This window comes from Staphylococcus sp. MB377, assembly GCF_001922505.1.
GTDB classification, from domain to species: domain Bacteria; phylum Bacillota; class Bacilli; order Staphylococcales; family Staphylococcaceae; genus Staphylococcus; species Staphylococcus haemolyticus.
The window spans coordinates 1-57,671 of the sequence record NZ_MAON01000063.1 but is presented as its reverse complement, the minus strand read 5'-3'; the positions used below and the strand labels follow the sequence as shown (position 1 = coordinate 57,671).

General features: G+C 32.6%; 64 protein-coding genes, 2 tRNA genes, 1 rRNA gene and 1 riboswitch (1 of these 68 running past the window's edge). Of the genes, 61 read left to right on the top strand and 6 right to left on the bottom strand.

Going from position 1 to position 57,671, the window contains the following annotated elements; genetic code table 11:
* Together ldmS and BB045_RS11625 are read left to right on the top strand one after the other, a co-directional pair.
* On the top strand, window positions 1-1,005 hold the 3' portion of the coding sequence (gene ldmS / locus BB045_RS11630; protein ID WP_075140791.1) for an L-aspartate--L-methionine ligase LdmS. Its footprint begins 189 nt before the window's first position; the window shows 1,005 of its 1,194 coding nt (coding positions 190-1,194); the start codon falls outside the window, past its left edge; the stop codon is at window positions 1,003-1,005.
* Window positions 1,006-1,257: 252 nt separating this feature from the next.
* Window positions 1,258-1,923: a DUF2750 domain-containing protein gene (locus BB045_RS11625; RefSeq protein ID WP_070861586.1), complete on the top strand. Its 666-nt coding sequence runs from the start codon at window positions 1,258-1,260 to the stop codon at window positions 1,921-1,923.
* A gap of 335 nt (window positions 1,924-2,258) precedes the next feature.
* Here the strand turns inward: BB045_RS11625 and coaW are convergent, their stop codons facing one another.
* A complete protein-coding gene (gene coaW, locus BB045_RS11620) occupies window positions 2,259-3,059 on the bottom strand; it encodes a type II pantothenate kinase (protein ID WP_075140790.1) in 801 nt (266 codons plus the stop codon).
* Between the two features lie 190 nt (window positions 3,060-3,249).
* On the opposite strand from coaW, the gene BB045_RS11615 reads away from it, so the two are divergent.
* From BB045_RS11615 to BB045_RS11605, 3 genes are all read left to right on the top strand, one after another.
* Complete coding sequence (locus tag BB045_RS11615; protein WP_070861592.1) at window positions 3,250-4,110, top strand: GNAT family N-acetyltransferase; 861 nt, start codon at window positions 3,250-3,252, stop codon at window positions 4,108-4,110.
* A gap of 114 nt (window positions 4,111-4,224) precedes the next feature.
* Window positions 4,225-4,743: a DNA-directed RNA polymerase subunit delta gene (gene rpoE, locus BB045_RS11610; RefSeq protein WP_053025303.1), complete on the top strand. Its 519-nt coding sequence runs from the start codon at window positions 4,225-4,227 to the stop codon at window positions 4,741-4,743.
* A 215-nt stretch (window positions 4,744-4,958) separates the two neighbouring features.
* The gene (locus BB045_RS11605) at window positions 4,959-6,566 is read left to right on the top strand and encodes a CTP synthase (protein WP_075140789.1); all 1,608 of its coding nucleotides are present in this window, start codon (window positions 4,959-4,961) and stop codon (window positions 6,564-6,566) included.
* Window positions 6,567-6,630: 64 nt separating this feature from the next.
* Here BB045_RS11605 and BB045_RS11600 read toward each other — a convergent pair whose 3' ends face one another.
* Window positions 6,631-7,152 (bottom strand): DUF2529 family protein, encoded by a 522-nt coding sequence (locus BB045_RS11600; protein ID WP_070861594.1) that lies wholly within the window; start codon window positions 7,150-7,152, stop codon window positions 6,631-6,633.
* A gap of 200 nt (window positions 7,153-7,352) precedes the next feature.
* On the opposite strand from BB045_RS11600, the gene fdaB reads away from it, so the two are divergent.
* The 27 genes from fdaB (at window position 7,353) to fabZ (ending at window position 30,885) form a co-directional block, all read left to right on the top strand.
* The gene (gene fdaB, locus BB045_RS11595) at window positions 7,353-8,210 is read left to right on the top strand and encodes a class IIb fructose-bisphosphate aldolase FdaB (protein WP_011275221.1); all 858 of its coding nucleotides are present in this window, start codon (window positions 7,353-7,355) and stop codon (window positions 8,208-8,210) included.
* Window positions 8,211-8,492: 282 nt separating this feature from the next.
* Window positions 8,493-9,764 carry a UDP-N-acetylglucosamine 1-carboxyvinyltransferase gene (locus BB045_RS11590; protein ID WP_070861599.1) on the top strand — a complete coding sequence of 424 codons (1,272 nt, stop codon included), beginning with the start codon at window positions 8,493-8,495 and terminating at the stop codon, window positions 9,762-9,764.
* Between the two features lie 186 nt (window positions 9,765-9,950).
* Window positions 9,951-10,286: a winged helix-turn-helix transcriptional regulator gene (locus BB045_RS11585; RefSeq protein ID WP_011275223.1), complete on the top strand. Its 336-nt coding sequence runs from the start codon at window positions 9,951-9,953 to the stop codon at window positions 10,284-10,286.
* A gap of 169 nt (window positions 10,287-10,455) precedes the next feature.
* Window positions 10,456-11,883, top strand: coding sequence for an aldehyde dehydrogenase family protein (locus BB045_RS11580; RefSeq protein ID WP_075140788.1), 1,428 nt, complete (start codon window positions 10,456-10,458; stop codon window positions 11,881-11,883).
* A 266-nt stretch (window positions 11,884-12,149) separates the two neighbouring features.
* Window positions 12,150-13,466 carry a transcription termination factor Rho gene (gene rho / locus BB045_RS11575; RefSeq protein ID WP_011275225.1) on the top strand — a complete coding sequence of 439 codons (1,317 nt, stop codon included), beginning with the start codon at window positions 12,150-12,152 and terminating at the stop codon, window positions 13,464-13,466.
* 119 nt (window positions 13,467-13,585) lie between these two features.
* On the top strand, window positions 13,586-13,843 hold the full coding sequence (locus tag BB045_RS11570) for a type B 50S ribosomal protein L31 (protein ID WP_011275226.1): 258 nt from the start codon (window positions 13,586-13,588) through the stop codon (window positions 13,841-13,843).
* 150 nt (window positions 13,844-13,993) lie between these two features.
* Window positions 13,994-14,593, top strand: coding sequence for a thymidine kinase (locus tag BB045_RS11565; protein WP_053025299.1), 600 nt, complete (start codon window positions 13,994-13,996; stop codon window positions 14,591-14,593).
* Entirely contained in the window at window positions 14,593-15,669 is a 1,077-nt protein-coding gene (prfA, locus tag BB045_RS11560; protein WP_053025298.1) for a peptide chain release factor 1, read from the top strand. The genes BB045_RS11565 and prfA overlap by 1 nt, the downstream gene beginning before the upstream one ends.
* Entirely contained in the window at window positions 15,656-16,492 is an 837-nt protein-coding gene (prmC, locus tag BB045_RS11555) for a peptide chain release factor N(5)-glutamine methyltransferase (protein WP_053025297.1), read from the top strand. The genes prfA and prmC overlap by 14 nt, the downstream gene beginning before the upstream one ends.
* Window positions 16,493-16,575: 83 nt before the next feature.
* Window positions 16,576-17,619 carry an L-threonylcarbamoyladenylate synthase gene (locus BB045_RS11550; RefSeq protein WP_053025296.1) on the top strand — a complete coding sequence of 348 codons (1,044 nt, stop codon included), beginning with the start codon at window positions 16,576-16,578 and terminating at the stop codon, window positions 17,617-17,619.
* Window positions 17,616-18,032, top strand: coding sequence for a low molecular weight protein arginine phosphatase (locus BB045_RS11545; RefSeq protein WP_053025295.1), 417 nt, complete (start codon window positions 17,616-17,618; stop codon window positions 18,030-18,032). Before BB045_RS11550 ends, BB045_RS11545 begins: the two co-directional genes overlap by 4 nt.
* 110 nt (window positions 18,033-18,142) lie before the next feature.
* Window positions 18,143-18,667 (top strand): TIGR01440 family protein, encoded by a 525-nt coding sequence (locus tag BB045_RS11540; RefSeq protein ID WP_070861608.1) that lies wholly within the window; start codon window positions 18,143-18,145, stop codon window positions 18,665-18,667.
* Window positions 18,668-18,693: 26 nt separating this feature from the next.
* Window positions 18,694-19,932, top strand: a complete 1,239-nt coding sequence (gene glyA, locus BB045_RS11535) for a serine hydroxymethyltransferase (RefSeq protein ID WP_049426599.1) — start codon at window positions 18,694-18,696, stop codon at window positions 19,930-19,932.
* A 26-nt stretch (window positions 19,933-19,958) separates the two neighbouring features.
* Window positions 19,959-20,588 carry a uracil phosphoribosyltransferase gene (gene upp, locus BB045_RS11530; protein WP_037551932.1) on the top strand — a complete coding sequence of 210 codons (630 nt, stop codon included), beginning with the start codon at window positions 19,959-19,961 and terminating at the stop codon, window positions 20,586-20,588.
* Window positions 20,589-20,606: 18 nt separating this feature from the next.
* A complete protein-coding gene (gene wecB, locus BB045_RS11525; protein WP_049426600.1) occupies window positions 20,607-21,740 on the top strand; it encodes a non-hydrolyzing UDP-N-acetylglucosamine 2-epimerase in 1,134 nt (377 codons plus the stop codon).
* Window positions 21,741-21,894: 154 nt separating this feature from the next.
* Entirely contained in the window at window positions 21,895-22,245 is a 351-nt protein-coding gene (locus tag BB045_RS11520; RefSeq protein ID WP_037551936.1) for an ATP synthase subunit I, read from the top strand.
* 27 nt (window positions 22,246-22,272) lie between these two features.
* A complete protein-coding gene (gene atpB / locus BB045_RS11515; protein WP_070861611.1) occupies window positions 22,273-22,998 on the top strand; it encodes a F0F1 ATP synthase subunit A in 726 nt (241 codons plus the stop codon).
* Between the two features lie 32 nt (window positions 22,999-23,030).
* Window positions 23,031-23,243, top strand: coding sequence for a F0F1 ATP synthase subunit C (gene atpE, locus BB045_RS11510; RefSeq protein WP_011275238.1), 213 nt, complete (start codon window positions 23,031-23,033; stop codon window positions 23,241-23,243).
* A gap of 85 nt (window positions 23,244-23,328) precedes the next feature.
* Window positions 23,329-23,859, top strand: coding sequence for a F0F1 ATP synthase subunit B (locus tag BB045_RS11505; RefSeq protein ID WP_053025292.1), 531 nt, complete (start codon window positions 23,329-23,331; stop codon window positions 23,857-23,859).
* A complete protein-coding gene (locus BB045_RS11500; protein ID WP_070580756.1) occupies window positions 23,859-24,398 on the top strand; it encodes a F0F1 ATP synthase subunit delta in 540 nt (179 codons plus the stop codon). The genes BB045_RS11505 and BB045_RS11500 overlap by 1 nt, the downstream gene beginning before the upstream one ends.
* A gap of 20 nt (window positions 24,399-24,418) precedes the next feature.
* Window positions 24,419-25,927, top strand: coding sequence for a F0F1 ATP synthase subunit alpha (gene atpA / locus BB045_RS11495; protein ID WP_070861615.1), 1,509 nt, complete (start codon window positions 24,419-24,421; stop codon window positions 25,925-25,927).
* 31 nt (window positions 25,928-25,958) lie between these two features.
* The gene (gene atpG / locus BB045_RS11490; protein ID WP_070440358.1) at window positions 25,959-26,825 is read left to right on the top strand and encodes an ATP synthase F1 subunit gamma; all 867 of its coding nucleotides are present in this window, start codon (window positions 25,959-25,961) and stop codon (window positions 26,823-26,825) included.
* A 21-nt stretch (window positions 26,826-26,846) separates the two neighbouring features.
* Window positions 26,847-28,259, top strand: coding sequence for a F0F1 ATP synthase subunit beta (atpD, locus tag BB045_RS11485; protein ID WP_037551943.1), 1,413 nt, complete (start codon window positions 26,847-26,849; stop codon window positions 28,257-28,259).
* A gap of 20 nt (window positions 28,260-28,279) precedes the next feature.
* On the top strand, window positions 28,280-28,681 hold the full coding sequence (locus BB045_RS11480; RefSeq protein ID WP_053025287.1) for a F0F1 ATP synthase subunit epsilon: 402 nt from the start codon (window positions 28,280-28,282) through the stop codon (window positions 28,679-28,681).
* Between the two features lie 127 nt (window positions 28,682-28,808).
* A complete protein-coding gene (locus BB045_RS11475) occupies window positions 28,809-29,042 on the top strand; it encodes a DUF1146 family protein (RefSeq protein ID WP_011275245.1) in 234 nt (77 codons plus the stop codon).
* A 100-nt stretch (window positions 29,043-29,142) separates the two neighbouring features.
* Window positions 29,143-30,408: a UDP-N-acetylglucosamine 1-carboxyvinyltransferase gene (murA, locus tag BB045_RS11470; RefSeq protein WP_016931214.1), complete on the top strand. Its 1,266-nt coding sequence runs from the start codon at window positions 29,143-29,145 to the stop codon at window positions 30,406-30,408.
* A 39-nt stretch (window positions 30,409-30,447) separates the two neighbouring features.
* Window positions 30,448-30,885 carry a 3-hydroxyacyl-ACP dehydratase FabZ gene (fabZ, locus tag BB045_RS11465; protein WP_016931213.1) on the top strand — a complete coding sequence of 146 codons (438 nt, stop codon included), beginning with the start codon at window positions 30,448-30,450 and terminating at the stop codon, window positions 30,883-30,885.
* 49 nt (window positions 30,886-30,934) lie between these two features.
* Here fabZ and BB045_RS11460 read toward each other — a convergent pair whose 3' ends face one another.
* Window positions 30,935-31,378, bottom strand: a complete 444-nt coding sequence (locus BB045_RS11460) for a YwpF-like family protein (RefSeq protein WP_011275248.1) — start codon at window positions 31,376-31,378, stop codon at window positions 30,935-30,937.
* Window positions 31,379-31,566: 188 nt separating this feature from the next.
* Here BB045_RS11460 and BB045_RS11455 point away from each other — a divergent pair, with 188 nt between their 5' ends.
* The 7 genes from BB045_RS11455 to yidC all read left to right on the top strand — a co-directional run bounded on the left by BB045_RS11455 (window position 31,567) and on the right by yidC (window position 37,187).
* Window positions 31,567-31,965, top strand: a complete 399-nt coding sequence (locus tag BB045_RS11455; protein WP_075140787.1) for a single-stranded DNA-binding protein — start codon at window positions 31,567-31,569, stop codon at window positions 31,963-31,965.
* A gap of 335 nt (window positions 31,966-32,300) precedes the next feature.
* The gene (locus BB045_RS11450) at window positions 32,301-33,008 is read left to right on the top strand and encodes a transglycosylase family protein (protein ID WP_075140786.1); all 708 of its coding nucleotides are present in this window, start codon (window positions 32,301-32,303) and stop codon (window positions 33,006-33,008) included.
* A 109-nt stretch (window positions 33,009-33,117) separates the two neighbouring features.
* A riboswitch (TPP riboswitch) is annotated at window positions 33,118-33,220 on the top strand.
* Between the two features lie 75 nt (window positions 33,221-33,295).
* On the top strand, window positions 33,296-33,985 hold the full coding sequence (gene tenA / locus BB045_RS11445; protein WP_070440369.1) for a thiaminase II: 690 nt from the start codon (window positions 33,296-33,298) through the stop codon (window positions 33,983-33,985).
* Window positions 33,978-34,799 (top strand): bifunctional hydroxymethylpyrimidine kinase/phosphomethylpyrimidine kinase, encoded by an 822-nt coding sequence (gene thiD, locus BB045_RS11440; protein ID WP_070440371.1) that lies wholly within the window; start codon window positions 33,978-33,980, stop codon window positions 34,797-34,799. Before tenA ends, thiD begins: the two co-directional genes overlap by 8 nt.
* Window positions 34,792-35,583 (top strand): hydroxyethylthiazole kinase, encoded by a 792-nt coding sequence (gene thiM, locus BB045_RS11435; RefSeq protein WP_070440373.1) that lies wholly within the window; start codon window positions 34,792-34,794, stop codon window positions 35,581-35,583. Before thiD ends, thiM begins: the two co-directional genes overlap by 8 nt.
* Window position 35,584: 1 nt before the next feature.
* Window positions 35,585-36,223 (top strand): thiamine phosphate synthase, encoded by a 639-nt coding sequence (gene thiE / locus BB045_RS11430; protein WP_075140785.1) that lies wholly within the window; start codon window positions 35,585-35,587, stop codon window positions 36,221-36,223.
* Between the two features lie 88 nt (window positions 36,224-36,311).
* Entirely contained in the window at window positions 36,312-37,187 is an 876-nt protein-coding gene (yidC, locus tag BB045_RS11425) for a membrane protein insertase YidC (RefSeq protein ID WP_037551964.1), read from the top strand.
* A gap of 64 nt (window positions 37,188-37,251) precedes the next feature.
* Here yidC and BB045_RS11420 read toward each other — a convergent pair whose 3' ends face one another.
* The gene (locus tag BB045_RS11420) at window positions 37,252-37,893 is read right to left on the bottom strand and encodes an HD domain-containing protein (protein WP_070440772.1); all 642 of its coding nucleotides are present in this window, start codon (window positions 37,891-37,893) and stop codon (window positions 37,252-37,254) included.
* A 99-nt stretch (window positions 37,894-37,992) separates the two neighbouring features.
* The gene (gene cls, locus BB045_RS11415) at window positions 37,993-39,477 is read right to left on the bottom strand and encodes a cardiolipin synthase (protein ID WP_075140784.1); all 1,485 of its coding nucleotides are present in this window, start codon (window positions 39,475-39,477) and stop codon (window positions 37,993-37,995) included.
* Window positions 39,478-39,633: 156 nt separating this feature from the next.
* Here cls and csoR point away from each other — a divergent pair, with 156 nt between their 5' ends.
* From csoR to BB045_RS12070, 3 genes are all read left to right on the top strand, one after another.
* Window positions 39,634-39,957 (top strand): copper-sensing transcriptional repressor CsoR, encoded by a 324-nt coding sequence (gene csoR, locus BB045_RS11410; RefSeq protein ID WP_053020047.1) that lies wholly within the window; start codon window positions 39,634-39,636, stop codon window positions 39,955-39,957.
* An 11-nt stretch (window positions 39,958-39,968) separates the two neighbouring features.
* Window positions 39,969-40,175, top strand: coding sequence for a putative copper chaperone CsoZ (gene csoZ / locus BB045_RS11405; RefSeq protein ID WP_070861619.1), 207 nt, complete (start codon window positions 39,969-39,971; stop codon window positions 40,173-40,175).
* A 107-nt stretch (window positions 40,176-40,282) separates the two neighbouring features.
* Window positions 40,283-40,420, top strand: coding sequence for an Lmo0850 family protein (locus tag BB045_RS12070; RefSeq protein WP_141738622.1), 138 nt, complete (start codon window positions 40,283-40,285; stop codon window positions 40,418-40,420).
* A gap of 48 nt (window positions 40,421-40,468) precedes the next feature.
* Here the strand turns inward: BB045_RS12070 and BB045_RS11400 are convergent, their stop codons facing one another.
* Window positions 40,469-41,659 carry an FtsW/RodA/SpoVE family cell cycle protein gene (locus BB045_RS11400; RefSeq protein ID WP_070861621.1) on the bottom strand — a complete coding sequence of 397 codons (1,191 nt, stop codon included), beginning with the start codon at window positions 41,657-41,659 and terminating at the stop codon, window positions 40,469-40,471.
* Between the two features lie 417 nt (window positions 41,660-42,076).
* On the opposite strand from BB045_RS11400, the gene BB045_RS11395 reads away from it, so the two are divergent.
* From BB045_RS11395 to BB045_RS11305, 19 genes are all read left to right on the top strand, one after another.
* Complete coding sequence (locus BB045_RS11395) at window positions 42,077-43,147, top strand: D-alanine--D-alanine ligase (protein WP_053020221.1); 1,071 nt, start codon at window positions 42,077-42,079, stop codon at window positions 43,145-43,147.
* A gap of 15 nt (window positions 43,148-43,162) precedes the next feature.
* Window positions 43,163-44,518: a UDP-N-acetylmuramoyl-tripeptide--D-alanyl-D-alanine ligase gene (locus BB045_RS11390; RefSeq protein ID WP_075140783.1), complete on the top strand. Its 1,356-nt coding sequence runs from the start codon at window positions 43,163-43,165 to the stop codon at window positions 44,516-44,518.
* 270 nt (window positions 44,519-44,788) lie between these two features.
* Complete coding sequence (gene cshA / locus BB045_RS11385) at window positions 44,789-46,300, top strand: degradosome RNA helicase CshA (RefSeq protein ID WP_070861623.1); 1,512 nt, start codon at window positions 44,789-44,791, stop codon at window positions 46,298-46,300.
* A 165-nt stretch (window positions 46,301-46,465) separates the two neighbouring features.
* Complete coding sequence (locus BB045_RS11380) at window positions 46,466-46,945, top strand: PH domain-containing protein (protein ID WP_053020220.1); 480 nt, start codon at window positions 46,466-46,468, stop codon at window positions 46,943-46,945.
* Window positions 46,938-48,461, top strand: coding sequence for a PH domain-containing protein (locus tag BB045_RS11375; protein ID WP_075140782.1), 1,524 nt, complete (start codon window positions 46,938-46,940; stop codon window positions 48,459-48,461). Before BB045_RS11380 ends, BB045_RS11375 begins: the two co-directional genes overlap by 8 nt.
* Window positions 48,454-48,981, top strand: coding sequence for a PH domain-containing protein (locus tag BB045_RS11370; protein ID WP_049426545.1), 528 nt, complete (start codon window positions 48,454-48,456; stop codon window positions 48,979-48,981). The genes BB045_RS11375 and BB045_RS11370 overlap by 8 nt, the downstream gene beginning before the upstream one ends.
* A 9-nt stretch (window positions 48,982-48,990) precedes the next feature.
* Window positions 48,991-49,350, top strand: a complete 360-nt coding sequence (gene acpS, locus BB045_RS11365; protein ID WP_049426544.1) for a holo-ACP synthase — start codon at window positions 48,991-48,993, stop codon at window positions 49,348-49,350.
* Window positions 49,351-49,444: 94 nt separating this feature from the next.
* Window positions 49,445-50,593 carry an alanine racemase gene (gene alr / locus BB045_RS11360; protein WP_075140781.1) on the top strand — a complete coding sequence of 383 codons (1,149 nt, stop codon included), beginning with the start codon at window positions 49,445-49,447 and terminating at the stop codon, window positions 50,591-50,593.
* Between the two features lie 85 nt (window positions 50,594-50,678).
* The gene (gene mazE / locus BB045_RS11355) at window positions 50,679-50,849 is read left to right on the top strand and encodes a type II toxin-antitoxin system antitoxin MazE (RefSeq protein ID WP_049426542.1); all 171 of its coding nucleotides are present in this window, start codon (window positions 50,679-50,681) and stop codon (window positions 50,847-50,849) included.
* Window positions 50,846-51,211: a type II toxin-antitoxin system PemK/MazF family toxin gene (locus BB045_RS11350; protein ID WP_011275272.1), complete on the top strand. Its 366-nt coding sequence runs from the start codon at window positions 50,846-50,848 to the stop codon at window positions 51,209-51,211. The genes mazE and BB045_RS11350 overlap by 4 nt, the downstream gene beginning before the upstream one ends.
* 307 nt (window positions 51,212-51,518) lie before the next feature.
* A complete protein-coding gene (locus BB045_RS11345) occupies window positions 51,519-52,520 on the top strand; it encodes a SpoIIE family protein phosphatase (protein ID WP_053020219.1) in 1,002 nt (333 codons plus the stop codon).
* Window positions 52,521-52,618: 98 nt separating this feature from the next.
* A complete protein-coding gene (locus BB045_RS11340) occupies window positions 52,619-52,945 on the top strand; it encodes an anti-sigma factor antagonist (protein ID WP_049426540.1) in 327 nt (108 codons plus the stop codon).
* Between the two features lie 28 nt (window positions 52,946-52,973).
* On the top strand, window positions 52,974-53,426 hold the full coding sequence (rsbW, locus tag BB045_RS11335; protein ID WP_049426550.1) for an anti-sigma B factor RsbW: 453 nt from the start codon (window positions 52,974-52,976) through the stop codon (window positions 53,424-53,426).
* A complete protein-coding gene (gene sigB / locus BB045_RS11330) occupies window positions 53,401-54,171 on the top strand; it encodes an RNA polymerase sigma factor SigB (protein WP_011275276.1) in 771 nt (256 codons plus the stop codon). Before rsbW ends, sigB begins: the two co-directional genes overlap by 26 nt.
* A gap of 249 nt (window positions 54,172-54,420) precedes the next feature.
* The gene (locus BB045_RS11325; protein WP_075140779.1) at window positions 54,421-56,568 is read left to right on the top strand and encodes a Tex family protein; all 2,148 of its coding nucleotides are present in this window, start codon (window positions 54,421-54,423) and stop codon (window positions 56,566-56,568) included.
* Window positions 56,561-57,016, top strand: a complete 456-nt coding sequence (locus BB045_RS11320; RefSeq protein ID WP_070440793.1) for a SprT family protein — start codon at window positions 56,561-56,563, stop codon at window positions 57,014-57,016. The genes BB045_RS11325 and BB045_RS11320 overlap by 8 nt, the downstream gene beginning before the upstream one ends.
* Window positions 57,017-57,270: 254 nt before the next feature.
* Window positions 57,271-57,356: transfer RNA gene (locus tag BB045_RS11315), tRNA-Leu, on the top strand.
* A gap of 21 nt (window positions 57,357-57,377) precedes the next feature.
* Window positions 57,378-57,451: transfer RNA gene (locus tag BB045_RS11310), tRNA-Gly, on the top strand.
* A 114-nt stretch (window positions 57,452-57,565) separates the two neighbouring features.
* A 16S ribosomal RNA gene (locus BB045_RS11305) occupies window positions 57,566-57,671 on the top strand; the annotation flags it as partial.

Here is a 57,671-nt window from a genome sequence, read left to right as displayed (position 1 = left end):
ATTACTGAAAAATTAGACCAACTATTTAATCTTGTTGGAAAAAAAGTTCCCACAAATACGTATCAATTTAAAAACCGTGAAACATATGAAGCACTCTTAAATCGAATTGTTAAAGAAGAAGGTAAAGATATATATTTTCAATATATTCATAGTGAAGATGTTGTTTCAGATAAATGCTACGCTGTAGATAAAGAGACATTTGTAGCTTTGAACAATAAAGCGCGAATACCAGAATGGACGAATCATAAATATTTACCAGAGCGAGAAATTGTATCGATAAATGATTTTAAAGCGCGCATAAAAGAATGGGATTTCCCTTTTGTAATTAAACCAGGTGATGACTTACCAACAGCTGGTGGATATGGTGTAATGATTTGCTATGATGAAGAAGACTTAGCTAAAGCAACACAACGTATTTTAGAAGCAAGTGATGCTACGGATAATTTAATTATTGAACAAAAAATTGAAGCGGTAAAGAATTATTGTGTTCAGTATGCTTATTCTGAAGAAATAGGTGTGACTTATTTAGGGACTGCACATCAAATCACTGATAAATATGGATTTTATGCTGGAAATGAAAATGTTCATGATGTTCCTCAACAAGTTATTGATGCAGGAAGAGAAATTATGGAAAATGGTGTAAAGTTGGGTTTCTTCGGTGTAGCTGGATTTGATTTACTATTAGATAAAAACGGTGATGTTTTTGCCATCGATTTAAACTTTAGACAAAATGGCTCAACAAGCATGTTATTATTACAAGAAGAATTAAATTCATCATATCAGAAATTCTATAGTTACTTCTCTAATGGTGATAATGAACATTTCTTTAATACAATTTTAAAATATGTCAAAAAGGGCGTATTATATCCATTATCTTATTATGATGGTGATTGGTTTGGAAAGAATGCAGTTAATTCTCGTTTTGGTTGTATATGGACTGGAGATTCAAAAGAAGCCATAGAGAAAATTGAAAAATCCTTTTTAGTTGAATTAGATAAAAATTAAATTACCCTAATCAATATCCATTGATAGGAATATAGCAATAATTTTAAAAAGCATAATTTCAATTCTTAGCATTTAAATGAATCAAAAGATAATAATTCAATATAGTTATAGCTCTATGCGTCAATTTGGGAGCAAGACATGGCATTCATCAAGAATACAGTCTTGGTCCTTTTTTTAGAATAGAAATTTGACGACATAAGTATTGTCATTTAGTATTTTAATAGTTGCAAATTAGAAATGGAGGGTTATGCATTGTCTTATAAGAATGAGGCGTACTTTAAAGATGTACTGATTAATGAAGTATTTTATGTTGCTAACAAAAATAAAAAACTGGTCAGACTAAATAGTAATAACCAAGATTATGTTGGCGTTTGGACTCAAGAAGGACAAGCGGAAGACTATTTAAAACATGCGTCAATCGATTATGACCGTGTGCTAAAAATTGATATTGATACATTCGTTACATATGAATTGGATGACTTATTTGATGAGGATGATCAAGTTATCATTAATCAAACATCACAAGAAACTGGTCAAATTGTAAAAGTCGTTAAAATGACTGATGAATTAATGTCAGAGTTGGATAAAATTCGTATTAAAGAATTTGTAAAGGATGTTGCCAAAGAAGACCAAGTATTTGGTTTATCAAAACATGGCGAAAATCACTTTATATTGATTAGTGATGATAGTGAAGACAAACCTCAAATCATGCCGGTTTGGAGCTTGAAAAATAGAGCACTCAAAGTTCGTGATGAAGATTTTGAGGAATGTGAATTAATTAAAATTGAAGGTAGTGTATTTAGTGATTGGTTAGATAAGTTGCGTGATAATGACCAAGCTGTCGCAATTGATTTGAAACCTGGTGTGGTAGGAACAGTCATTTCTGCACAAAAATTATCAAATGAATTAACTTTTTAATTTGAAGCACGTAACATTTAGTGAAATCTTGTCTTTATATATACATTAATAAATAGTCGATGTTAAATATGTCGATGCATTTAAGAATTAGATAAATTGTAGAGGGAGCAGACAGAATTAATATTTTTCAAAATTTATTTGTTGTATCCCTAGCTAGCTTAGCTTGTAGAATTTCTTAAAGAAATTCTCTTTGCTGGGGCCCGTCTGCCATGCAAGGTTACTAGAATTAAAAAGCTTGTTACAAGTACGCTTTTTAATTCAGTCAACTACTGCCAATATATATTTGTAGCCTGAGGCATTGAATTATGTCCCAGGCTCTTTTCAATAATAAGTATTTAATTTAAATAAATTGCGCCAAGTGCTCCTGAAAAAGCACCATTCTCAATGTAATATGGTTTGAAACCACGTAATACCGTATAATCTTCAATTACTTCACGTAAAAGTGGATTATTGTTAAAAGAAGACCCGATATATACAACATTCTCAGTTTTATTTTCACGAGCAACGGTTATGGCCATAGTAGTTATTACTTCACCAACAACACCAACCACTGATGCTAATTTATTAGCAGGTGAAAAATCTACGTCTAAATTATGTAAGACGTTTCCAAAGTTAGCAGCTGTTAATTCACCTGGAATAGGTGGTTCGGTATCTTTGTAAATATGCTTAACTTTAAGATCAATTGTATCTCTATCTCCAGACTGAGCTAGATTTGTAAGTGCTTCATAATCTGTAATTTGTGATAATAAGTATCCCAGTCCTTGAATCATACCTCCACCAGTACCTACACCGCCTACACGACGTTGTTGTTTGCCATCGAAATAATGTAACGAAGTGCCTGTACCGACATTAGCGAATATATATTCGTCAATATGATGACCTTGCTCTTTAAGAAGCATACCCAAACCTTTGGATGATGCATCGAATTCAACAAATATAGTTGCATCCACATTTAAACTTTCAGCAATAACGCCTGCATTTCCGCCAGTAAGACTGATTGATTCAAAAGTGTTTGCGTTTAACCATGCAATTACTTCTGAAATGTTTGTAGTAAGTTTTGTTTCATACGAACGTCCTTGTTGAGATTCTTGGACGATTTTTATTAGCGTACCACCGGCATCTATACCGACTTTCATTCTAGTTCACCTCGTGATTTTATATGTCATATTTATAGTAAAGCAAATTAGCTAAATTTCAATAGATTATTTTTAAATTGTAAAAATTTAAAACAATTGTACCTAATTAAAGTGGATTTTATTTTGATAAGTGTAAAAAAACAATTATAATAAAATTGATTAATTAAAAGAGGCATAGGGGTTAGTGGTTATGACTATAAAAAAGCAGTTTGAAAATATAACGATTCAAGAATTTGAAGAAAAGTATAGGCAGGATGTAGTTAACTTTGAATTAAGTGAGAGACAACAAATATACTCATCCTTACCGAAATCAGTTCTAGATGATGCTCTTTCAGATTCAAATAGAGTGGCTAATATAGCTATTAATGAGTATGGTGATGTTGTTGGTTTCTTTGTATTACATCAATATTATCAACATGAAGGGTATGATACACCTGAGAATGTTGTATATGTAAGATCATTATCAATTAATGAGAAGTTTCAAGGAAATGGCTATGGAACTACGATGATGATGTATTTACCTCAATATGTACAAGATTTATTCCCTGATTTCAATCACTTGTATCTGGTTGTCGATGCTGAAAATAAAGGGGCTTGGAATGTGTATGAACGTGCTGGTTTTATGCACACTGCTACTAAAGAAGAAGGTCCTATTGGTAAAGAACGCTTATATTATTTGGACTTAGATTCAAAACATGTGTCTTCACTACGATTAACTGAAAATGAAGCATCAAGCATTTCATCTTATAGTATTGTTGATTTACTAAAAGATAACCAAAAGGTAGGTTTTATAGCACTTGAACAAACGGATAATCGAATTGATATTGTGGCTATTGAAGTGTATAAAGAACAACGAAAAGAAGGTATCGCTGAAAGTGCATTAAGACAAATTCCTACATATGTACGAAAGCATTTCAAACAAGCTAAAACGATTATGATTACGTTATTTGGTGAAAACAATGAATTAAAATCATTATGTGTAAATAGTGGTTTCGTAGAAATTGATCAGTCAGATGATTTAGTTATTTTCGAGAAATATGTAAATTACTGAGATAATCGTAATTGCGAAATCGTGTATTGTCATTTATAATTTATTTTTGTTACTATTAATTAATGAAATCTAACGACATAATTAAAAAATTCTTCGAAAGGAAGATTAGCTATAATGAAAATCCAAGATTATACTAAAGAAATGGTTGATGAAAAGTCATTTATAGATATGGCTTATACGTTATTAAATGATAAAGGTGCAACGATGAATTTATACGATATCATCGATGAATTCAAAGATTTAGGTGGTTATGAATTTGAAGAGATTGAAAATCGTGTAGTTCAGTTCTATACAGACTTAAATACAGATGGACGTTTCTTAAACATTGGTGAAAATCAATGGGGATTACGTGATTGGTATTCTGTAGACGATATTGAAGAAAAAATCGCACCTACAATTCAAAAATTCGATATTCTTGATGATGAAGATGAAGAAGATAAAAATCTTAAATTATTGGGTGATGACGAAATGGATGACGACGATGACATTCCTGCCCAAACGGATGATCAAGAAACTTTAGACGACCCTGAAGATGAACAAGTAGAAGACGAGATTAGTGAATCAGATTTAGTAATTGAAGATGACGAAGATGATGAACTCGACGAAGAAGACGAGGACGAATTCGAAGACTAAGAAGATTTTAAAACTAAATTTTAGTTTTAATTGACTTTTACTAAAAAAATGATAGAATTTTATTCGGGCTCCTTTAAATAGGACACGTGTATAAATCATATACGCTCCCCTTACAGATATGTGAGAGGGAGCGATTTTTTTATTTTTCAAAATTGATTATTTAAAAAGAATAAATAGGTAAGGAAGCATCCCTTTATAAATTAGGAGGTCAGGAAATGACAAAATTTATTTTTGTAACGGGCGGAGTAGTATCATCATTAGGAAAAGGTATCACAGCCGCTTCTCTAGGTAGATTGTTAAAAGATAGAGGCTTAAAAGTAACAATTCAAAAATTTGATCCATATTTAAATGTTGACCCAGGAACTATGAGTCCGTATCAACATGGAGAAGTATTTGTTACAGATGATGGTGCTGAAACTGACTTAGATTTAGGACACTATGAGCGTTTTATTGATATTAATTTAAATAAATATTCAAATGTTACAGCTGGGAAAGTTTATTCACATGTACTCAAGAAAGAACGTCGTGGTGATTACTTAGGTGGAACAGTTCAAGTTATTCCACATATTACTAATGAAATTAAAGAACGTTTACTACTTGCTGGTGAGAGTACAAACGCAGATGTAGTTATTACTGAAATCGGTGGTACAACTGGTGACATTGAATCACTTCCATTTATCGAAGCAATTAGACAGATTAGAAGTGATTTAGGTCGTGAAAACGTAATGTATGTACATTGTACATTGCTTCCATACATTAAAGCTGCTGGTGAAATGAAAACAAAACCAACACAACACAGTGTTAAGGAACTACGTGGTTTAGGTATTCAACCGGATTTAATTGTAGTGCGTACAGAATATGAAATGACACAAGATTTAAAAGATAAAATTGCTTTATTCTGTGATATTAATAAAGAGAGCGTTATAGAATGTAGAGACGCATCATCTTTATATGAAATTCCATTACAATTAAGTGCACAGGATATGGATGACATTGTCATCAAGCGATTAGATTTAGATGCTAAATATGAAACGCAATTAGATGAATGGCAATATTTACTAGATACCGTTAATTCACTTGATGGTACAATCACGATTGGATTAGTAGGTAAATATGTTAGCTTACAAGATGCATACTTATCTGTTGTAGAGTCATTGAAACATGCTGGCTACCCATTGAAGAAAGACGTTGTAGTTAAGTGGATTGATTCTGGCGAAGTTAATGATAATAATGTTGAAGACTATTTAAAAGATGTAGATGGCATTCTTGTACCAGGTGGATTTGGATTTAGAGCAAGCGAAGGTAAAATTGCTGCAATTAAATACGCTCGTGAAAATAATATTCCATACTTTGGTATTTGCTTAGGTATGCAATTAGCGACTGTTGAGTTTGCACGTAATGTACTAGGTTTAGAGGGAGCACACTCAGCAGAACTTGATCCTAGCACACCTTATCCAATTATTGATTTATTACCTGAGCAAAAGGATATTGAAGATTTAGGTGGCACGTTACGTTTAGGATTATATCCATGTAAAATTAAAGAAAACACATTGGCACATCAAATTTATGACGTAATAAATATTGAAGAAAGACACCGCCATAGATATGAATTTAATAATGAATTTAGAGAACAATTAGAAGCTAATGGTATGGTGTTCTCTGGTACTAGTCCAGATGGTCGATTAGTAGAAATGGTAGAAATTCCAGAGAATGACTTCTATATCGCATGTCAATTCCATCCTGAATTCTTATCAAGACCTAACAGACCTCAACCTATTTTCAAATCGTTTGTAGAAGCGGCTTATAAACATCAAAATAAATAATATAATAAATCAACCCTTACGTACTGAAATGGTGACGTAAGGGTTGATTTTATAATGAATGACATCACAACTCTAAATCTCGTGTCATTTCAATCATTTGAGTGTAAATTTCATAATATATGTAATTAAAAGATATCGTATGAGGTTGAACAACTTTATCATAATCTTCAGTATAAACAATTGGTCTAGGGGTAGCTAGATTGATGAAATGTATAAAGTGTTCTGGTATTTTTGAATCTTTGGGTCGATTACAAATTAAGACAACATCTATATCGTTATCTACTAATGTTTGTAAATCTTTAGCTACTTCTTCAGTGTAAAATGGTGAAAAGAGTAACACGCGATCTGTTGAATCTATATCATCAAATGTTGTGAGCGTGGATAATAATTTACTAGATTTAAGGTGCTCTTCACTTTCTATAACGAAAGGCTCGAAAAATTTCAAATCGCCATAACCTTTAATGTATACATAACCTTCGCCACCGATTGCTTGTATTAGACATTGAGCAGCCATTTGAATATCTAAAGCTTGATCTTCTAACCGATTAAATATACCCGTTAATTGAGTTTGTAATATTTTAGACATGTTGTTCCTCCGTTTCATATGTATTGTAAATAAACTCAAACTTATGTGCAATAAAACCGTTCATATATTGAATTATTAATAATTTAGTATTTAATAGTAAAAGTTTATTTTAAATCAAGCATGCATTCACATGCAATTCAAAAAAATATCTGATATAATGATTTTAAAAATTGTGCAGTTGCACACAAGGAGGAACTTTCATGCCATTAGTTTCAATGAAAGAAATGTTAATCGATGCGAAAGAAAATGGTTATGCGGTTGGTCAATACAACTTAAATAACTTAGAATTTACACAAGCTATTTTAGAAGCTTCACAAGAAGAGAATGCGCCAGTTATCTTAGGTGTTTCAGAAGGTGCTGCACGTTATATGAGTGGTTTCTATACAGTAGTTAAAATGGTTGAAGGTTTAATTCATGACTTAAATATTACTGTACCTGTAGCTATTCACTTGGACCATGGTTCAAGCTTTGAAAAATGTAAAGAAGCTATTGATGCTGGATTCACTTCAGTAATGATCGATGCTTCTCATAGTCCTTTTGAAGAAAATATCGAAATTACTTCAAAAGTTGTAGAGTATGCTCATCAACATGGTGTATCAGTAGAAGCTGAATTAGGAACAGTTGGTGGACAAGAAGATGATGTTGTAGGTGGCATTATTTATGCTGATCCTAAAGAATGCCAAGAATTAGTTGAAAGAACTGGCATTGATACTTTAGCTCCAGCATTAGGTTCAGTTCACGGGCCATATAAAGGTGAACCTAAATTAGGATTCAAAGAAATGGAAGAAATTGGTGCATCAACTGGTTTACCATTAGTTTTACATGGTGGTACTGGTATCCCAACTAAAGACATTCAAAAAGCAATCCCTTATGGTACTGCTAAAATTAATGTTAATACTGAAAACCAAATTGCTTCAGCTAAAGCAGTAAGAGAAGTTTTAAATAATGATCAAGATGTATATGATCCACGTAAATATTTAGGACCTGCTCGTGAAGCGATTAAAGAAACAGTTAAAGGTAAAATTAGAGAATTTGGTACATCTAATCGTGCTAAATAAATAATTTAATTGAAGATGTTTTGAAATAGGAGTGAAACGTTAAGTCGTTTCACTCTTTTTCTTTATAATTTGAGTATTCATATTTAAATGTTTTTCAAAAATGATTTATAATATTTGTATATATAATTCTCGAATTAGTTCTATAAATTTTGAATCGATAATTTTAAAAATTGCAATTATCAATAATTCGTAATAATTTATGTTTTACAAATAAAGAATATGTATTTTATAATGTTACTAATGTATTATTTTAAATAAATGAGAAACAAAGGAGATAAACTTATGACTCAAGAGGTAATAAAAATTCGCGGTGGTCAAACACTAAAGGGAGACGTTACGATAAGTGGTGCCAAAAATAGTGCGGTAGCAATTATCCCAGCAACATTATTAGCTCAAGGCCAAGTTAAATTAGATGGCTTACCACAAATTTCCGATGTAGAGACGCTAGTTAGTTTATTGGAAGATTTAAATATTAAAGCCCATTTAAATGGAAAAACTTTAGAAGTAGATACTTCAGAAATTGAAAATGCACCACTGCCTAACAATAAAGTTGAATCTCTTAGAGCATCTTATTACATGATGGGAGCAATGTTAGGGCGTTTTAAAAAATGTGTAATAGGTTTACCTGGTGGTTGTCCATTAGGACCACGTCCAATTGATCAACATATTAAAGGTTTTAAAGCATTAGGAGCAGAAATAGATGAATCAAATGATACATCTATTAAAATAGAAGCTAAAGAACTACATGGTGCTAATATCTTCTTAGATATGGTTAGTGTAGGCGCAACAATCAACATTATGTTGGCAGCTGTTCATGCAACTGGTCAAACAGTCATTGAAAATGCAGCTAAAGAACCTGAAGTTGTAGATGTTGCTAATTTCTTGAATAGTCTTGGCGCAGATATTAAAGGGGCAGGGACAAGTACGTTAAAAATTAATGGTGTTGATAGCTTACATGGTTCTGAATACCAAATTATCCCTGATCGTATTGAAGCAGGGACGTACATGTGTATAGCGGCAGCAGTTGGAGAAGAAATTACTATTAATAATATTGTTCCAAAACATGTTGAAGCACTTACTGTTAAATTAAAAGAACTTGGTGTAGACATCCAAGTAGATGATGATGCTGAAAAAGCAATCATAAAGCGCAAATCATCTTATAAAAATGTAGATATTAAAACTTTAGTATACCCTGGGTTTGCAACAGATTTACAACAACCAATCACGCCTTTATTATTTATGGCAGATGGCCCTTCATTTGTAACAGAAACAATATATCCTGCACGTTTTAAACATGTCGATGAGTTAAAAAACATGGGTGCTAATATTGAAGTCGATATGGAAACTGGAACTGCTACAATTAAACCATCATCACTTAATGGTGCTAAAGTATATGCAAGTGATTTGCGTGCAGGTGCATGTTTAATTATTGCAGGTCTTTTAGCTGAAGGCGTTACTACAATTTATAACGTTAGACATATTTATAGAGGCTATACTGACATTGTTAAGCATTTGAAAGAATTAGGTGCAAATATTTGGACTGAAGAAGTCTAAAGGTATTGATAAGTTAATATTGACAGTTTCAACTCTCGACATATTAGCTTTTTCTGGTATAATAATTATATTAGATACTAATAAGATTTTGGTTTATAGATATCATTAAAGCCTATACAATGTTTATATTTATAAGCGATTTTTAGTACTTACAATCTAAAGAAGTTTTGAATAGAGGTGAAGACAATGGAAATCTGTCCATATCTTGAAGAAACCTTTAAAATTGTTGGTAGAAGTTGGAACGGTTTAATCATTAATTATCTATCACGATGCACTGATTATACTGCGCACTTTTCCGATATGAAAAGGGATTTAAAGACCATTACACCACGTGCATTAAGTATTAAATTAACTGATTTAGGTGAATGGGGATTAGTTGAAAAGAAAGTAGTCTCAACTAGTCCAGTTTCAATCATTTATGAATTGACTGATAAAGGTAAAGCTTTAGCAGAAGCTTTAAAACCCATTGAAAAATGGGCTCAAGAACATGTAACACTTGAAGAAGAAGTTAAATCTAAATAATGTAATAAAGAGTTTTGTGCTTTATATTGAATGAATAATCACTTTTTATAATTGTTCATCATTGCTAGGTGCAAAACTCTTTTGTTATTTCATACTAAGATGATATGTTTAATTTTCAATGAAAAAAGGTATACAAATGACATAATGATTCTTAAGGAGTGAAGAATTTATGAGAAATTATACTCAACAATATATAAATGGCGAATGGATTGATAGCGATAGTAATGAAACGATTGAAGTAATCAATCCAGCAACTGAAGAAGTTATTGGTAAAGTAGCTAAAGGTAATGCTAATGATGTGGAAAAAGCAGTAGAAGCTGCAAATAACGTTTATTTAGAATTTCGTCATAGCTCAGTGAAAGTAAGAAAAGAACTATTAGATAAAATTGTAGAAGAATATAAAAATAGAAAACAAGATATTGTAGAAGCCATAACGGATGAATTAGGTGCACCTTTAACAGTATCTGAGAATGTCCACTACCAAATGGGACTAAATCATTTTGAAGAGGCAAGTAGAGCACTAGATTCATTCGAATTTGAAGAAAGACGTGGAGATGCATTAGTTATTAAAGAGGCAATTGGTGTTTCAGGCCTAGTAACACCTTGGAATTTCCCAACTAATCAAACTTCATTGAAATTAGCAGCCGCTTTTGCAGCAGGTAGTCCTGTTGTTCTAAAACCTTCAGAAGAAACACCATTTGCTGCAGTCATTTTAGCTGAAATATTTGATAAAGTAGGCGTACCAAAAGGTGTATTTAATCTTGTTAATGGTGACGGTGAAGGTGTAGGTAATCCACTAAGTGAACATCCAAAAGTTAGAATGATGTCATTTACTGGTTCAGGACGCACAGGTTCAAAAATAATGGAAAAAGCTTCTAAGGATTTCAAAAAAGTATCACTTGAATTAGGCGGTAAATCGCCTTATATCGTATTAGATGATGTTGATGTTAAAGAAGCAGCGAAAGCAACTACTGGCAAAGTAGTTAATAACACAGGTCAAGTATGTACTGCAGGTACTCGTATTTTAATTCCTGAAAGCAAAAAAGAAGACTTATTAACTGCACTTAAAGAAGAATTTAGTAAAGTTAAAGTTGGAGATCCACGAGAAGAAGGTACTCAAGTTGGACCGATTATTAGTAAGAAACAATTTGATACAGTCCAATCATATATTGATAAAGGTATTGAAGAAGGTGCAGAGTTATTCTACGGTGGTCCTGGTAAACCTGAAGGATTAAATACTGGTTATTTCGCGAGACCAACTATTTTTATCAATGTAGACAATGACATGACAATTGCTCAAGAAGAAATCTTTGGACCAGTTGCTTCTGTAATCACATATAATGATTTAGATGAAGCAATCAAAATTGCTAATGATACTAAATATGGATTAGCAGGATATGTAATAGGTAAAGATAAAGAAACACTTCAAAAAGTAGCTCGTTCAATTGAAGCAGGTAGAATTGAAATCAATGAAGCTGGAAACCAACCAGATTTACCATTTGGTGGATATAAACAATCTGGAATTGGTCGTGAGTGGGGCGATTATGGTATAGAAGAGTTCTTAGAAGTGAAATCAATTGCTGGTTATTTCAGTTAATTTAAAAAATTAATTTATATATTATTTGTATCAGTTCATGGAATATTTTTAGTTCCATGAGCTGTTTTATTTTTGGAAATTTAATAAAATCGTTTTGTATTTAAATTGAAAATTTGCTATATTAATTCTAGTATTCAAGACTTTAAATATTATTTTATGAGATATCCTAAATAGACTTAGTGAGTTCTTGAAATGAAACTATTTAAAATATCTCTTTTCTAATCAAATTGAAGTCTTTATAAATATATAAGAAATGGGTGCAATTTATGCCTGAAAAAGTACGTACATCTCCACAGTATGAGTCGTTTCATGAATTGTATAAAAATTACACAACGAAAGAATTAACACAAAAAGCAAAAACATTAAAACTTACTAATTATAGTAAATTGAATAAGAGTGAATTAGTTTTAGCTATCATGGAAGCCCAAATGGAAAAAGATGGTAACTATTACATGGAGGGTGTTTTAGATGATATCCAGCCTGATGGTTATGGGTTCCTAAGAACAGTCAACTATTCAAAAGGTGAAAAAGATATTTATATATCTGCAAGTCAAATACGACGTTTCGAAATTAAACGTGGTGATAAAGTAACCGGAAAAGTTCGTAAACCTAAAGATAATGAAAAATATTATGGTTTATTGCAAGTTGACTTTGTTAATGATGAGAATGCTGAAGTTGTAAAAAAACGCCCTCACTTTCAAGCTTTAACGCCTCTCTATCCTGAGGAAAGAATCGTTTTAGAAACAGATCCCCAAAATTATTCAACACGTATAATGGATTTAGTTACGCCTATTGGTCTAGGTCAACGTGGACTTATTGTTGCACCTCCTAAAGCGGGTAAAACGTCTTTATTAAAAGAAATTGCAAATGCGATTAGTAAAAATAAACCTGATGCAAAATTATTTATTTTATTAGTTGGGGAACGTCCAGAAGAAGTAACTGATATTGAAAGATCCGTTGAATCTGCTGAAGTAGTGCACTCGACTTTTGATGAGCCACCAGAACACCATGTTAAAGTAGCTGAATTATTACTAGAACGTGCTAAACGATTAGTTGAGATTGGTCAAGATGTTATTATTCTGATGGACTCAATTACTCGATTGGCAAGAGCGTATAACTTAGTTATACCACCAAGTGGAAGAACATTATCAGGTGGTCTTGATCCTGCTTCATTACACAAACCTAAAGCATTCTTTGGTGCTGCGCGTAACATTGAAGCAGGAGGAAGTTTAACGATATTAGCCACTGCATTAGTTGAAACTGGATCACGCATGGATGATATGATTTATGAAGAATTCAAAGGAACAGGAAATATGGAACTTCATCTTGATCGTAAATTATCTGAACGTCGAATTTTCCCTGCGATTGATATTGGAAGAAGTTCTACGCGTAAAGAAGAATTACTAATTAGTAAATCTGAACTTGATTCACTATGGCAGTTAAGAAACATGTTTACAGACTCTACAGATTTCACAGAAAGATTTATTAGAAAATTAAAACGCTCTAAAAGTAATAAAGAATTTTTCCAACAGTTGCAAAAGGCTGCTGAAGAAAGTACAAAAACAGGAAAACCGATTATTTAACGAATGTCTGTTTGAGGGTTGCGTTTTAATCTAATAACTATTATAATTACCAAGTATTGGGTAAAAAACTCACAAATAACTCTGTTCCAGATGGTTCAGGGCAAAGGAGCTGAAAATTAATGAGACAAGGAATCCATCCTGATTATCACAAAGTTATCTTTTTAGATACAACTACTAACTTTAAATTTTTAAGTGGTTCAACTAAAACATCTTCAGAAACAATGGAATGGGAAGATGGTAATGAATACCCAGTTATTCGTTTAGATGTATCTTCTGATTCACACCCATTCTACACAGGACGTCAAAAATTCGCTGCTGCGGATGGTCGTGTGGAACGTTTCAATAAAAAGTTTGGTCTCAAATCAAACAACAACTAATTATAAGTTTAAACTGTCTGCCTAATCTATTTTATATAGAAATGCGTAGACAGTTTTTTTAAATTTAAGTAGTATTTAAAGTGATATTTATAATACATAGAAATATGATATAATTAAGCGATTATGTTTTTGTAAAAGGTGGAACTTATAATGTATGAAACTTACCATTCCGGTTGGATTGAATGCATTACTGGAAGTATGTTTAGCGGTAAGTCAGAAGAACTAATTCGTAGACTAAGACGAGGGATATACGCTAAACAAAAAGTAGTAGTGTTTAAACCAGCGATTGATGATCGTTATCATAAAGAAAAAGTTGTTTCTCATGACGGTAATGAATTAGAAGCAATTAATATTTCTAGTTCAAGAGATATATTATTACAGGATTTGTCTCATGTTGATGTCATTGGTATTGATGAGATTCAATTTTTCGATAAAGAAATTGTAAATATAGTGGAGAAGCTTGCTGAAAATGGCCATCGAGTAGTGGTTGCAGGCTTAGATATGGATTTCAGAGGGGAACCATTCGAACCCATGCCACAAATCATGGCGGTAAGTGAACAAGTTACTAAATTACAGGCTGTATGTGCAGTATGTGGTTCATCATCAAGTAGAACACAACGCTTAATCGATGGACAGCCAGCTAAAGTAGATGATCCTATCATTTTAGTTGGGGCAAATGAAAGTTATGAACCGAGATGTCGTGCACATCATATCGTAGCACCAAGTACAAGTGACGAGGAGGAAATGTAGTGTTTGACCAATTAGATATCGTTGAAGAAAGATATGAACAACTCAATGAAATGTTAAGTGACCCTGAGATTGTTAATGATTCAGATAAGTTACGTAAATATTCAAAAGAACAAGCTGATTTACAAAAAACAGTTGATGTATATAGAGATTATAAAAGTAAAAAAGAAGAAATTGCTGAAATTGATGAAATGTTAAATGAAACAGAAGATAAAGAAGAAATTGAAATGTTGAAAGAGGAAAGTGCTAGTTTGAAAAGTGTGATTCCTGAGTTGGAAGAACAACTTAAATTTTTATTAATTCCAAAAGATCCTAATGATGAGAAAGACGTTATCGTTGAAATCAGAGCAGCAGCAGGTGGGGATGAAGCGGCAATCTTCGCTGGCGATTTACTAAGAATGTATAGTAAGTATGCAGAATCTCAAAACTTTAAAACTGAAATTGTTGAAGCGGCTGAAAGTGACCATGGTGGTTATAAAGAAATTAGTTTCTCAGTTTCAGGTAGCGGTGCTTATAGTAAATTAAAATTTGAAAATGGTGCACACCGAGTTCAACGTGTACCTGAAACAGAATCAGGTGGACGAATTCATACTTCAACAGCGACAGTTGCTGTTCTTCCTGAAGTTGAAGATGTTGAGATTGAAATCCGAAATGAAGATTTGAAAATAGACACCTATCGCTCAAGTGGTGCTGGTGGTCAGCACGTTAATACAACTGACTCAGCTGTTCGTATCACTCACTTACCTACTGGTGTTATTGCAACTTCTTCTGAAAAATCTCAAATTCAAAACCGTGAAAAAGCGTTGAAAGTTTTAAAAGCACGTTTATATGATATGAAATTACAGGAAGAACAACAAAAATATGCAGCACAACGTAAATCAGCAGTGGGTACAGGAGATAGGTCTGAAAGAGTTAGAACATATAATTATCCACAAAGCCGTGTAACTGACCATAGAATAGGATTAACTTTACAAAAGTTAGATCAAATTATGGAAGGTAAATTAGATGAAATTATTGATGCATTAACTTTATCTGAACAAACTGAGAAATTGAAAGAACTAAACAATGGTGAACTTTAAAGAACAATTAGATTATGCGATTAAACAAGCTGTAGATAAGGGTTATGAACAATCGAGAGCAGAATGGTTGATGCTTGATTTGTTTGGGTGGTCAAGAACTGATTATTTAATTCACATGTATGATGACATGTCAAAAGCAGAAGAAATCAAGTTTTCACTTGCTACTGAACGGATGCTTTTAGGTGAACCTATACAATATATTGTTGGTTTTCAATCTTTCTATGGCTATCAATTTCAAGTTAATGAACATTGTTTAATTCCACGTCCTGAAACGGAGGAAGTGATGTTGCATTTTCTTGAAAATTGTAAATCAAGTGCTACAATTGCTGATATTGGAACTGGTAGTGGTGTTTTAGCTGTTACTTTAAAAAAGTTAAATAAAGATTTTACTGTTTATGCAACAGACATTCTCCAAGAGACCTTAGAAGTTGCATCAGATAATGCGCATTATCATGAGGCAGCTGTAACTTTTTTTAAAGGCAATGCATTGAAACCTTTCATACAAAAGAATATAAAATTGGATGGTATTGTTTCTAATCCACCATATATTGATGTAGATGAGATAGAAATGATGGAGAACACAGTTGTTAAGTATGAACCTCATATAGCATTGTTTGCAGAGAATAAGGGTTTCGCTATTTATGAATTAATCCTTAATGATTTGCCTAAAGTTTTAAATAAAGATGCTTTTGTCACCTTTGAAATTGGTTATAACCAGGGTGAAAGGTTAAAAAATATTATTTTAGAAAAGTATCCAAAACTTGATGTTAAAGTTGTTAAAGATATAAATGGTAATGAAAGAATAGTGTCATTTAAATGGTAAAACTCAAAGTTACTTATCTGATAAAATTTAGATGAGTAACTTTTCATATATATGAATAAAACAATAATGAAGGAGTGAGCTTGATGAAAACTGAGATATGGGATATGCGTAATTATCAAGAATCGCCATTGGATTATCCAGAATTGGAAAATATAAAACAGGTATATAATGATGGTGGTTTAATTGCAATTCCAACAGAGACTGTTTACGGATTGGGTGCAGATGCTCGAAACCAACATGCAGTTTCAAACATATATCAAGCCAAAGGACGTCCTTCTGACAATCCATTAATTGTCCATATACATGATAAATCTCAGCTTGATCAAATTATTTCTCATTTGCCTGAAGAAGCCAAATGTTTGATGGATGAATTTTGGCCTGGACCTATTTCATTTATTTTACCTTTAAGACAGGGTTATCTTTGTGAGAAAGTAACAGGTGGCTTACAATCAATTGCGGTAAGAATGCCAAGTCATCCAATAGGAAGAGCTATACTTCAATACATTGATATGCCTATCGCTGCCCCTAGTGCTAATGTAAGTGGGCGACCTTCTCCTACAACCTTTCAACACGTTTTTAATGATTTGAATGGCAAAATTGACGGTATAGTCAATGGTGATCAAAGTGAAGAAGGATTAGAAAGCACCGTGCTAGATTGTACACAGTTTCCTTTCAGAATAGCAAGACCAGGATCAATAACACAAGCAATGCTCAATGATGTTTTACCAGGAAGTGTTGAGGATTATCATTATGACGTCAGTAGCCAACCAATAGCACCTGGAATGAAGTATAAACACTATGCCCCTGATATACCAGTAACGATGCTAACGCATCTTAGTGAACCTATTAAAACAATTAAAGAATGGAGTAATACAGCTTTTATTTTACCGGAAACTTTGAAGCAGTATGCTCCAAGTGATGCACTATTCATTAAACTTTGTAAAGATGAAAAAGATATAAGACAAGCTAATCATAATTTGTATCAAATACTTCATAGTATTGATGAAAATCCATCAATAGATCAAGCATATATTTATGCTTTTGATAAAACAGATGAATCTGAAGCAATTATGAATCGGATTATTAAAGCTACAGGTAATCACATTGTTAGAGGTGAGAACTTATGAGAATAACATTTGTATGTACTGGAAACACTTGCCGAAGTCCAATAGCCGAAAGTATCGCGAAGAAAATGCTTGTAGATGACACAATTAATTCTAGAGGACTGTTCGCGATTGATGGTCAATCCGTATCACCAGAGTCATTAGAAGTCATTATGGAGCATAATTTTCCTGAACCGACTGTAGCTAAGCAATTTAGTGAGAATGATTTGAATAGTGACTTAATTTTAACGATGACAGATATGCATAAACAACAACTGGTTTCTCATTATGGTGACAATGGTCGCATTTATCAACTCAGTGAATATGTTGGAGAAATAGGTGACATTGTTGATCCTTTTGGTGGTAGCATAGATACTTACCGTCAAACGTTTGAACAACTTCTGTATTTGATAGGTAAGTTACGTACAAATTCATAAGCCAAATATTATACAATTAGTATATGTTAAGCTTTAAATAAGTTATAATGAAGAAGTATAGCTAGTTTGCTATGCTTCTTTTTAATTATGTATTTAAGGTGGAGATTTCAATGCAAAAACTTAAAACTTTGCTTGATGAACTTAAATCGCAATCATTTTTCAATGAAAATGAAATTTGTGTGATAGGATGTTCGACTTCTGAAGTTATAGGACAGAAGATTGGTTCTGTAGGGTCAATGGAAGTTGCTGAAACAATCTTTAATGCATTAGAAGAAGTGAAACAAGATACTGGTGTTTCTTTTGCATTCCAAGGTTGTGAACACATTAATAGAGCAGTCACAATTGAACGTGAAGATTTCAACCCTCTAACTATGGAAGAAGTCACTGTTGTTCCCGATGTTCACGCAGGAGGTAGTCTTGCTACATATGCTTATAAGCATATGAATGACCCAATCGTAGTTGAACATATTTCAGTACTTAAAGGTATTGATATAGGTCAAACATTAATTGGAATGCATATTAAACACGTTTGTGTACCGGTTAGGACAAGTGTCAAACAGGTTGGTGAAGCAATTGTAACGATTGCAACCTCAAGACCTAAGAAAATCGGTGGTGAACGAGCTAAATACGAATAAGCTTGAAAGCGTAGGAGGGGATTTTTATGTCTTATATCCAAAATCAAGATAAAGCTGTCTATGAAGCGATTCAAAATGAATACAATAGACAAAATAACAACATTGAATTAATAGCATCTGAAAATTTTGTATCTGAAGCGGTAATGGAAGCACAGGGTTCTGTAATGACTAATAAATATGCTGAAGGCTATCCTGGTCGTCGCTATTATGGTGGTTGTGATTATGTAGACGTTACAGAAACAATTGCTATCGAACGAGCTAAAGCATTATTTGGTGCTGAACATGTAAATGTGCAACCACATTCAGGTTCTCAAGCAAACATGGCAGTTTATCTTGTCGCTCTAGAGATGGGTGATACTGTTTTAGGAATGAATTTAAGTCATGGTGGTCACTTAACACACGGGTCACCAGTTAATTTTAGTGGTAAATTCTATAATTTTGTTGACTATGGTGTAGATAAGGAAACTGAAAAAATTGACTATGAAGTGGTGCGTCAATTAGCGCATGAACATAAACCTAAATTGATAGTTGCAGGTACATCAGCATATTCAAGACAACTGGATTTTAAAAAGTTTAAAGAAATCGCTGATGAAGTTGGTGCTAAATTAATGGTTGATATGGCCCATATCGCTGGTTTAGTAGCAACAGGTTTACATCCAAATCCTGTTGAACATGCAGACTTTGTAACTACAACTACTCATAAAACTTTACGTGGCCCACGTGGAGGCTTAATTCTTTGTAAAGAAGAGTATAAGAAAGATATTGATAAAACAATATTCCCTGGAATTCAAGGTGGCCCTTTAGAGCATGTCATTGCAGCTAAAGCTGTTGCGTTTGGTGAAGCGCTTGAGCAAGATTTTAAAGTTTATCAAGAACAAGTAATTAAAAACGCTAAAGTACTTTCACAAACATTGCAAGAAGAAGGCTTTAGAATTGTTTCAGGAGGAACTGATAATCATTTACTTTCTGTAGATGTTAAAAATTCAGTTAATGTTACTGGTAAAGAAGCTGAAGCGACTTTAGATTCTATTGGAATAACATGTAATAAAAATACAATCCCATTTGATCAAGAAAAAGCATTCGTAACAAGTGGTATACGTTTAGGTACACCTGCAGCGACTACGAGAGGCTTTGATGAGGAAGCGTTTAAAGAAGTAGGTCGTATTATTAGCTTAGCACTAAAAAATCCTAATAATGATACTAAATTAAAAGAAGCAAGAGAAAGAGTAAGTCGTTTAACTGCTAAATATCCGCTATATGAATAATTTATAAAATTTTGGAGGAAATATAAATGAGTAAAGTACATGTATTTGATCACCCACTAATTCAACACAAATTAAGTTACATCCGTGATATGAATACGGGAACTAAAGAATTTAGAGAACTTGTTGATGAAGTAGGCATGTTAATGGCGTATGAAGTTACTAGAGATTTAGAACTGCAAGATGTAGAAATTAAAACGCCAGTAACAACAATGACTGCAAAAAGATTAGCTGGTAAAAAATTAGCGATCGTTCCAATACTTAGAGCTGGTTTAGGTATGACAGATGGTGTGTTAAATCTAGTGCCAGCGGCTAGAGTAGGTCATATTGGTCTATATCGTGATCCTAACACATTAAAAGCAGTAGAATACTTTGCTAAACTTCCACAAGATATTGATGAGAGACAAATCATTGTTGTAGATCCAATGCTAGCAACTGGAGCATCAGCAATTGAAGCCATCAATTCATTAAAGAAACGCGGTGCAAAAAATATTAGATTCATGTGTTTAATTGCAGCACCAGAAGGTGTAGAAAAGATGCAAGAGGCGCATGATGATGTAGATATTTATATTGCAGCATTAGATGAAAAATTAAATGACAAAGCATACATTACGCCTGGTTTAGGTGATGCTGGGGACAGATTATTTGGTACAAAATAGTATTTAGGAGCTTAAAGTATGAAAAAAATTATGACAGTCTTTGGTACTAGACCAGAAGCGATTAAGATGGCACCTTTAGTAAAGGCACTCGAATATGATGCTGAGTTAGAACCAATGATTGTTGTAACTGCTCAGCATCGTGAGATGTTAGATTCAGTATTACATACTTTTAACATTAAGCCACATTATGATTTAAATATTATGAAGGAAGGTCAAACACTTTCCGACATTACCTCAAGAGCTATGACGAAACTTGAAGATGTTATAAAAAAAGAGAAACCAGATATGGTATTAGTTCATGGCGACACAACTACAACATTTTCTGGTGCTCTTGCTGCTTTTTATAATAAAGTTGCTATTGGTCATGTTGAAGCAGGTTTAAGAACGCGACATAAATATACGCCATTTCCAGAAGAAGTGAATAGGCAAATGGTAAGTAATTTAGCCGATATACATTTTGCACCTACTAAAGGGGCGGCTAATAATCTACTTCAAGAAAACAAGAGTCCTGATTCAATTATTATTACTGGAAATACTGCTATCGACACACTCGAACTAACAATTCAAAAAGAATATAATTCAGATATTATAAGAAAACATCAAGGTAAACGTATTATATTATTAACTGTCCATAGACGAGAAAATGTCGGACAGCCAATGATTGATATTTACAAAGCGATGCGCAAAATTGTGGATGAATATGAAGATATCGTTATTGTGTCTCCTTTACATTTAAATCCTAAAGTAAGAGAACTAGCTTACGAGTATTTAGGAGAACATGAACGTATAGAATTAATTGAACCACTCGATGTTGTAGATTTTCATAATTTTGCAAATAAAGCATATTTAATTTTGACTGATTCAGGGGGGATTCAAGAAGAAGCCCCTTCATTAAATAAACCTGTTCTTGTTCTAAGAGATGTAACTGAAAGACCAGAAGGTGTAACAGCAGGTACTTTAAAGGTTGTAGGCACTGATTTTGATAATGTTTTTAAATCAACAACAGAAATCTTAGAAAATCAAATGATTTATGATCAAATGGCGCTAACTCAAAATCCTTATGGTGATGGCAATGCATCTTTGAGAATATGTGAGAGTATAAAATATTATTTCGGCTTAACTTCAAAAATGCCAAAATCTTTCAATTCATAAAATAATCTTAATTGTGAACATTTTTTGACAACTAAATAGTCAATTTTTACAACAATTTGAATAGAATTGACACACTATTTCCCCTATATTATTATTAAATTTGTATGAGTGGAACGGTTTGCATGGTTGTCATAAGTTAATTTGGAGGAAAAAAATGAGGCGTTTCAGCATCATATTTAAACAATTCATTCAATATTATATTTATTTTCTAATTTTATTGGGTGTATTGTATATCATTATTCCAAAACCTTTTATTCTTGGATTGATAATCGGCACAGTTGGATCTTTAATAAATACCTATATTTTCGAATTATATTTATCTCGGGCAAAACAACCAGATAATATACACATTTCTACAGGCAATACTTGGAGATACTTAGTCGCTATCATTGCGTGCGTAATATGGTTTTTATTAAAAGTTTATGTCAATATTATTGGAATAATGATAGGTCTTATGTTTTCTTATGTTTTAATCATACTACGCCCTCTACTGCTAAAGAGTTAAAATTTTAAGAACGAAAGAGGTGAGTACATGGATCACAAAAACCCACTCGTGAGTTGGAATGTGTTTGGTTTTGATCTCGTTTTCAATTTAGCAAGCATCATGATGTTAGTTATTACAGCAATCATTGTTTTTCTTATAGCAATTATTTGTACACGTAATTTAAAGAAAAGACCATCAGGTAAACAGAATTTTATTGAATGGATCTTTGACTTTGTGAGAAGCATCATTGAGAGTAATATGGCTTGGAAAAAAGGTGGTCAGTTTCACTTCTTAGCTGTAACATTGATATTATTTATCTTTGTTGCAAACATGTTAGGGTTACCATTTGCTATAGTCACTAAAGATCATTATCTATGGTGGAAATCTCCAACAGCAGATGCAACAGTCACATTGACATTGTCAACTATGATGATATTACTTACACACTATTATGGTGTGAAAATCCGTGGTACTAAGGCATACATAGGTAATTACTTCAAACCATTCTGGCCTTTAGCAATTATCAATGTTTTTGAAGAATTCTCTTCAACATTAACACTTGGACTACGTTTATACGGTAATATTTTTGCCGGTGAATTATTACTTTCATTATTAGCCGGTTTAGTTGTAAGTAGTGCTTGGGGTTGGATTATAGGTATTCCAGGTTTAATCGTATGGCAAGGATTCTCAATCTTTGTTGGCTCAATCCAGGCATATATATTTATCATGCTTTCAATGGTTTACATGTCCCACAAAGTAGCGGACACACATTAACTTAAACAAACATTTTAGGAGGAATTATTAATATGGGTTTAATCGCAGCAGCAATTGCAATTGGTTTATCAGCACTAGGCGCAGGTATCGGTAACGGTCTTATCGTTTCAAGAACAGTAGAAGGTGTAGCTCGTCAACCAGAAGCACGTGGACAATTAATGAGTATCATGTTCATCGGTATTGGTTTAGTTGAGGCATTACCTATCATCGGTGTTGTAATCGCATTCATGACTCTTTTCCAATAAGAAAATTTCATGGCGAAGTCACTTGGATCTTCGCCGTTCGTTTTATTTAATGGCAAGTGGTGATTAATTATGAAAGGAGTGTCAAATGCCAGTGAATGCATTAACTAATTCATTCGTTATAGGTGCAGCAGGTGGTGGAGTTGAATGGGGTACTGTCATTGTAACAGTTATCACATTTGCTATATTACTAGCACTACTTAAGAAATTTGCTTGGGGTCCATTAAAAGAAGTAATGGATAAACGTGAACGTGACATCAATAGAGACATTGATGAAGCCGAAGAAGCAAAATTAAATGCACAAAAACTTGAAGAAGAAAACAAAAAGACACTAAAACAAACTCAAGATGAAGTTCAACGTATTTTAGAAGATGCTAGAGTTCAAGCACGTAAACAACACGAAGAAATCATTCATGAAGCAAATATTCGTGCAAATGGTATGATTGAAACTGCTCAAAGTGAAATCAATAGCGAGAAAGAACGTGCATTAGCGGATATTAACAATCAAGTGTCTGAATTATCAGTATTAATTGCTTCTAAAGTACTTCAAAAAGAAATTTCAGAACAAGATCAAAAAGAACTTGTTGATAAGTATTTAAAAGAGGCAGGCGATAAATAATGGCAGATGTAGCAAATAAATACGCTAAAGCATTATTTGACGTCGCTATTGATAAAGATAGATTAGATTTAATGTATGACGAATTGAGTGAAGTTAGTGAAGCTACGAGAAACTATGGTGAAGATTTTAGAGCAATTGACTCAAATCCTAACCAACCAGCTTCAGAAAGACGCAAATTTGTTGGTATCATTTTTGGAGATGCTAATTATTACTTGAAAAATATGCTAATGATATTAGCTAATAATCGTCATTTAGTACTTATCAATTCAATTTTTAAAGAATTCAAAAGTTTATATAATGAATATCATAATGAAGATTCAGCAATTGTTGAATCAGTTTATCAATTAAGTGATGAAGAACTTGATCGCATTAAAGACTTAATTTTAAAACAAACTAATTTATCTCAAGTACATATTACTACGAAAATAAATCCAGAATTAATTGGAGGATTTAGAGTTAAAGTTGGTACTACTGTGCTAGATGGCAGTGTTAAAAAAGATTTAGAACAAATCGAACGCAAATTTAGAAGAGTAAACTAAAATAAAGAGGAGTGACATAGATGGCCATAAAAGCTGAAGAAATCAGTGCATTACTTCGCTCACAAATTGAAAATTATGAGTCTGAAATGTCTGTAACTGATGTTGGTACGGTACTCCAAATTGGTGACGGTATCGCATTAATTCACGGATTAAATGACTGTATGGCTGGTGAGCTAGTAGAGTTCTCAAATGGTGTTCTTGGTTTAGCTCAAAACCTTGAAGAATCAAATGTGGGTGTAGTTATTTTAGGACCATATACTGAAATTACTGAAGGCGACGAAGTTAGACGTACTGGACGTATTATGGAAGTTCCAGTAGGTGAAGAACTTATGGGTCGTGTTGTTAACCCACTTGGTCAACCTATTGATGGGCAAGGTCCTATCAATACAACTAAAACACGTCCTGTTGAGCAAAAAGCTACAGGTGTAATGGCTCGTAAATCTGTTGACGAACCACTTCAAACTGGTATTAAAGCGATTGACGCATTAGTTCCAATTGGACGTGGTCAACGTGAGTTAATTATCGGAGATAGACAAACAGGTAAAACAACAATCGGTATTGATACAATCTTAAACCAAAAAGGTTTAGATACAATTTGCATTTACGTAGCAATTGGTCAAAAAGATTCAACTGTGCGTGCAAATGTAGAAAAATTGCGTCAAGCTGGTGCATTAGATTACACAATTGTTGTTTCAGCTTCAGCATCTGAACCTTCACCATTACTTTACATTGCACCTTACTCAGGTGTAACTATGGGTGAAGAGTTTATGTTCAATGGTAAACATGTATTAATCGTTTACGATGATTTAACTAAACAAGCTGCTGCTTATCGTGAGTTATCATTATTATTACGTAGACCACCAGGTCGTGAAGCGTATCCAGGTGACGTATTCTACCTGCATAGTAGATTATTAGAAAGAGCAGCTAAACTTAATGATGATTTAGGTGGCGGTTCAATAACTGCTTTACCAATCATTGAAACACAAGCAGGGGATATTTCTGCATACGTACCAACTAACGTAATTTCAATTACAGATGGACAAATTTTCTTACAATCTGATTTATTCTTCTCAGGTGTAAGACCAGCGATTAATGCAGGACAATCAGTTTCACGTGTAGGTGGATCTGCTCAAATTAAAGCAATGAAGAAAGTAGCAGGTACGCTACGTTTAGACTTAGCTTCATATAGAGAATTAGAATCATTTGCACAATTCGGTTCTGATTTAGATGAATTTACAGCTAGAAAACTTGAAAGAGGTAAACGTACGGTTGAAGTCTTGAAACAAGATCAAAACAAACCACTTCCTGTTGAAAATCAAGTTTTAATTATTTATGCATTAACAAAAGGTTACCTAGATGATATTCCTGTAGAAGACATCACACGTTTTGAAGATGAATTGAATAGTTGGACTAAATCAAATGGTTCAGACTTATTAAATGAAATTAGAGAAACTGGTGGCTTACCATCTGATGAGAAATTTGAAGCAACTATTAATGAATTCAAGAAAAGCTTTAGCAAATCTGAATAATTAAACTTTAAATTGAAAGGGTGGTGAGATAATGGCTTCATTAAAAGAGATAGATGGTCGTATTAAATCGACGAAAAAAATGAAACAAATTACCAAAGCGATGAATATGGTATCAAGTTCAAAATTACGTCGAGCTGAAAAAAACACTAAACAATTTGAACCTTATATGGAGAAAATGCAAGATGCTATTACTGCAATTGCAGGTGCTAGTAAAAATTCTAGTCATCCTATGCTTAGACCTAGACAAGTTCAACGTAGTGGCTACCTAGTTATTACAAGTGATAAAGGCTTAGCAGGTGCTTATAGTTCAAATGTACTAAAACGACTTATTAATGATATTAAAGAAAAGCATTCTAGCAGTGACGAATATAGTATTATTGTATTGGGTCAATCTGGTGTTGATTTCCTTAAAAATAGAGGTTATGAAATTGAGAATTCACTTGTTGAAGTTCCTGATCAACCTTCATTTAAATCAATACAAGCAATTGCTAAACATGCGATTGACTTATTCAGTGAAGAACATATTGACGAATTAAAAATTTATTACAGTCACTATGTTAGTGTTCTTGAAAATAAACCAGCAACTAAACAAGTTTTACCATTATCTCGTGAAGATTCTAGCCAAGGTCAAGGCCAAATGTCTTCATATGAATTTGAGCCTGATAAAGAGTCTATCCTAAGTGTTATTCTTCCTCAATATGTTGAAAGTTTAATTTATGGAACGATTTTAGATGCTAAGGCTAGTGAACATGCAGCGAGAATGACTGCAATGAAAAATGCTTCTGATAATGCAACTGAACTTATTGATGACTTATCATTACAATATAATAGAGCTAGACAAGCTGAAATCACTCAACAAATCACAGAAATTGTTGGTGGTTCCGCAGCACTTGAATAATAATTAAAAGGAGGAAACAACATGAGTAATGGCCGTGTAACTCAGGTTATGGGTCCTGTTATTGACGTTCGTTTTGAACATAATGAAGTACCTGAAATTAATAACGCCTTAATCATCGAAGTTCCCAAAGAAGATGGTACTTTTGAATTAACGCTTGAAGTTGCATTACAACTAGGTGATGACGTTGTTCGTACAATTGCCATGGATTCAACAGATGGTGTTCAACGTGGTATGGAAGTTCAGAACACTGAAAAAGACATTTCAGTACCAGTTGGCGAAGTAACTTTAGGACGTGTATTTAACGTATTAGGTGACACAATTGATTTAGAAGATAAATTAGATGGTTCAGTAAGACGTGATCCAATTCATAGACAATCACCTAATTTTGACGAATTATCTACTGAAGTAGAAATTCTTGAAACTGGAATCAAAGTTGTAGACTTATTAGCACCATACATCAAAGGTGGTAAAATCGGTCTATTTGGTGGTGCCGGTGTTGGTAAAACCGTTTTAATCCAAGAATTGATTAATAATATCGCACAAGAACATGGTGGTATTTCAGTATTTGCTGGTGTAGGTGAACGTACACGTGAAGGTAACGACCTATATTATGAAATGAGAGATAGTGGCGTTATTGAGAAAACAGCAATGGTATTTGGTCAAATGAACGAGCCACCTGGTGCGCGTATGCGTGTGGCACTTTCTGCATTGACAATGGCTGAGTATTTCCGTGATGAACAAGGACAAGACGTTCTGTTATTCATCGATAACATTTTCAGATTTACTCAAGCAGGTTCAGAAGTATCAGCATTATTAGGACGTATGCCATCAGCTGTAGGTTATCAACCTACTTTAGCTACGGAAATGGGTCAATTACAAGAACGTATTACATCAACGAATAAAGGTTCAGTAACCTCAATTCAAGCTGTATTCGTACCAGCCGATGACTATACTGACCCAGCGCCAGCAACTGCATTCGCTCACTTAGATGCTACAACTAACTTAGAACGTAAATTAACTGAGATGGGTATCTATCCTGCCGTGGATCCTTTAGCATCTACATCAAGAGCGTTAGAACCAGCAATTGTTGGTCAAGAGCATTATGAAGTGGCACGAGATGTCCAATCAACACTTCAAAAATATAGAGAATTACAAGATATCATTGCTATTTTAGGTATGGATGAGTTATCAGAAGAAGATAAATTGACTGTAGAACGTGCACGTCGAATTCAATTCTTCTTGTCACAAAACTTCCATGTAGCAGAACAATTCACTGGTCAAAAAGGTTCATACGTTCCTGTTAAAACTACAGTAGCTGATTTTAAAGACATTTTAGATGGTAAATATGACCATATTCCTGAAGATGCTTTCCGTTTAGTTGGAAGTATGGAAGATGTCATTGCCAAAGCAAAAGATATGGGTGTTGAAGTCTAAACAATTAGGAGGTATAGATAATGAGTACAGTTAATCTTGATATTGTCACTCCTAATGGTTCAGTCTACGAAAAAGATGACGTTGAATTAGTTGTTTTTCAAACTACAGCTGGTGAAATGGGTGTCATGAGCGGGCATATTCCGACAGTTGCCGCATTAAAAACAGGCCATGTAAAAGTAAATTTTAGAAATGGTACTGAATATATAGCTGTTAGTGGTGGCTTTGTTGAAATTAGACAACATAAAATATCTGTCATTGTTCAAACAGCTGAAACTGCAAGTGAAATTGATGTAGAACGAGCTAAATTAGCTCGTCAAAGAGCACAATCTCATTTAGAAGATCAGGATAACAGTGATATAAACAGAGCTAAAAGAGCGTTGGCAAGAGCTGAAAACCGCTTACGCGTAGCAGAATTAAAATAATTAAAAAGGTTTGGAAACTAACTTTAGTTTTCAAACCTTTTTTATGTTGTATCATAGTCACGATTAGTATCATTCTGTGCTTATTTAATGTACAATATAGTACAGAAATCTAAAAGGAGAGAATGTCATGGATTATATTGGACAATTTGCAATAGTACACTTAATTTTACATGTTCTGTGTATTTGCATAGCTTATTGGGCATTAAACTCTCTAAAATTAGATCAATTTTTTAAAAAAGGCTATGCTACTCAAGTACAAGTTTGTCTAATGTTTTTAGCAGTATTATTGGGTACAGCTGTCAGTAATTTTTTAATTGATTTATTACAATTCTCAACACAAGTGAAATTTTTATTTCAATAATGAGTTTATTGTAAATTCTTTTTAAAAATGGATATAATAAATAATTGATTGAAAATCGGGAAATGATGATAGTAATAGGAGTTTAAAGTGGAGGATTATTATGGATAAAATAGTTATAAAAGGTGGCAATCGCCTAACTGGAGAAGTTAAAGTTGAAGGAGCTAAAAATGCAGTTTTACCAGTACTAACTGCATCACTGTTAGCATCAGAAGGTCAAAGTAAACTTGTTAACGTTCCAGATCTAAGTGATGTTGTAACAATAAATAATGTGTTATCAACATTAAACGCTAATGTGGAGTATAACAAAGAAGAAGGTGCCGTATTAGTTGATGCATCTACAACATTAAAAGAAGAGGCACCTTATGAATATGTTAGTAAGATGCGTGCAAGCATATTGGTTATGGGTCCTTTACTAGCTCGATTAGGACATGCCATTGTCGCATTACCAGGTGGTTGTGCAATTGGTGCACGACCAATAGAGCAGCATATTAAAGGTTTTGAAGCTCTAGGTGCTGAAATTCACCTTGAAAATGGAAATATTTATGCTAGTACAAAAGATGGTTTAAAAGGTACAGATATTCATTTAGATTTCCCTAGTGTAGGTGCAACTCAAAACATTATTATGGCTGCTTCACTTGCAAAGGGTAAAACAGTAATTGAAAATGTTGCTAAAGAACCTGAAATTGTTGATTTAGCAAATTATATCAATGAAATGGGTGGTAAAGTTACCGGAGCTGGTACTGATACTATTACAATTCATGGTGTCGAAAAATTAAGAGGTGTTGAACATTCAATTATTCCAGATAGAATTGAAGCAGGTACCCTTATCATAGCTGCTGCAATTACACGTGGTGATGTATTTGTTCGAGACGCTGTGAAGGAACACATGACTAGTTTAATTTATAAACTAGAAGAAATGGGTGTTAATTTAGATTTCCAAGAAGATGGTGTAAGAGTCACTGCTGAGGATGAACTTAAACCAGTTGACGTTAAAACATTGCCACATCCTGGATTCCCAACAGATATGCAATCACAAATGATGGCGTTATTATTAACAGCTGAAGGTCATAAAGTGATAACTGAAACAGTCTTTGAAAATAGATTTATGCATGTTGCCGAATTTAGACGTATGAATGCAAATATTACTGTAGAAGGCAGAAGCGCTAAAATACAAGGTAAGAGTCAATTACAAGGTGCTCAAGTTAAAGCAACGGATTTACGTGCAGCTGCGGCATTAATATTAGCTGGTTTAGTAGCTGAAGGTACAACTCAGGTTACTGAATTGAAACATTTAGACCGTGGTTACGTTAATTTCCATGAGAAATTAAAATCATTGGGTGCTAACATTGAAAGAGTAAATGATTAATAAGATATTTTTCGTATAAACTTCTGGAGGACTTACATTATGGAAACAATTTTCGATTATAATCAAATTAAACAAATCATTCCACATAGACAACCATTTTTACTAATAGACCGTGTAGTTGAATATGAAGAAGGCAAAAGATGTGTGGGCTTAAAACAAGTATCTGGTAATGAGCCTTTTTTCCAAGGACACTTTCCAGATTATGCTGTGATGCCTGGCGTACTAATTACTGAAGCTTTAGCTCAAACAGGAGCTGTTGCTATGCTAAACAGTGAAGAGAATAAAGGTAAAATTGCTTTATTTGCTGGTATTGATAAATGTAGATTTAAAAAGCAAGTAACTCCTGGTGATACTTTAATGTTAGAAGTAGAAATTACTAAAATTAAAGGTCCGATTGGAAAAGGTACAGCTAAAGCAACTGTTGATGGACAATTAGCTTGCAGTTGTGAACTAACTTTTGCAATTCAAGATGCTTAAATAATCAAAAATTGCCTCCTAACTTAATAAAGTGTTAGGAGGCAATTTTTTATTCTCTCTCAAATTTTTCTTCTTTAAGTTTTGGTTTTGATTGCATCATTCGATTGAATGTTATTTTTAACTCTTCACCAGAAAGACCTTCATCAATTAACTGTTCTAATAAACTCTCTGCATATACTTGACGTAAAGTATAAATATGACAGTCAAATACTATTGACATTGTTGTTTCGAATTCAGAAATGCTTTTAATTGTGGCATCAAATAAAGCGGGATCATTTGAAGGACGCGTTATCACGACTCTAATGTCCAATAAAGTTTGATCATCATAATATTTTTTCATTGTCTCATAATGTGCATTTGAAATGACAACCTCTAAGAGCCAACCTGTGCCACTATTTTCTTTATTAATGATTACACCATCTTCTAACTCGAATTCAGTTATTCCACCATTTTCGTTAACGATTTGAAAACGTACAGCTTTAAATGTCTTCACTTCATCACATCCCCAAAAAAATTTGAAATTATGCAAAAAATGAAATTATTAATAATCAAATATGAGTTTTACAATTATTTTCTTTAAATATATCAAACTTTGTGTAATAAGAGGAATAAAAATATTAAAAATAGAATTTTGACGCCTAAATTATAAATGAATAATATAGTTATAGAAGGAGGTGACACATGCTAAATAAAATTGTGATAGTAGGTCGATTGACCAAAAAGGCACAAATATTTGAAAACGAGGAGGTGAAGATAGCTACGTTCTGTGTTGCAACTGAACGTAATTATAAAGATGAAAATAATGAAATAGCTTGTGATTATATTTTTTGTAAAGCATTTGGTAAAACAGCAACAAATATAGAATCATATACAGACCAAGGCACTTTAGTTGGTATTACAGGACAAATGAGATCTCGTAAGTACGATAAAGATGGCCAAACGCACTTTGTGACTGAATTATATGTTGAAACAATTAAATTTATGTCCCCTAAATCTAAAAACGATAATATTTTTCCTAACACCTCATATGATGAAGACGCTTATTCCTTTGATCACCTTGAAGTGATTGATGTTAAATAATCTTCTAATAACTCCATCCCTATTTACTATAAAAACTTCTTTTAATTATACTCATGGCCTCTCTTATATAAAGAATTTATAAGGGAGGCTATTAAATTACCCGTTTAATTATCTGAAAGATTTCATAAATATTACAAAGAAAAGATGTTTATATACCTATTCAAAGCTGTCATGATAGTTTGCAATTGAAATAATTATGGTTTTACTAATGTAATTTCTATGTAAAAAAGTCCTGTCTTTTTTTATTTCACTGTAACCTACTATGATTTTATGGATGTTAAAGTGGTACTTGTAAAATTAATTAAGACACAAACATTCTTAGGAGGATATATATTATGAAAAAGACAATTATTGCTTCATCATTAGCAGTAGGTTTAGGAGTAGTTGCTGGCAACGCTGGACACGCAGATGCGAGCGAAGCTCAAGTAAATAAAGCAGAATTAGCTCAATTAGCTCAATCAAATGATCAATCATTAAATGATAGCCCTATTCAAGAGGGTGCTTACAATGTAACTTTTGATTATGAAGGTTTCACTTATCATTTTGAATCAGATGGTACTAACTGGAGTTGGAACTATGCACAATCAGGTCAAGCTTCTCAACAACAAGATGTAAGTGCACAAGTTTCAACTGTTTCTAATCAAACTTCAGCTGAACAAGTTGGTTCTCAACAACAATCTAGTCAAGTTCAACCAACTCAAACTCAACAAGCACCTCAAACTGAACAAACACAACAACCACAAACTGAAGCTACAACTTCTAACTCAAGTTCTTCAAATAACAATGCTTCAAATGGTTCTTCTGTAAATGTTAACAGTCATTTACAACAAATTGCACAACGTGAATCTGGTGGCGACATTACTGCTATCAACCCAAGTTCAGGTGCAGCAGGTAAATATCAATTCTTACAATCTACTTGGGATTCAGTAGCTCCTGATGAATATAAAGGTGTTTCACCAGCACAAGCTCCTGAACACGTACAAGATGCTGCAGCAGTTAAATTATATAACACTGCAGGCGCTTCACAATGGGTAACTGCATAATATAGTAATTTAATCATTTAAAGTAAGAGTGGAACAGTGAATTTTGTTCCACTCTTTTTTGTTTTGTTTGATAAAACGCAGTCATTTTGATATTGTTAAATTAATAAATTAATGCTACTAGGGGAGCCATAGTAAATGGCTGAGATGATTAATTCAGACCCTTATAACCTGATTTGGTTAGTACCAACGTAGGAAAGTAGTTATGTAAATGTTACGTTCTCTTTATTGAATGATAGCTACATTTCTACGTTGAAATGTAGCATTTTTTAATTTTAAGGAGGATTAATATGACATTTTCAACTGAGATTAAAGAGGCTGCGCAACCTATTATTGAAGAAATTTATAATGATGGCTTTATACAAGACCTATTAAAAGGGGATTTAGATGCTCAAGCAGTACGTCAATATTTAAGAGCAGATGCGTCATATTTGAAAGAATTTACAAATTTATATGCACTTCTTATCCCAAAAGCGCCATCAATGAAGGATGTTAAATTTTTAGTTGAACAAATTGAATTTATGCTTGATGGTGAGGTTGAGGCACATGAAATCCTAGCAGATTATATCAATGAACCTTATGAAGAAATTGTTAAAGAAAAAGTATGGCCACCTAGTGGAGATCATTACATTAAACATATGTATTATCACGCATATGCTCATGAAAATGCTGCGTATACTATAGCTGCAATGGCACCTTGTCCTTATGTATATGAAGTAGTAGCTAAAATGGCATTAGAGGATCAAAACCTAAATAGAGATTCTGTTACAGCAAAATGGTTTGATTTCTATAGTACAGAAATGCGACCATTAATTGAAGTATTTGATAATTTATTAGATAAATTAACAACAAATTGTACAGAACAAGAGAAGAAAGATATTAAAGAAAGTTTCTTACAAAGTACCGTACATGAACGTAATTTCTTTAATATGGCTTATATTAATGAACAGTGGAACTTCGGAGGCGATAAAAATGCATAAACCCAAAATTGCTTTAACAATTGCAGGAACCGATCCATCAGGTGGCGCTGGTGTGATGGCCGATTTAAAATCATTTCATGCCTGTGGCGTCTACGGTATGGCAGCGATTACAAGTATCGTTGCGCAAAACACTAAAGGCGTTCAACATATCCATAATCTTGAGACAAGTTGGGTACAAGAACAATTAGACAGTGTCTTTAATGATGAATTACCACATGCTATTAAGACAGGCATGATTGCAACTCATGAAACAATGGAGTTAATCCAACATTATTTGAAACAACACTCAGATATTCCATACGTTATTGATCCAGTTATGCTTGCTAAAAGTGGTGATTCACTCATGGATGATGATACTAAGAAACATTTACAGAATACATTACTACCTTTAGCAGATGTCGTCACACCTAATATTCCTGAAGCAGAGGAAATTACAGGTATCAAACTAGACACTGAAGAAAATATACGAAAAGCTGGTAACATATTTATTAACGAGATAGGTAGTAAAGGCGTCGTAATAAAAGGTGGGCATTCTACTGATTTAAACAATGCCAAAGATTTCTTGTTTACTAAGGATGATGTATATACTTTTGAAGATCAACGCTTTGATACAAAACATACTCACGGCACCGGATGTACATTTTCAGCGGTAATTACTGCAGAACTTGCAAAAGGTAAATCAATCTATGAAGCGGTAAAAAAAGCTAAGAAATTTATTTCATTAAGTATTCAATATACGCCAGAGATTGGTCAGGGTAGAGGGCCGGTAAACCATTTTGCCTATATGAAGAAAGTAGGTTTAGATGATGAATAACTTAGAACGTTTGAGACAAGAGAACCCTCTAGTTGTGTGTTATACAAATGATGTCGTGAAGAATTTTACAGCCAATGGTTTACTCAGTATCGGCGCGAGCCCAGCAATGAGTGAAGCACCTGAAGAAGCGAGAGAATTTTATAAAGTCGCTGGTGCATTACTTATTAATATTGGCACGATGACTAAAGCAAATGAACAAGACATATTGGAAATTGGTAAAATTGCGAATCAACAAGGAACACCGATTGTATTTGATCCAGTGGCAGTTGGTGCATCTTCATATCGTAAAGCATTTTGCCAAAAATTCTTATCAGAAGTGAAAGTATCAGTAATTAAAGGAAATGCCTCAGAAATTTTAACGTTAGTAGATGCGACTACAACGATGAAAGGTACAGATGGTGAAACTGACTTAGATGTTGTTGAAATAGCTAAGAGAGTCCATGAGGAATTGAATACAGCCATCGTGTTAACAGGTAAAGATGATGTTGTTGTCCAAGGTGGCAAAGTTGTCAAGTTATCTAATGGGTCACCTTTATTAGCTAAAATTACTGGTGCTGGATGTTTACTCGGTGGTATTGTAGCGAGTTTCTTATTTAGAGAAGAAAATCCAACACTACAAGTGTTAGAAGAAGCAGTGAGCATTTATAATATTGCAGCTGAACTTGCTGAAAAGGATCAACAAGTGAATGGACCAGGTACATTTTTACCCAAACTATTAGATCAAATGTATAACATTGACTTTAATACTTACCAACACCAAGTCAAAAGACAAGAGGTTGAATAATATGTTTAATTCATCATTATTAAACGTTTATTTTATTTGCGGTACGCAAGATGTTCCAGAAGGAAAAGATATTAGAGTAATACTAAAGCAAGCTTTAGAAGCTGGAATTACCCTTTTTCAATTCCGTGAAAAGGGGCCAACATCATTAGATGGTGTTGCGAAAGAAGATTTAGCAATTGATTTATTAAAACTATGTCATGACTATCAAGTACCATTTATTGTAAATGACGATGTTGATTTAGCTGAAAAAATAAATGCAGACGGTATTCATGTAGGGCAAGATGATGTAAATGTGAAGTCTTTTGCTGAACGTTTTAGAGATAAAATCATTGGGCTTAGCATTAGAAATGAGAAAGAATATTACCATTCGGATTTAGAACATGTTGATTATATTGGAGTTGGACCTATGTTTGCAACAATCTCTAAAGATGATGCTAACGCACCAGTAGGTCCTTCAATGATTGCTAAATTAAAGAACATCAATCCTTCGTTACCAATGGTAGCAATTGGAGGCATAACAGAAGACAATATTGAACCTATTTCTCAAAATGGTGCAGATGGTGTTTCAGTTATTTCAGCGATTGCACGTAGTCATAATATTGACAAGACTGTTACTAAAATGAAAAGTTATTTCAAATAAATAATAAAATTTTTCTTTTTTTGTTTTCCAGTACACGGTTACTATGATAAAATAATCTCTATGTGAATATATCAATAGAGGTGTAAAAATGAAGAAGAAAGCGTTACTACCTTTGTTATTAGGGGTAATGGTCTTTTTAGCCGGATGTGACTATTCTAAATCTAGTAATAGAGATGGATTTTTCTATAATACATTCGTAGAACCAATGTCTAAAGTATTACATTGGTTAGGCCATTCAGTATTTAACGATGACTACGGTATTGCAATTATCGTATTAGTTTTAGTAATACGTATTATCTTGTTACCATTCATGCTATCAAACTATAAAAATAGTCATTTGATGCGTGAAAAAATGAAAGTTGCCAAACCAGAAGTTGATGGCGTGCAAGAGAAAGTTAAACGTGCACGTACTCAAGAAGAGAAAATGGCAGCAAACCAAGAAATGATGGAAGTTTATAAGAAATACGATATTAATCCAATGAAGAGTGCATTAGGATGTTTACCTGTATTAATTCAAATGCCAGTTGTCATGGGATTATACTTTGTATTACGTTACCGTATTGGTGGCGGTATTGCAGAACATCCTCACTTCTTATGGTTTAATTTAATACATCCTGATATTTGGATTACTATTATTGCCGGTGTGCTTTACTTTATCCAAGCTTGGGTATCAAGTAAGCAAATGCCTCAAGAACAACGTCAAATGACATATATGATGATGATTGTATCACCAATCATGATTATTTGGATTTCATTAAGTTCGGCTTCAGCTTTAGGTTTATATTGGTCAGTCAGTGCGGCATTCTTGATTGTTCAAACATACTTCGCCAATATGTACTATGAAAAAGTTGCTCGAAGAGAAGTTGCACCAATGATTGAAAAATTTGAGGAAAATAATAGTAACTCAAATAAAAAAGGTAAAAACACTCAAGTCGTTTCTAAGAATAATAAAAAGAAAAAATAAATTAGTTTAATTGAAACTAGTAAGTAAAAAGGCCGATATCCTTACGTAGGGTATCGACCTTTTTTTATATATGCCATTCTTTATAAAATTGATTTAAAAACTGTTCCATAAACGCATGTCTTTCTCTAGCTAATTTTCGACCAGTTTCAGTATGCATTAAATCTTTTAATTTTAATAATTTATCATAAAAGTGACGTATAGCTGAAGGTTCTAAATTAGTAATCGTTTCAATATTAGGTATGTCTCTATGTGGTGATTCTGTCCACATTGGCTCATTAAAATGGCCTGAAAATTGAAATGCTCTAGCAATACCAATAGCACCAATCGCATCTAGTCGATCAGCATCCCTTACAATTTGTCCTTCAATAGGAAGGTCTACATGATTATTTTGTCCATTTCTATAACTTAAATGCTGAATGATGTAAATAATCTTTTTTTGTTGATCAAAAGATACACGAATGTTCTTTAAAAATGTTTTTAAACGATCTAAAGCATTGGCTTTATTTGTTAACTTATCATCAATGACATCATGAAGTAATGCAGATAATGTGATAATTAAATATTCTCCTTGTTGCTCGCATTTAGAGATTGTTTGAGCTAGTGACGTTACACGTTCTACATGTGCAATATCATGACCAGAATAATCATTTTTATGAAAATTTTTCATATAACGATGCGCTAATTCTATTTGTCGTGTTACATTCATTTTAATCTCCTTATTGTTCAGATAAGTTCGGGACTAAAGTATTATTTTAAGTCTATAATATTTTCAATGTAATTTTTTAAACTACTATATCTAAATTATCTATAGAATAGGTGAAAGTAATTGAGATATACCTTCTTTAAATTTAATCCACAGGCTTCGTTTATTATATAAGTCTTCAGTGAGTCGGTAGGATACTTTCATATCTTGAATAAATGCTTCTTTTAGTTGAGTTGCAATTGCTTCATCATAGATAAATGCGTTTACTTCAAAGTTCAATGTAAAACTACGATTATCCATGTTGGCAGTACCTACTGAAGCAATTTCATCATCAATAATTAATGTTTTGGAGTGTAAGAAACCATTATCATAATGATAGATTTTCACACCAGCTGATAATAGAGAAGCTGCGTTTTTTAAGGTAGCCCAATAAACAAAAGGATGATCAGGTTTATTAGGAATCATGATATTGACCTCTACACCACCTAAAGCTGCTATTTTAATTGCATCAATGAAGGCTTGATCAGGAATAAAATAGGGTGATTGAATATAAATAGATTGTTTAGCTGAAGAAATCATTTTCAAATAACCATATTTGATTTGCTCCCAATCTTCATCAGGACCACTTGAGGCAATTTGTACACCTATTGTTCCACCAGAGTCTACATCAGGAAAATAACGATCTTCATATTCGATTGAATCACGGTTTGATTGTGAATTCCAATCGAATATAAATCTCAGTTCAAGTGCGTTTACAGAATCTCCTTCTAATCGCAAATGAGTGTCTCGCCAATATCCAAATTTTTTATCTTTACCTAAATATTCGTCGCCTACATTAAAACCACCAACATAACCAATTTTACCGTCAATAATAACTATTTTTCTATGGTTTCGGTTATTCATACGGAGATTTATAAGTGGGAGTTTAGAAGGGAAGAAAGATTCAACATGTCCACCTTTTTGACGGAAGTGTTTTAAATCTTTTTTTCTTAAAGTTCTTGATCCCATATCATCGTATAACATTTTAACTTCTAAGCCCTCATCAAGTTTATCCTCAAGTGCTGAGAGAATTCGATGACCTAATTCATCACTTTTGAAAATATAGTATTGAATATGTATATAATCCTTTGCATTTTTAATATCACTTAATAATGCATCAAATTTTGCATGGCCATCAGTATAAATCTTGATTTGATTATCAGTAGTAAGGAATGCAGCATTGTTAAAAAGTAACATGCGTACCATTTCTTTAAACTTAACAATTTGATGATTACCTTTTGAGAAATCGTCGCTTTCTAATGCTTCAATTTGTTCATCGACAATCATAGCAAGCCCTTTACGGTCTTCCTTTTTCAATTTAAAAATACGATTGCTTTGAATTTGGCGTCCTAATAGTAAATATAAAATAAACCCTATAATTGGTAAAAATACTAAAACAAGTAGCCAAGCCCATATTGAACCAGCACTACGGCGCTCCATAAAGATAATAACAAACGCAAAAATTAAGTTTAATATAAAGGCAGCAATTAAAATGATATTAATAATCAATGAGGAATGCGTGAAAGACATTGAATATATTTCTACCATAGTACGCCTCCTGTTTATTTTTTAATTCTTGCAAGAATAAGATAAGTCTAGTACTTTCTTAAACTTAATTGTATCATGGCATTAACTAAATAGCATGACTCTTTTTCATGAAAATAAGTTACAGTGTTTGACGAATATGAAGGTAAATTATACGATATGATAGTACTATTAGAAAGGGTGACGACCTTGAATAATCATGAAAATGCACATCATTCCAAACAAATTAAAATGAATTTAAAATCAAGACTAAATCGTATTGAAGGGCAAGTTAGAGCGATTAATCGCATGATTGAAGAAGATGTATACTGTGATGACGTGCTAACTCAAATTAGAGCTACAAGATCTGCATTAAATAGTGTGGCCACTAAGTTGCTAGATCATCATATGAAAAGCTGTATCATGGATAAAGTGAATAACGGCGCTCAAGAAGAAGCGATGGAAGAATTGTTAGTGACATTTCAAAAATTAATGAAAGATTAGGGGTTAATTAAATGAACTTTAGTGAAATTAGAATTAGTGAATTAAATACTGAAGAGCAAGCTAATTCGCTCCAACATAGACTTGAGAAGATGATAGGTGTAGATGAAGTAATTGTAAAACTAAATGACCAATTAGTTAAAATTTCTTATGAAACACCAACGAATTTAAATAGTATTGAAAAAGAAATTTATGATGATGGTTATAAGGTATTAGGTTGATAAATTAAAATAATTTTGTTAAATATCAATTTTATGCTGAATTAATGTAGTAAAACATCGATAATTGGGGTAGTATAACTTTGAAGTCATAAAACGAGGTGAAAGCCATGAGTAATTCGGATAAATTGCAAAATGTTGTTAAATTATTATCGTCATTAGGTGTGAATATTAAAAAAACTAAAACTCGTTTAGACATTATTAATACATTGCCAGCTACAACACCTGTGCGCCAAGAACTTAAATAGTCTGCTAGCAATTGATAAAGGGAGAAGCGTAATCACTTTTAAATGTGATTACGCTTCTTTATTAGGCATTGTTTGTCTTTGATGGAAATGTATAGATAAGACGACACCTATACCAACCATTAAACTCCATAGTGAACTACCGCCGTAACTAATAAATGGTAATGGTATACCGGTAATAGGTAGTAATTGGATTGTCATACCTATATTTTGTAATATATGGAAGACAAGTAGTGATACATAGCCTATGATAAATATTTTGCTGAATGGAGATTCAACTTTCGTAGCAAGTCGAATTAAATGAAAAATTAATGCTAAAAAGATGAGTAGTAAAACTACAGCGCCTATAAATCCCATTTCTTCTCCAACTACTGAGAATATAAAATCTGTATGATTTTCAGGAATGTAAACCTCACCATGATTAAATCCTTTACCGAATAATTGACCAGACCCAATCGCTTTTAAAGATTCTGTTAAGTGATAACCGTCTCCAGCACTATATGAATATGGATCCAACCAAGAATTAATTCGCCCCATTTGATACATTTTCACACCTAGAAGGCTCTCAATTAACGTTGGTTTATAAATGATAGCTAATATAATAGTTCCTCCAAAAACAAAAGCGGCTATAAATAATGGTGCTAAGATTCTCCATGTAATACCGCTAACTAACATTATTCCTATAATAATAGCGCAAATCACAAGCGTCGTACCTAAGTCATTTTGTAATAAGATTAAAGCCATTGGTACTATTGAAATTCCTATGATTTTAAAAAACAAGACCAAATCAGTTTGAAAAGATTTATTAAAAGTAAAACGATTATGGTTAGAAACGCTCTTTGCTAGTGCTAGAATTAAGATGACCTTCATAAATTCTGAGGGTTGAATACTTACTGGTCCAAATGAATACCAACTTTTAGCACCATTAATGATTGGTGTAATAGATGTTTCAGGTAATATGAGTAAACCGATAAGTAGTACACAAAAGATAAAATAAAGAATATATGTATTATTTCTAATCTTTTTAGGTGAAATAAGCATAATAACTAATGCGATAATAGTACCTAATATGTAATATATGATTTGGCGAATACTAAAGTTTGCACTATATTGTCCTCCACCCATAGCTGAACTAATCGTAGTAACACTTATAATGGCAAGTATGGTTAATAATGCTACAAGTATCCAGTCTATCTTACGTAGCCAATGTTTTGAAGGCTGTTGACGGGATGAATATTTCATGAGAAAACTCCTTAAATTCTTATAATCGAACGATTAATATTATATACAAATTTTACATGACTTTATATTAATTTGCTAGAAAATAACAGGCAGAATATAGAAAACTAAAAATTCTATCTAAAATTGTGTTTGAATTATGATTGGTAAATTATTCTAATAAAAACCAAAAAAATTATTTAAACATAATTAGATTTAAGTTGATAAATGCAAAATCACTTTAGACTGTGATAATATTGATTTTTAGAAAGCATAGTTTAAACTAAATAAAATTTATAAAATATTGATAGTTAACTAAAAAGAAAAAGTAAAAATGAATTGAAAGAGATATAGACATTTGTAAGAAGTTGAAATAACGTAATAGTTTAATACTTCTCATAAATGATTGAGTTATGATCTTTCTTAATGGAGGAACTACTTATGGTGAAAGAAAACATTTGTATCGTATATGGTGGTAAAAGTGCTGAACATGATGTTTCTAAATTGACTGCGCAAAATGTTCTTAATGCAATTGATAAAGAAAGATATTTAGTGGATATCATTTATATTACGAATGATGGCTTATGGAAGAAAAAAGAAAATATCACTGAGGAAATTAAAGAAATTGAATCCCTAAATATGACAGATATAGAAGCGGGCGAAATCACTATTTTGCTTAAAGAAAGTAGCGATGGTAAACCTTATGATGCTATATTCCCATTACTTCATGGCCCTAATGGTGAAGATGGAACAATTCAAGGGTTATTTGAAGTTCTTGATTTACCATATGTTGGGAATGGTGTACTAGCTGCATCAAGTTCAATGGATAAACTTGTCATGAAACAATTATTTGAACATAGAGGATTGCCTCAATTACCTTACATTAGTTTCTTAAGAAGTGAATATGAAAAATATGAGGGTAACATTATTAAACTCGTTAAAGATAAACTTACATATCCAGTATTCGTAAAACCTGCAAATCTTGGTTCAAGTGTAGGTATTAGTAAATGTAATAATGAGGATGAATTAAAATCAGGTATTGAGGAAGCTTTCCAATTTGACCGTAAACTTGTTATTGAACAAGGTATTAATGCTCGTGAAGTTGAAGTAGCTGTATTAGGCAATGACTATCCTGAAACAACATGGCCAGGAGAGGTTATCAAAGATGTTGCATTCTATGATTACAAATCAAAATATAAAGACGGTAAAATCAGTTTACAAATTCCTGCAGAATTAGATGAAGAAGTACAAATGACATTAAGAAACATGGCATTGGAAGCATTTAAAGCTACAGATTGTTCGGGATTAGTACGTGCGGATTTCTTTGTTACTGAAGACAATCAAATTTTTATTAATGAAACAAATGCAATGCCTGGATTCACAGCATTTAGTATGTATCCAAGTTTATGGGAGAATATGGGCTTATCTTATTCTGACCTAATCACAAAATTAATTGACCTAGCTAAAGAACGTCACGAGGATAAAAAGAAAAACAAATACACAATTGACTAAGAGAGGGATTCATAAATGATAGAAGTTTCTTTACAGCAAATTCAGGAATGGATACCTTGTGATATTGATTCACAATATTTACAACAAACCATCAAAGGTGTGACGATCGATTCACGTGCAATCAAAACTAATATGTTATTTATACCATTTAAAGGTGAGAACGTAGATGGTCATCGCTTTGTTTCACAGGCGTTAAAAGATGGTGCTGGTGCTTCTTTCTATGAAAAAGGCCATGACATTGATGATAATGTGGAAGGACCTATTATATGGGTAGACAATACATTAATTGCGTTACAACAATTAGCTAAAGCATATCTTAAACATGTGAACCCTAAAGTAATAGGTGTTACTGGTTCAAACGGTAAAACAACTACAAAAGATATGATTGAGAGTGTATTACACACTGAATTTAAAGTTAAAAAAACGCAAGGTAATTACAATAATGAAATAGGCTTACCATTAACTATTTTAGAGCTTGATTTAGATACAGAGATTTCAATATTAGAAATGGGTATGTCTGGATTCCATGAAATAGAATTACTTTCTAATATAGCAGAACCAGATATTGCTGTTATTACAAATATTGGTGAATCACATATGCAAGATTTAGGTTCTCGTGAAGGCATTGCTAAAGCTAAATCTGAAATAACAATTGGACTTAAAAAAGAGGGAACATTCATCTATGATGGTGATGAACCATTGCTTGAACCACATGTTAAAGAAATCAAACATGCAAAATGTTTAAGTGTAGGTTTGAAACAAGATAATGCTTTAGTATGCGAAGTAGAACATAGTGAAAATGATGGCATTGCTTTCTCTATTAACGGTAATGAACATTATAAATTACCTATTCTTGGAATCCATAATATGAAAAATGCAGCTATCGCAATTGCTATTGGTCATGAACTAGGACTGAAATATGAGACTATTCAATATAACATTAATCATGTTCAACTCACTGGTATGCGAATGGAACGCCATATTACTGATGATGATATTACTATCATAAATGATGCTTATAATGCCAGTCCTACAAGTATGAAAGCCGCAATTGATACTTTGAGTCAAATGGAAGGTAGAAAAATTATTGTACTTGCTGACTCACTTGAATTAGGGGAAAATAGTCGTTCAATGCACGAAGAGGTAGGCGCATATTTAGAAGGTAAAAACATCCATACTTTATTAACATATGGCAAAGATGCAAAGTATATTAGTGATATAGGAGGTCAATTTGTTGACCACGTTGAATATTTTATTGATAAACAACAATTAACTCAATATTTAATAAATAACTTAGTTGCTAACGACAAAGTTCTTGTAAAAGGTTCAAGAGGAAATAAACTTGAAGAAGTTGTAAATAAATTGATTTAATTATTTTCAAAATTACTATCATGCTAAGCAAGTCACTAATTAGGAATCTAAATCCTTTAGTGGCTTGTTTTTTTACTTTAAAAATTTAAATAATAAGTGAAAAATGTAAACGCTATTATATGAAAATAGATTTGAAAACGAGTTTATCTATAAAATTGCTTTATTGCGATATGTAATTTTAGGTGGTACTATATAGAAGTTGACGTAATAAGAGGACCTTATATACACAAACGTATATTGATAAATAAGAAAGTTAAAAGGAGAATTATATTGCAAAATTTTAAAGAACTAGGGATTTCGGATAAAACAGTTGAGACCCTTGAAGCAATGGGCTTTAAGGAACCCACACCTATCCAAAAAGATAGTATCCCTTATACATTAGAAGGAAAAGACATCCTTGGACAAGCTCAAACTGGTACTGGTAAAACGGGAGCGTTCGGGATTCCTTTAATAGAAAAAGTTGTAGGTCAATCAGGTGTGCAAGCTTTAATATTAGCACCTACAAGAGAATTAGCTATGCAAGTAGCTGAACAATTAAGAGAATTTAGTCGTGGTCAAAATGTACAAGTTGTAACGGTATTTGGTGGTATGCCAATCGATCGACAAATTAAAGCTTTAAAAAGAGGACCACAAATCGTTGTAGGTACACCAGGACGTGTCATTGACCACTTAAATAGACGTACATTAAAAACAAATGGTATTCATACATTAATTTTGGATGAAGCAGATGAAATGATGAACATGGGCTTCATCGATGATATGAGATTCATTATGGATAAAATTCCAGCTGAGCAAAGACAAACAATGTTATTCTCAGCAACAATGCCTAAAGCAATCCAATCTTTAGTACAACAATTCATGAAATCTCCTCAAATCGTTAAGACAATGAACAACGAAATGTCAGACCCTCAAATTGATGAATATTATACAATTGTGAAAGAACTTGAAAAGTTCGATACATTTACTAATTTCTTAGATGTACACCAACCTGAATTAGCCATTGTCTTCGGTAGAACAAAACGTCGTGTGGATGAATTAACAAGTGCTTTATTATCTAAAGGTTACAAAGCAGAAGGCTTACATGGTGATATCACACAAGCTAAACGTTTAGAAGTATTGAAGAAATTTAAAAATGATCAAATCGATATATTAGTTGCTACAGACGTTGCAGCACGTGGTTTAGATATTTCAGGTGTAAGTCATGTATATAACTTTGACATTCCTCAAGATACTGAAAGCTATACACATAGAATCGGACGTACAGGAAGAGCTGGTAAAGAAGGCATCGCTGTTACATTCGTAAATCCAATTGAAATGGATTACATCCGTCAAATAGAAGATGCAAATGGAAGACGCATGAACGCTTTAAGACCACCTCACCGCAAAGAAGTATTAAAAGCGCGTGAAGATGATATTAAAGATAAAGTGAAAAATTGGATGTCACGAGAAAGTGAAGCACGTTTGAAACGTATCTCAAGCGAGTTATTAGAAGAATATGATAGTACTGAATTAGTTGCATCATTACTACAAGAATTAGTAGAAGCAAATGATGAAGTGGAAGTACAATTAACATTTGAAAAACCATTAGCACGTAAAAATCGCCAAGGTAAAGGTAATGGATCACGTCGTGGTGGAAAACGTAATAACAAGTTCGATAATAAAAACAAACGTTCAAAAGGTAACTTTAATAAGAAAAAAGGTAAAAAACCTGACCGTCGTGAAAGACAAGACAAAGGTAGATCTACGATGAAAGGTCGAACATTCGCAGATTTACAAAAATAAAATAATTCAATATTGGATTTTATAATCAAACCATCTCATGCTTTTGAGGTGGTTTTAAATTTGATTAAATAGTAGAAGTAATTTAACAATTTCGCATATTCAGCAAGGTCAGTAAGCCTCACACTAAATATGATATAATAAAATAAAATTGCAAAGGAGTATATTATGAAGGTAGAAAGTTCATTTCATAAAAGTCCTAAGAATGCACTGACATACCACTGGTTTAATAGTGGTATCTTATTTTTAATAGAACTGATTATCATTGTTGCACTATTCTCAATGTGGCGATATTTTAATTGGTACCACTTTATTGTCTACATACTTATCTTCTTAGTCTTCATTTCGGTTATTCGTTTGCTATTACAACCCATTATTAATTATAAATATCGTTTTTATAGGGTTAATGATAGAAATGTCGAAGTTAAAAAGTCTTTTATTTTAAAAAAACACCAAATGACTAAAATTGAACGGCTACAATTTTTAGAAATTAAAAGTAATCCTATTTTAAAGCTACTAAATTTAAATATTTTAATTTTTGTAACAGCAGGACATGAACTAAAATTACCAATTGTCTCAGAAGAAGAAATGAACCAATTATCAGAAGATATTTTTATAGCATTGCGAGGTGCTGATTCAGATGTTTAATCCTCAAAAATTGCATCCAATTTCATACATAACAGGGATAATAGATGTAATTAAACGAAATATTTTTACATTTATCATATTAGTTGGTTTTAATATATGGAATTTTGATTTTACAGAAATTCGTCATTATATTGGGCCATCAATCTTCTTGTTTATCTTTATATTGACGTTTATACATCGATTTTTAGAAATTAAAGTTACAAGATATTGGATTGAAAACGACCAATTTATTGTTACATCTGGATGGTTAAATAAAAAAAGAAAAGAACTAAATCTAAGTAGAATTCAGTCATTAGATACAACACAGGGTTTGATTAACCAAATCGTTGGTGGCGTTAGTTTACAAATTAAAACGCCAAGTGATGGCATTGAATTGGCAACAATAACGAAGAAACAGAGTGAGTTCATTGAACAAACCATACGTATGAGACAAAAAGAATTAAATAATGATACTCAAGAATATTTAATCAATGATGAATCGGATGAAAATGAACTAAAAACGGAGCAATATAATGCATCGACAAGTGTAACAGAAAGTAATTCAGAACATGTGTTCAATATGTCCTTAACTTCATTAATTCTAATGGCTATGACGAGTGGGGCAATAGGTGTGGCCTTTGCTGCCGTTTCGCCAATAGTAGGTGCATTTCAAGATATTATACCTTGGGATAAATGGACGTCTAATCTATGGCATTGGGTAAATTCTGTATTTATTATTGTGCTGTTTGTTGTTGCATCGATTTTAATCATTAGTTATGTTTTAGGAACTATAATTACGATTATACGTTATTATAACTACAAAGTTGTACAACAGGGGAATCATCTTAAAATTAGTTATGGTCTTTTTAATGTGAAAAATCTAACAGTTCCAACTGATCGACTACAAGCAGTGTTAGAGAAACAATCTTTCTTAAGAAAAATATTTGGATATACCTCTATACACTTTATTATCACGAGTGATATGGATATAGAGTCTAATGATGATGCAAGTGACAATGGTAAAATTATGATATTACCATTTATAAAACAAAAAGAAGCATATGAAATTATTGGAAAGCTCGTACCAGAAATGAAGTTTAATAAGGTCGAAAACGTTATGCCATGGAGAGGATTTCATCGTCACTTCTTTATACCAAGTATTATCATTTTAATTTTAGCTAGTATCGGAACTTATTTTTGGAGTGCATGGAGCTTTTTAATCGCTTTGATGATAATTATTGTGATGATGTATCATGCATATATCTACGTTAAAAATGCTGGCTTAGTGATAGAGAATGATGAAATAACTTTGAAACGTGTAAGCACTTTTGGTTTTCAAACATATTACTTCAAAACGGATAAAATTATAGGTATAGAAACGAGCCAACATCCTTTTCTCGAAAGAAGTCATTTAGCAAATTTATATTTCCTTATTGCTAAGGGATCAATATTTGAGTTTATGGAATTAAAGTTCATAAGAGAAGATACATCGCAACGCTACGTTGATGCGTATTTAAGAGGTGAGTACGATGTCTAATTATAATTATATGAATAAAAACGGCCCTAAAGTGATGAGGATTGCTTCAATGATTACTACCATTATTTTTACAATTATAGTGATAATAGCAAGTATTTTATGTGATTTATACATTGAGGAAATGAGTCGCGCATTACTTGTAAGTCTTGCGATAGCACTAATCATTTTATGTTGTGTTGTTTTTATAGTTATAACACCATTTTTAAAATATAAAAATTTTCGATATTTTTATTCAAACGATGAAATTTATATAAGAAGAGGCATTATTTTTATCAATACTAAAATTATTCCATTTTATCGAATTCAGAATATCGATATTGAAGAAGGTTTTTTAATGAGAAAATATAAGTTAGCATCATTGCATTTGTCGACTGCAGGAGGCGTTTCTCAAATAGACTTAATTGCAAAGAAAGATGCAATAAAACTTAAACAAATGATACAAAAAAAGAAAAATATTCAGCAAAATGATATTAGTGAAATGAATACGAAAATTGATCATTCAAATATACCTAGTGAGTGAGGGGTTAGCATGATACATGGAATAGGTATTGATTTAATAGAAATTGAAAGAATTAAAAAAGCTTTTGAGAAACAAAAAGACAAGTTAGTAAAGAGAATTTTAACACAAGAAGAGGAACATCAATTTCATTCATTTAAAAGTGAAAAGAGAAAATTTGAATATTTATCTGGTCGTTTCGCAACCAAAGAAGCTTTCAGTAAAGCATTAGGTACAGGCTTAGGAAAAACAGTGGCATTCAAAGACATTAATTGTTACAACGATATAAAAGGTAAACCATGTATAGATTACAATGGTTTTATCGTACATGTTTCAATAACTCATACAGAACATTATGCGATGAGTCAAGTTTTGTTAGAAAAGAGAGATTAACAGTATTATAATAAAAATAATTTCTACCTCGTATATTGAACGAGTTAAATCAATAATAAACAAGATTTTTTACTAATTAAGAGGAGGATTACGTATGTCAGATAAATTCTATAGATCAACTTATTTAAACGTAGATTTATCAGCGATTTTAAATAACTATAATACTGTTAGAACGTTGCATAGCGATAAAACAGTTATAACAGTAGTAAAAGCTAATAGTTATGGTTTAGGTAGCGTTAAAATCGCACAACATTTAATGAAAAACGGTGCTGACTTTTTTGCAGTAGCAACTCTTGATGAAGCTATTGAATTACGTATGCATGGAATTAATGCTCAAATACTTATCCTAGGTGTCATTCCTCTTGAAGATATAAATAAAGCTATTCAACACAGAGTTGCTTTGACTGTACCATCATTACAATGGATACAACATGCAATAGAATTAATTACTGATGATAATGAAAAGAATTTATGGCTACATGTGAAACTCGACACAGGTATGGGCAGACTTGGAATTAAATCACTGGAAGAATATAAAGAAGTCATTGACTTAATTCAAAGTCATTCTCATTTAGTATTCGAAGGTGTATATACGCACTTTGCTAATGCTGATGAACCTGGCGACTCAATGGATCATCAATATGAACAATTTGAAACCTTAGTAACTCAAGCTGAGAAACCTAAATTCATACATTCTCAAAATTCAGCTGGTTCTTTATTGAGAAACTTTGAATTATGTAATGCAGTTAGACTTGGTATTTCACTTTATGGTTATTATCCGTCAGAGTACGTAAAAGAAAAAGTTGAAACTGAATTACAACCAAGTGCGCAATTATTAACACAAGTTGTCCAAACTAAGTATTTAAAAGTTGGAGAATCGGTAAGTTATGGCAGTACATATACAGCAACTGAAGATATAAAGATCGCGATTTTGCCAATTGGATATGCAGATGGATACTTACGTTCAATGCAAGGGGCATTTGTTAATGTCAAAGGCCATCAATGTGAAGTCATAGGTCGAGTATGTATGGATCAAATGATAATTAAAGTGCCAGATGATGTAAAAGAGGGGGACACTGTGACACTTCTAGATAATACTTATGATTCACCTCAATCAGCTGAAACTTTAGCTCAAAAACAAGACACGATTAGCTATGAAGTTTTATGTAATTTAGGTAGACGTTTACCTAGAATCTATCAAGTTGATGACCAGATGCATGTAACTAATGAATTATTAAAATAGTATAGTCACTTGAAATGAAATTTGTTATTATAAAATTAATTAAAGTTTATAATGTCTTATTTGGTATCAAGTGGAGGTTCATATTATGCTTACTTTCAATCAAAATAGAAGTCACAGTCTTGAACAATCTTTAAAAGAAGGCTATTCACAAATGGCTGAATTAAATCTCTCCCTAGCGACAGAAGCTTTTCCTCTAGAATGCGAAGCTTGTGATTGCAACGAAACGTACATTATTTCTAATTATAAAAGTGAATGATTAGAAGAGGCGATGTATATTTAGCTGATTTGTCACCAGTACAGGGCTCAGAACAAGGGGGAGTCAGACCTGTAGTTATCATTCAAAACGATACTGGCAACAAATATAGTCCTACCGTAATCGTTGCTGCGATTACGGGAAGGATTAATAAAGCGAAAATACCCACACATGTTGAAATCGAGAAAAAGAAATACAGACTTGATAAAGATTCAGTAATTCTACTCGAGCAAATTAGAACATTAGATAAAAAACGACTAAAAGAAAAATTAACATATCTATCTGATGAGAAAATGCAAGAAGTAGATGAAGCACTAGACATTAGTCTAGGACTGCATGATGAAGTTAAAACGCAAAACACATAACTTAATTTATGTATAATTCAAAAGTATTTCATTTTAACTATTAAAGACAATATTTTAAATTCAGTTATTCGAATTTTCGTACTTTAATTTCTATGTACTTAATACATATTAGTCCTATTTGAAGATAAGTACTAGATTAATTGATAGTCTTTAGTTGTTGACTTTAGGTAATTCCTAAAGTCTTTTTTAAATATAAAGTATATTATTTAATATTATGGTTTTAACAATAATGAATTTTATTAATAAATATCAAATGCATATAAAAAAGTTCTAAGTGTTAGATATATTGAAGCGAGGAGGCAGATTTGTGGAAGAATGTAAGCAGCATTATAAGCAACTTATTGATGAAAGTTTAGTTACGCAAAATAAACAACAATTTCTAGAAAAGTGTAATGATTTTACAGATGAAGTAATTAAAAAAGATATTCTACCTGAAGATATTGTGAATATACACAAATCATATGTAACCTCCTTAAATTTAAATAAACAACAAATTTTTGATACATTAGATGTGTTACAAGAGGTTGTAAAAGGGTTTGGATATAGTTATCGTGACTACCAAAAGTTAGTTGATAAAATGCAATTCCACGATAAAGAAATTGATTTAGCTTCTAGGCTTCAACAGACAATGTTAAAAACTGATATCCCTCAATTTGATAGTATACAGATTGGTGTGATTTCTGTTGCTGCTCAAAAAGTGAGTGGCGACTATTTTAATTTAATTGATCATAGAGATGGAACGATGAGTTTCGCTATTGCTGATGTTATAGGTAAAGGAATTCCAGCTGCATTAGCTATGAGTATGATTAAATTCGGAATGGACTCCTATGGGCATTCCCAATTACCAAGTGATGGATTGAAACGTCTTAATCGTGTTGTGGAGAAAAACGTAAATCAAAATATGTTTGTGACCATGTTTTACGGATTATATGAAGAAATGAACCATCTACTTTATTGTAGTTCTGCAGGTCATGAACCTGGATATATATATAGAGCGGAAACTGAAACATTTGAAGAAATTGAAGTTAGAGGAAGAGTCTTAGGTGTAAGTCAGCACACTCGTTATAGTCAACAAGAAATTCCCATTCATTTAGATGATTTAGTTATCATATTTACTGATGGTGTTACAGAAGCAAGATACACAGATGGCGAATTCATAGCTAAAGACACATTGTTGAACCTCATACGTAAGTATAAGCATATGCATCCACAAGATATAGTACAAATATTATATGAAGCTATATTAAAAATACAAAACCCTAACAAACGTGACGATATGACTATTATGATTATAAAACGTGTAAATTAAATATTAAATTTTTAGATTATATAAATCTAACTATGGGTATACTTACTAAAGTATACATATTATTAGTAACAAAAGACTAAACTAGGAGTGTAAGAACTATGAACCTTAACATTGAGACGATAACACATGATGAATATTATGAAGTCATTGTGGCTGGGGAATTAGATGTTTATACAGTACCTGAATTAGAAGAAGTTTTGATGCCAATGCGTCAAGAAGGTACTCATGATATTCACGTGAATGTGACAAACGTTAGTTATATGGATTCTACAGGATTAGGTTTATTTGTAGGAACATTAAAAGCTTTGAATCAAAATGATAAAGAATTATATATTTTAGGTGTATCAGATAGAATCGGAAGATTATTTGATATTACTGGCCTTAAGGACTTAATGCATGTCAATGAAGGAACGGAGGTAGAGTAACTTGCCTATTAAAAATGATTATATCGAGATGAAATTACCTGCCTCTGCTGAGTATGTGAGTTTAATTCGTTTAACTCTATCAGGTGTATTCTCAAGAGCAGGCGCATCTTACGACGATATAGAAGATTCTAAAATTGCAGTAAGTGAAGCCGTTACTAACGCAGTGAAGCATGCTTATAAAAATGATGAAATAAATGGTATGATTAATTTATGTTTTGAGTTATTTGATGATAAAATAAAAATAGTTATCTCTGATCAAGGTGAAAGTTTTGATTATGAAACGACTAAATCACAGCTAGGACCTTACGATGAGAATGAAAATATCGATTTCTTACGTGAAGGCGGACTTGGTTTATTCTTAATTGAATCCTTGATGGATGAAGTGAAAGTCTTTAAAGAATCTGGTGTAACAATCAGCATGATTAAGTATATAAAAAAAGAGCAGGTGCCAAATAATGACGAAAGAGTCGAAATCAGTTAATGATGTATCACCTGAGCAAATTAACCAATGGATTAAAGAACATCAAGATAACGCTAATACAGAAGCTCAAGATAGATTAGTTAATCATTATCGAAAATTAATTGAATCTTTAGCTTATAAGTATTCTAAAGGACAATCACATCATGAAGATTTAGTTCAAGTTGGTATGGTTGGTTTAATAGGTGCTATTAACAGATTTGATTTGTCTTTTGATCGCAAATTTGAAGCATTCCTAGTACCGACCGTTATTGGTGAGATTAAGAGATATTTAAGGGATAAAACTTGGAGTGTCCATGTTCCTAGAAGAATAAAAGAAATAGGCCCACGTATCAAAAAAGTAAGCGATGAACTAACAAATGAGTTGGAAAGATCTCCATCAATTGCAGAAATTGCTGACCGTTTAGAAGTTTCAGAAGAAGAAGTGTTAGAAGCTATGGAAATGGGTCAAAGCTATAACGCGCTTAGTGTTGATCATTCAATTGAGGCAGATAAAGATGGTTCAACAGTAACTCTATTAGATATCATGGGGCAAAAAGATGATAATTATGACTTAACTGAAAAACGTATGATTCTTGAACGTATTTTGCCTATTCTCTCAGATAGAGAAAGAGAAATTATTCAATGCACGTTCATAGAAGGATTAAGCCAGAAAGAAACTGGGGAACGTATTGGATTAAGTCAAATGCATGTATCACGCTTACAAAGAACTGCAATTAAGAAATTGCAACAAGCTGCTAAACAATAAAATATTACATTTAGAGTCTAGAACATTAATTATATAAAACTATAGTGGACAGTCGCAATTGTTGCACGTATTGATAAGAAGTTCAACTAGTAGTTTTTCAGTTCTAGTCATCTATGTGGGGGTGGGACAATGAATTCACTATGAATTCTATCCGACTCCTTTTTTACTTTTGAATTAAAAAAGCAATGCTTAAAATTAAATATTGTATACTTAGAGAAATAAGAATTTTTGAAAAGTGTGGTTATATAAATGGATAAAATGTTAATGAATGAAATAGTTTCTAAATATCAATTTTCTGAAAAACAAGTAAAATCCGTATTAGAATTGCTAGAAGAAAATAATACTGTTCCTTTTATAGCAAGATATCGTAAAGAAGCAACGGGTGGTTTGGATGAAGTTCAAATCAAACAAATTTCTGACGAATATCAATATGTTGCAAATTTACAGAAAAGAAAAGATGAAGTTATACATAATATTGAACAACAGGGTTTATTAACAAATGAATTAAAAGAAGATATTCTTAAACAAACCAAATTGCAGCGTGTCGAGGATCTTTATAGACCTTTTAAACAAAAAAAGAAAACAAGAGCAACTGAAGCTAAGCGAAAAGGACTTGAAAGTTTAGCCCAATGGATTAGTGATGGTCAACAGGGTGAATTGAGTCAACAAGCTGAGGCGTATATTAATGATGAAGTAGCTACTGTTGACGAGGCAATTCAAGGAGCGTTAGATATCATTGCTGAACACGTTTCAGATAATCCTAAGTATCGCAGTCGTATATTGAAAGATATTTATAGGCAAGGAAATATTGTAACGGCTAAGAAGAAAAAAGCGGATGATGAAAAAGAAACATTTGCAATGTACTATGATTATGTGGAACCTATTAAGAACGTTGCTAATCATAGAGTGCTAGCTATGAATCGTGGTGAAAAAGAAAAAGTGCTTTCAGTCAAAGTAGAATTTGATACTCAACAAGTAGCAAGTGCTATTGAAAAAAATGAGGTTAAAAATAATAATCCACATGGAGATTATATAAAATTAGCAATTGAAGACAGTTTAAAAAGATTAATAATGCCTTCGATTGAAAGAGAAATACGCGCTGATTTAACTGAGAAAGCCGAACAACATGCTATTGAGGTCTTTAGTGAAAATTTAAATCACTTATTGTTGCAACCGCCTATGAAAGGTAAGCAAATATTAGGAGTTGACCCAGCATTTAGAACAGGATGTAAACTAGCAGTCATTAATCCTTATGGGACTTTTGTTGATAAAAGTGTAATTTATCCACATCCACCTAAATCTAAAGTAGAAGCATCTGAAAAAGAAATTGTCCGAATGATTAAAGAAAATAATATAGAACTTATTGCAATTGGTAATGGTACAGCAAGTCGTGAAACTGAACATTTCGTTGCTGATGTTATCAAAAAATATAATTTAGATATTAAATTTATTATTGTCAATGAAGCGGGGGCCTCAGTGTATTCTGCTTCAGAAATTGCTAGATCTGAGTTTCCTAATTTTCAAGTTGAAGAACGAAGTGCTGTTTCAATAGGAAGACGAGTTCAAGACCCATTAAGTGAATTAGTTAAAATAGATCCTAAATCTATTGGTGTGGGTCAATATCAACATGACGTAAATCAGAAAGAACTTGAAAGTGCATTAACATTTGTTGTTGAAACAGCCGTAAACCAAGTCGGTGTAGATGTAAATACAGCATCCAAATCTCTATTACAGTATGTTTCTGGTCTATCTAGCGCAATAGCTCAAAACATTATTGATTACCGTGAAGAAAATGGAGCAATCAAGCACAATAAAGAAATAAGTAAAGTGAAACGATTAGGTGCTAAAACATTCGAACAAAGTATAGGATTTTTGCGTATTGTAGATGGCTCTGAACCACTTGATAATACATCAATTCACCCTGAGAGTTATGATGTGACATATGAATTATTGACTGTTTTAAATTTTGATATCAATGATTTAGGTACTGACAAGTTAAAAAATGAATTATCCAAAATAAACACAAATCAAATAGCTGAACAATTAAATGTTGGAGTACCAACCTTAGAGGATATTATTAAATCTCTAACGGCACCTAATCGAGATCCTCGTGATGAGTTTGAAACACCTATCCTAAAATCTGATGTACTATCTATTGAAGATTTAAAAGAAGGTATGAAATTAAGTGGAACAGTAAGAAATGTTGTTGATTTCGGAGCATTTGTAGATATAGGTGTGAAACAAGACGGATTAGTACACGTATCTAAATTATCAAAAAAATTCGTCAAAAATCCTATGGATATAGTTAGTGTTGGAGATATAGTAGAAGTTTGGATTCTTGATATTGATCAAAATAAAGAAAAAGTTTCTCTAACAATGATTGATCCACATGAATAATAATGAACTTCAAAATATGGTTGAAAGCATTTCAAACCGATATTTTAATGAATCTTTTCGTCATAATGCTTTGTTTAATAATAAGCTACGTACTACAGGTGGACGTTATATTTTAGATTCACATAACATTGAAATTAATCCTAAACAATATCAATATTATGGTAAAAATGCATTAATCGATATAATTAAACATGAATTATGTCACTATCATCTGCATTTAGGTGGAAAAGGTTATAAACATAAAGATCCAGACTTTAAAATGTTGAGTAAGCAAGTCGGTGCTCCGAGATTTTGTAAACCTATTCAATCATATGAAGCCCGTGCTAATTATTTATATAAATGTCAATCATGTGGTTGCAAATATTTAAGGATAAGGAAAGTAGATGTTCGGAAGATGAGGTGTGGAATTTGCAATGGAAAGTTGTCACTAATCGAACATTTAACTTAGCTACTAAGTAACTAAAATTGAAATTCAGGTCTACTTTTACATTAATTGTAGATCTGAATATTTTTGTTTATTAAATGTTGACATTAATTATAAAAAAATGTATAGTGTATATCGTTGCTTTATTAAAAGAGTTAAACATTAATTGATTGTAAAACGTATTTAAAAATATGTTAAAAAGTTATTGACATTTCATTACAAAACATTTACAATAATTTATGTTCTCGATAGTTAATAGTAATTATTGCGTTTTGCCAGCGGTCGTGGCGGAATGGCAGACGCGCTAGGTTGAGGGCCTAGTGGGAGAAATCCCGTGGAGGTTCAAGTCCTCTCGGCCGCACCAAATAAACTTTTAATTTAATATGCGGGTGTAGTTTAATGGCAAAACCTCAGCCTTCCAAGCTGATGTTGTGGGTTCGATTCCCATCACCCGCTCCATTATTAATGAACATTGAAAACTGAATGACAATATGTCAACGTTAATTCCAAAAACAGTAACTTAAATGTTATAAACACTATTTAGTATTATGAGCTAATCAAACATCATAAATTTTTATGGAGAGTTTGATCCTGGCTCAGGATGAACGCTGGCGGCGTGCCTAATACATGCAAGTCGAGCGAACAGATAAGGAGCTTGCTCCTTTGACGTTAGCGGCGG

Coding starts and splice junctions, on each gene's coding strand:
- BB045_RS11565 (WP_053025299.1), top strand. CDS start 13,994: ATGTATGAAACTTACCATTCCGGTTGGATTGAATGCATTACTGGAAGT.
- BB045_RS11370 (WP_049426545.1), top strand. CDS start 48,454: ATGTCTAATTATAATTATATGAATAAAAACGGCCCTAAAGTGATGAGG.
- BB045_RS11350 (WP_011275272.1), top strand. CDS start 50,846: ATGATTAGAAGAGGCGATGTATATTTAGCTGATTTGTCACCAGTACAG.
- BB045_RS11550 (WP_053025296.1), top strand. CDS start 16,576: ATGAAAACTGAGATATGGGATATGCGTAATTATCAAGAATCGCCATTG.
- atpB (WP_070861611.1), top strand. CDS start 22,273: ATGGATCACAAAAACCCACTCGTGAGTTGGAATGTGTTTGGTTTTGAT.
- BB045_RS11480 (WP_053025287.1), top strand. CDS start 28,280: ATGAGTACAGTTAATCTTGATATTGTCACTCCTAATGGTTCAGTCTAC.
- BB045_RS11520 (WP_037551936.1), top strand. CDS start 21,895: ATGAGGCGTTTCAGCATCATATTTAAACAATTCATTCAATATTATATT.
- csoZ (WP_070861619.1), top strand. CDS start 39,969: ATGAACTTTAGTGAAATTAGAATTAGTGAATTAAATACTGAAGAGCAA.
- sigB (WP_011275276.1), top strand. CDS start 53,401: ATGACGAAAGAGTCGAAATCAGTTAATGATGTATCACCTGAGCAAATT.
- fdaB (WP_011275221.1), top strand. CDS start 7,353: ATGCCATTAGTTTCAATGAAAGAAATGTTAATCGATGCGAAAGAAAAT.
- BB045_RS11615 (WP_070861592.1), top strand. CDS start 3,250: ATGACTATAAAAAAGCAGTTTGAAAATATAACGATTCAAGAATTTGAA.
- glyA (WP_049426599.1), top strand. CDS start 18,694: ATGTCTTATATCCAAAATCAAGATAAAGCTGTCTATGAAGCGATTCAA.
- BB045_RS11570 (WP_011275226.1), top strand. CDS start 13,586: ATGAGACAAGGAATCCATCCTGATTATCACAAAGTTATCTTTTTAGAT.
- BB045_RS11600 (WP_070861594.1), bottom strand. CDS start 7,152: ATGTCTAAAATATTACAAACTCAATTAACGGGTATATTTAATCGGTTA.
- BB045_RS11420 (WP_070440772.1), bottom strand. CDS start 37,893: ATGAATGTAACACGACAAATAGAATTAGCGCATCGTTATATGAAAAAT.
- BB045_RS11500 (WP_070580756.1), top strand. CDS start 23,859: ATGGCAGATGTAGCAAATAAATACGCTAAAGCATTATTTGACGTCGCT.
- atpD (WP_037551943.1), top strand. CDS start 26,847: ATGAGTAATGGCCGTGTAACTCAGGTTATGGGTCCTGTTATTGACGTT.
- thiD (WP_070440371.1), top strand. CDS start 33,978: ATGCATAAACCCAAAATTGCTTTAACAATTGCAGGAACCGATCCATCA.
- BB045_RS11320 (WP_070440793.1), top strand. CDS start 56,561: ATGAATAATAATGAACTTCAAAATATGGTTGAAAGCATTTCAAACCGA.
- BB045_RS11580 (WP_075140788.1), top strand. CDS start 10,456: ATGAGAAATTATACTCAACAATATATAAATGGCGAATGGATTGATAGC.
- BB045_RS11380 (WP_053020220.1), top strand. CDS start 46,466: ATGAAGGTAGAAAGTTCATTTCATAAAAGTCCTAAGAATGCACTGACA.
- atpE (WP_011275238.1), top strand. CDS start 23,031: ATGGGTTTAATCGCAGCAGCAATTGCAATTGGTTTATCAGCACTAGGC.
- BB045_RS11605 (WP_075140789.1), top strand. CDS start 4,959: ATGACAAAATTTATTTTTGTAACGGGCGGAGTAGTATCATCATTAGGA.
- rho (WP_011275225.1), top strand. CDS start 12,150: ATGCCTGAAAAAGTACGTACATCTCCACAGTATGAGTCGTTTCATGAA.
- BB045_RS11395 (WP_053020221.1), top strand. CDS start 42,077: ATGGTGAAAGAAAACATTTGTATCGTATATGGTGGTAAAAGTGCTGAA.
- BB045_RS11590 (WP_070861599.1), top strand. CDS start 8,493: ATGACTCAAGAGGTAATAAAAATTCGCGGTGGTCAAACACTAAAGGGA.
- coaW (WP_075140790.1), bottom strand. CDS start 3,059: ATGAAAGTCGGTATAGATGCCGGTGGTACGCTAATAAAAATCGTCCAA.
- BB045_RS11375 (WP_075140782.1), top strand. CDS start 46,938: ATGTTTAATCCTCAAAAATTGCATCCAATTTCATACATAACAGGGATA.
- atpA (WP_070861615.1), top strand. CDS start 24,419: ATGGCCATAAAAGCTGAAGAAATCAGTGCATTACTTCGCTCACAAATT.
- fabZ (WP_016931213.1), top strand. CDS start 30,448: ATGGAAACAATTTTCGATTATAATCAAATTAAACAAATCATTCCACAT.
- acpS (WP_049426544.1), top strand. CDS start 48,991: ATGATACATGGAATAGGTATTGATTTAATAGAAATTGAAAGAATTAAA.
- thiE (WP_075140785.1), top strand. CDS start 35,585: ATGTTTAATTCATCATTATTAAACGTTTATTTTATTTGCGGTACGCAA.
- upp (WP_037551932.1), top strand. CDS start 19,959: ATGAGTAAAGTACATGTATTTGATCACCCACTAATTCAACACAAATTA.
- yidC (WP_037551964.1), top strand. CDS start 36,312: ATGAAGAAGAAAGCGTTACTACCTTTGTTATTAGGGGTAATGGTCTTT.
- cls (WP_075140784.1), bottom strand. CDS start 39,477: ATGGTAGAAATATATTCAATGTCTTTCACGCATTCCTCATTGATTATT.
- BB045_RS11450 (WP_075140786.1), top strand. CDS start 32,301: ATGAAAAAGACAATTATTGCTTCATCATTAGCAGTAGGTTTAGGAGTA.
- BB045_RS11475 (WP_011275245.1), top strand. CDS start 28,809: ATGGATTATATTGGACAATTTGCAATAGTACACTTAATTTTACATGTT.
- BB045_RS11325 (WP_075140779.1), top strand. CDS start 54,421: ATGGATAAAATGTTAATGAATGAAATAGTTTCTAAATATCAATTTTCT.
- wecB (WP_049426600.1), top strand. CDS start 20,607: ATGAAAAAAATTATGACAGTCTTTGGTACTAGACCAGAAGCGATTAAG.
- prmC (WP_053025297.1), top strand. CDS start 15,656: ATGGTGAACTTTAAAGAACAATTAGATTATGCGATTAAACAAGCTGTA.
- BB045_RS11340 (WP_049426540.1), top strand. CDS start 52,619: ATGAACCTTAACATTGAGACGATAACACATGATGAATATTATGAAGTC.
- csoR (WP_053020047.1), top strand. CDS start 39,634: ATGATAGTACTATTAGAAAGGGTGACGACCTTGAATAATCATGAAAAT.
- BB045_RS11545 (WP_053025295.1), top strand. CDS start 17,616: ATGAGAATAACATTTGTATGTACTGGAAACACTTGCCGAAGTCCAATA.
- alr (WP_075140781.1), top strand. CDS start 49,445: ATGTCAGATAAATTCTATAGATCAACTTATTTAAACGTAGATTTATCA.
- BB045_RS11505 (WP_053025292.1), top strand. CDS start 23,329: ATGCCAGTGAATGCATTAACTAATTCATTCGTTATAGGTGCAGCAGGT.
- murA (WP_016931214.1), top strand. CDS start 29,143: ATGGATAAAATAGTTATAAAAGGTGGCAATCGCCTAACTGGAGAAGTT.
- BB045_RS11390 (WP_075140783.1), top strand. CDS start 43,163: ATGATAGAAGTTTCTTTACAGCAAATTCAGGAATGGATACCTTGTGAT.
- thiM (WP_070440373.1), top strand. CDS start 34,792: ATGAATAACTTAGAACGTTTGAGACAAGAGAACCCTCTAGTTGTGTGT.
- BB045_RS12070 (WP_141738622.1), top strand. CDS start 40,283: ATGAGTAATTCGGATAAATTGCAAAATGTTGTTAAATTATTATCGTCA.
- BB045_RS11540 (WP_070861608.1), top strand. CDS start 18,143: ATGCAAAAACTTAAAACTTTGCTTGATGAACTTAAATCGCAATCATTT.
- BB045_RS11585 (WP_011275223.1), top strand. CDS start 9,951: ATGGAAATCTGTCCATATCTTGAAGAAACCTTTAAAATTGTTGGTAGA.
- rpoE (WP_053025303.1), top strand. CDS start 4,225: ATGAAAATCCAAGATTATACTAAAGAAATGGTTGATGAAAAGTCATTT.
- BB045_RS11400 (WP_070861621.1), bottom strand. CDS start 41,659: ATGAAATATTCATCCCGTCAACAGCCTTCAAAACATTGGCTACGTAAG.
- mazE (WP_049426542.1), top strand. CDS start 50,679: ATGCTTACTTTCAATCAAAATAGAAGTCACAGTCTTGAACAATCTTTA.
- tenA (WP_070440369.1), top strand. CDS start 33,296: ATGACATTTTCAACTGAGATTAAAGAGGCTGCGCAACCTATTATTGAA.
- rsbW (WP_049426550.1), top strand. CDS start 52,974: ATGAAATTACCTGCCTCTGCTGAGTATGTGAGTTTAATTCGTTTAACT.
- atpG (WP_070440358.1), top strand. CDS start 25,959: ATGGCTTCATTAAAAGAGATAGATGGTCGTATTAAATCGACGAAAAAA.
- BB045_RS11455 (WP_075140787.1), top strand. CDS start 31,567: ATGCTAAATAAAATTGTGATAGTAGGTCGATTGACCAAAAAGGCACAA.